The sequence below is a fragment of the Thalassolituus sp. genome, assembly GCF_984348125.1.
Genome location: NZ_CFHJLR010000012.1, coordinates 1 through 57671, shown reverse-complemented (window position 1 = coordinate 57671; position 57671 = coordinate 1). Strand labels below are relative to the sequence as shown.

The following is a 57671-nucleotide window of genomic DNA, read 5'->3' as shown; positions in this document are numbered from 1 at the left end:
GTGTCTGGCTCGACTCCAGGCTGGATGGTAGACGGAACATAAAATTCCCTGCCCAGTCCGTCATTCACGTTGCCATCGGAATATGAACTCAGCATGGCATCCATTTTAATGAAACCGCCGAAGCTGAACTCGGTGTTAGCAGCATTCACAGCCATGGGTAGTGCTGCGGCCATCAGAATTAAGGGTGTTTTGCGCATGCTTACTCTCCTGATTATTGTTTGAGCAATTTCACTATGGTGCACAAAATCTGTGCAGCGGAATTAGCCAATAGTCGAAGCCACTTAAGTCGAAGGCATATATACGGTCACCAGCAAGTCTGGCCTGAAAGAGAGAACTGCTTTGGGGAATGGGTGCTTTTGTTGTCTCTTGTGACTTAACTGACTAGTCTGTGAGTAAGTAGAAATGAAGACCTGAAGTCTCAGAACGGGGCGGGCAGTTGATTATCCGGGCAAACCATCGCTAGACCATCGTCTAATTCAGGTGTGGCGCAGGATTGCAGACACTGAAACCAATCGGAAGCCGTGACAGGGCCGTGTTTTCACAGGAGAAATAATAATGAGTGATCAGCCAAAGGCGAATGAAAAGATTTACAGCGTGAAACCAGAATACGCCGACAGCGCCTGGATCAACAATGAAAAGTACCTGGAAATGTACCAGCAGTCAGTGGTGAACCCAGAGGGCTTCTGGCGCGATCAGGCTAACGACCGTATCGACTGGATCAAACCTTTCAGTAAAGTCCGCAACGTATCGTTTGATGATCACAACGTGGATATCCGCTGGTTTGAGGACGGTACACTCAACGCGGCTGCCAACTGCCTGGATCGCCACCTGGAAACCCGTGGAGACCAGACCGCTATTATCTGGGAAGGCGACAACCCAGAAGAAGATCGCACTATTACCTATCGCGAACTGCATGACGAAGTATCCCGTTTCGGTAACGCACTGAGAAGTCAGGGTGTGCGCAAAGGTGACGTCGTATGCATCTACATGCCGATGATTCCCGAAGCGGCCGTCGCCATGTTGGCGTGTGCCCGTATCGGCGCCATTCATTCGGTCGTCTTTGGCGGTTTTTCGCCGGATGCACTGGCAGGGCGTATTGAAGACAGTAATGCCAAAATCGTGATCACCGCAGACGAAGGTGTCCGCGCTGGCCGGGCCGTTGCTCTGAAAGCTAACGTAGACGAAGCCTTAACTCACCCAAGCATTCGTTCACTGGAAAAGGTCATTGTTGTTAAGCGGACCGGAGGTGACATTGCATGGCATGATGCGCGCGATGTCTGGTACGAAGATCTGGTTAAGATTGCCTCTCCAAATTGCCCAGCTGAAGAGATGGGTGCAGAAGATCCGTTATTTATTCTCTATACCTCGGGCTCGACCGGTAAGCCGAAGGGAGTACTGCACACTACAGGCGGTTACATGGTCTGGGCGTCAATTACGCACGAGTATGTATTTGATTATCACGATGGTGATGTGTACTGGTGTACTGCAGACGTAGGCTGGATTACCGGGCATACGTACCTGCTGTATGGTCCGCTCGCTAACGGTGGTATCACCGTAATGATGGAGAGTGTACCGAATTATCCGACCAGCGCACGTATGTCGCAGATCGTTGATAAGCATAAGGTCAATATTCTTTATACCGCTCCGACAGCGATTCGTTCGCTGATGGCTGAAGGTACAGCTCCAGTAGAGGGTACCAGCCGGTCTTCTCTGCGTCTGCTTGGTTCGGTCGGTGAGCCGATCAACCCTGAAGCCTGGGAGTGGTACTACAAAACCATTGGTGACGAGCGTTGCCCAATTGTTGATACCTGGTGGCAGACGGAAACTGGCGGCATCATGATCACGCCATTACCGGGTGCGACCGATATGAAGCCGGGCTCGGCAACCCGTCCGTTCTTTGGGGTTCAACCAGCGCTGGTGGACAACTCGGGTATGATTCTCGAAGGTGCTACCGACGGTAATCTGGTGATGGTTGATAGCTGGCCGGGCCAGTCACGCAGTGTTTATGGTGATCATGAGCGCTTCGTGCAGACATACTTCTCTACTTTCCGCGGTATGTATTTCACCGGTGATGGCGCACGTCGCGATGCCGATGGTTACTACTGGATTACTGGACGGGTCGATGATGTTCTCAATGTATCCGGACACCGCATGGGCACCGCAGAAATTGAAAGTGCGATGGTTGCTCACAGCAAGGTCGCAGAGGCTGCGGTTGTGGGTTATCCGCACGACATTAAAGGGCAGGGCATCTACGTTTACGTAACGTTAAATGCGGGCGAAGAAGCCTCAGACGAGCTGGCAAAAGAGCTGCGTGACTGGGTGCGATCAGAGATCGGGCCGGTGGCGACCCCTGATTTAATTCAGATCACGCCGGGGCTGCCTAAGACTCGCTCAGGTAAGATCATGCGCCGGATTCTTCGCAAGATCGCCGCCAACGAGCATGATGCCTTGGGGGACACTTCCACACTCGCTGATCCAACGGTGGTTGATACTTTGATTGATCAGCGGTTAAATCGCTGAGGTCGGCCTGAAAGGAATACCGGACAAACTGTCCGGTTTTCTGTATCTGGCCCATAATAAAAATAAATCTTTGCCGGAGTTAGCTATGCAACTAGCGCAAAAGATCATTGTTGCAGATGATCATCCTCTGTTCCGTACTGCGTTACAGCAGGCTGTCAGCCAGATAGCACCAGATGCTGAGATCGTTCAGGCTGAGTCCTTGCCGGAGCTTCAGACCGTGGTTGAAGGCCATGCAGATACAGACCTGATTCTTCTGGACCTCAATATGCCTGGGGCGCACGGTTATTCGGGTCTGGTATTCCTTCGTTCTCATTACCCTGAGATACCGGTGATGGTTGTGTCTGCCTGTGAAGACCCTGCCGTTATGTGTCAGGCGATTGATCACGAAGCATCGGGGTACATCGCTAAGTCTTCGTCGCTGGAAGAGATCTCTGCTGCTATAGGTGAGGTGCTCAAAGGGGATATTTATCTACCCAAGCAAGCCCGGCAGCATCAGCATGCACCAGACACAGTATCTATGGATCTGGCGCAAAAACTGGCAAGCCTGACGCCCCAGCAGTTCAGGGTGCTGACAATGATGTCGGAAGGTATGTTGAATAAGCAGATCGCCTATGACCTGGAAGTCAGTGAAGCGACGATTAAGGCGCACGTCACGGCAATATTTCGCAAGCTGGGCGTACGCACCCGGACTCAGGCGGTGATTGCTGTACAGACGCTCGACATAGAACGTAATGACCTGGCATCAGATCCGGTTGGTGAGGCCGAGTAAGGCCTCTATGTCTGTCTGCCGTATCAGTGTTTGGCAATGCGGCGCATCAATGCCCTGAGGGATGCCGGTCTTACAGGCTTACCGAGGAATTGATAACCATCCTGTTTCGCTTTTTCAGCCACTTGTGTGCGCGGGTCTGCAGTAATCAGAATGCCCGGAATTTCAATATCACCAAACTTTTCCCGCAGTCGCGACATCACATCCAGCCCCGTAACATCGCCGTCCAGTTGAAAATCAGCCAGCATGATGTCGGGTTTAAATGGGATATCTTCCGCATCAATTTCATTCTGGGCTGCGAAAATGTCGCAGCCCCAGCTTGAGAGCAGAGCTTTCATGCCTTCCAGGACTTCCGGATCATTATCGATGCAGAAGGCCTTCAGATGCGCGAAGCTGGCAGCCTGCGGCGTGGTATGAACTGCTACCGCCTCTTCAGCCTGAGCTGCGGTTAAGGGCAGAGTAATAGCGAAACAGGTTCCTGCTCCTGGCTTAGATGTTACCTGAATCGGATGATCCATCCGCTTTGCCATACGCTCAACAATCGCAAGCCCGAGCCCCAGCCCCTTACTGTCTTGCCGTGTGTTATTGAGACGGCGGAACTCGCGAAAAATCTCCTCAATTTTATCATCCGGTATGCCGGGACCTGTATCCCATACCTCAAGCCTGAGATTGTCGCCACGATGACGACAGCCGACCAGAATGCCGCCTTTTTCGGTGTAGCGCACAGCATTACTGATAAAGTTCTGGATGATGCGTCGTAGCCAGTGAGCGTCACTGATAACCCAGGCGCTGGTGTGCCTGACCTTAAAGTTGATACCGCGCTGTTCGGCCAAGGCACCAAATTCATCCCGAAGAGGTTTAAGGATTCGCTCCAGCGACAGGGGTATGGGCTTAGGTTCCATGTTGCCGGAGTCGAGCTTAGATATTTCAACAAGGTGCGAAAGTACTTCCTCTGCCGATTGCAGTGAGCCCTCCAGATGCTCCAGCAACTCACTTTGTTTTTCGGACAGGGACTGTTGCGCCAGAGTCGATGCAAACAGCTTAGCGGCATTCAGAGGCTGCATCAGGTCATGGCCTGTGGCAGCCAGGAACCGGGTTTTACTCTGGTTGGCTTCGATAAGCTGTGCGGCCAGTTCATCCAATTCTTCGGAGCGTTTTTCAACGCGGCGTTCGAGGCTGATGTTCGCTTCTTTTAATGCACGTTCTGCCTGCCTGTGAACGGTAATATCCGTGAAACTGGTTACAAAACCGCCGTCGGGCATCGGGTGTCCCTGCATGGACACGACGACGCCGTTGGGGAGCTGTCGCTCGAATTCGTGCGCCGAACCGGTTTTCAGGAACTGCATACGTCGCTGGACCTGGTCTTCGACTTCGCCCTGGCCACAGAAACCACGCATGGCGTTGTAGGCGATGACTTCTTCAATCGGTTTACCCACATGTATAAACCCACTGGGGTATTCGAATAATTCTGAGTAGCGGTTATTCCAGGCGACGAGCTTGAGGTCGCGGTCAATAACGCTGACACCTTGTCGAATATTTTCCAGCGCTGCCTGGAGTTGTTCCCGACTCAAAGCATAGGCGTTAGATGCTTCGCTGGCGAGAAGAGTAAGATCCTTGAGCTGGATCTGCTCGCCGCCCAATAAAGTAGAAAAAATCAATCGTGCAGAAGATGACCCTACGACAGAGCCGAGCAGCTCTTCAGCATCATGTAAGAGTTCATTTGAAGCGGCGGCATTGTCGTACTGAAGGCCGTGCGTTCCCTGATAAACGTGGAAGAAGCTATCAGATTTTTCCTGACCAAGAATACGTTCCAGAACGACCCTGACATCGTCGACTTTGCAGTCCAGGCTGCTTTTCGGGCGTCGCTCTGGTGCTGCACGCATACTGGTGAACTCGTTCGCCAACATACGCTCTCTTACAGGAGCTGTAGAGACCACAGAAAATACAATATATAGCGTGATGTTAACCATCAGGCTGACAATGACAGCGAAGCTGAAATCGTCCATATCGAAACCTAGCAGGGCGTATGGTATGAGCACATCGACGCTGTCTGCGCCCAGCTGTTGGCTGACAACGGGCCAGAACAGCTGCTGAAACCAGATAAATATGCCACCGAGAATACCCGCAATGGCCCCCTGACGATTACCGCCTTGCCAAAGTAATCCGCCAAACAGCGCGGGCGCGAACTGAGCGATGGCAGCGAACGACAGAAGACCGATCGCTGCCAGAGACTCCAGCCCTCCGGCGAAGCGGTAAAAGACATATGAACTCAACAGAAGCAGACCAATAACAAGACGACGGACTGTCAGAACCAGCTGTTGAACAGATTCCAGCTGCTGTCCGTCACGTTGCTGACGGCGGAAAATAACAGGCAGCACGACTTCATTTGAAATCATGGTGCTGACCGCAATGGTTGCGACAATGATCATACCCGTGGCAGCACTAGCGCCACCGATGAAGGCAAACATGGCTAAAGCGTCTGCCCCCATGGTCAATGGCAGGCTGACAACGTATGAGTCGGGCGAGAAGCCAAGGTCTTTCATAAACAGATGGCCGGAGAGTGCCAGTGGCGCAACAAATAACAACATGAGTGCCAGGTAGAGAGGAAACATCCATCGTGCCGACTGGATGTGGCGCGTGGATTCATTCTCGATTACTCCTACCTGAAACTGTCGTGGTAAACAAAGAATGGCTATGCCGGCGAGCAGGGTCTGGAGCATAAAGGAGACAGAGATGAAACTGCTGTTAAATAACGGATGGTCGGGGTCAGTTTCACGGGCAATACGTACCACATCGCCCGGAGTATCGTAGAGTGAATAAATCGCCCAAAGGCCAACCGCCACCATGGCGACGAGCTTTACGACAGATTCAAATGCGACAGCCAGTATCATGCCGGGGTGTTGCTCGCTGGCATCAATATCCCGGGTGCCAAACATGACAACGAAAAGCGCCATCAGGAGCGTGATATAGAAGGCTGTGTCCTGAAATATAAGCTCGGGAATAGGGTGGCTGAACCCTAGCGGCTGGGTCAGTAACTCGTAGGTCGTCGAAATGGCTTTTAATTGCAGCGCGATATACGGAATCACCCCAACAACTGCAACCACTGTGACCAGAATGGCCAGTGAATGGTCTTTACCATATCGGGTGGCAATAAAATCGGCGATAGACGTCAGGCGCTTCTCTTTGGTGATACGGATAATGCGTTCGAGGAGTGGCCATAACAGCAACAGAAATATAATCGGGCCGACATATATCGCCATAAACAGCCAGCCACTGCTGGCGGCCTGACCGACCGCACCGTAAAACGTCCAGGACGTGCAGTAGACTGCGAGTGAAAGGCTGTACACCAGTGGGCGGTTATGGACGGGGTTACCTGAAATCGCACGCTTGTCGCCGTACCAGGCAACTGCGAAGAGAATGGCGATATAAGCTAGTGAAAGAAGCAGTAGATGCCAGTCAGGAATCATACATTTTTCCGGTTATTTTCTTTCAGCCTAACACTATTTTCATCAGATGCATCTTCAATTATTGGGCCAGAACGCAGCGATATGATAGAGCTTTTCACTTCTACTATGGTAGGGCAGAGAAAAGCCAGCTCAGGCGGTAAACTGATAGTCCAGTATTTGCCCGGGACCGGCCAATGCCCTCGCATCTCAACTTCAGTCAAAACTCGAACGCCAAAGAGTATCGTGCGAAGCTTCTGATACATCCAGAGTATCAGCGATTGCGGGTCCGTATCCGGCAGTATCGTGCAAGTGTCGCCGTCGTGTTGCTTACCTGTTACCTGAGTTTTCTTTTTGTCTTTGTCTCTTTCCCTCAGGTACTGTTGCAGCCGGTCAGTGCACAGAATCCGACTCCTTGGCTCATTCCTGCAGCCATCATGCTTATCCTGTTTCAGTTCCTGGTGACTGGCGTTTACGTCAAACAAATGAACACTGTATTTGATGATGAGCTCGAACGGATCAGGCAGGACGTCGAGGTTTAATGCTGATGAGTAATACGGCACTGTATTTTGTCCTGACTGCACTTCCTTTAATGATTCTGATGATCTGGAGTGCTAATCGGATTCGCACCGCCGCTGAATTCTACGCCGCAGGTCGCGAGTATGGCGGTCTGAGGAACGGACTCGCTATTACAGGAGATTATCTGTCAGCAGCATCATTACTGGGCATTACTGGTCTGATACTGTTTTCCGGTTACAGCGGACTTCTCTATGCCGTCGGATTTTTTTCTGGTTGGCCGATTATTCTGATTTTGCTTGCAGATAAGCTGAGAACAATAGGGCACTTCACGCTCGCTGATGTGCTTAAAGACAGGTTTTCTGATCGTCGCGTCGTGCTTGTCGCGACATTGGGTTACTTCCCTGTGGTCGTGATTTATCTCTCTGCTCAGTTTATTGCGATGGCGTGGCTACTTAATTACATTTTCGATGTCGGCTATGAGTTGTTAGTGACGGCATTGACCGCGCTGGCTCTGGTGACGGCTTTAACAGGTCGCATGATATTTTCCTCCCGGGCGCAGATGATAAAAGCGGGGTTGGTCATCACTCTGATGTTGGTGATAACGGCACTGGCTTTTGATCGCGCAAGCTCCAGTCTGTCCGAGCTATTCAGCATTGATGTCTGGAAAGCGACCTCAGTGATTAACGGTGGCGCAGTGAGTAAGGACTCACCTTTAGCCTTATTCAGCCTGGGGATTGCGTTAATTCTTGGCCCAGTCGGGCTCCCTCATGTAATGAGTCGCTTCTTTTCTGTTGCTGATGAACGGCGTGCGCGGATGTCGGTGTTTTACGCCACGGGTATGATCGGTATTTTTTATATTCTGATCATCCTTCTGGGTTTTCTTACCATCAACCTTCTTGATCAGACTGAGACTCCGGTGACCAATGCGGGCAGCAACCTGATATTGGTGCACTTAGCGCAAAGTATCGGTGGCGAGTTTCTCACTGCTGTGCTGGTGGCAATACTTGTTGTCGTTCTGTTTTCAGTGATGACCTCGTTAGTCCTTACAGGCAGTTCGGCTTTTTCACACGATTGGTATGCACGAACCCTTAACAACGCAAATAAAGGCTGGAATGAGCGCCATTTGCATCGGCTAGCTTCGACTGTGACCGTTCTCAGTTCAGCTTTCCTGGCATTATTCTGGCAGACTGAAAATGTCGCTTACCTTGTTGGTCTTGCGTTTGCTTTCTCAGCGAGTGTGAATGTGCCACTGCTACTGGGTGCTTTGTACTGTGATCGGTTAACTTCCGCTGGTGCACTTGCCGGTGGTCTCGCCGGTCTGGCTGCCACTGTGATTGCGGTGGTGTGTGGGCCTTTGGTCTGGGGATATTTTTCCGCAGACGGAGAGCCTCTCTTTGCATGGCGTCACCCGGCACTCTTTGCTTTACTCACGGCGGTTGGCGTTATGTGGCTGGTATCCAGGCGCGGCCGCCAGGCTCAGGATGAAAAAGGGAATGGCCTATGAGCTTACAGATTAATCTTGACCAGCCTCCTTTCAGCTTCCTTGCAGAAAAAGAATTGGCGTGGCTTAAAAGCCGGCTTGATCTTGTATTTTTTCCTGCCGGAGAAGTGATTCTTGAAGTGGGGCAGGAATCCCCCGGTATTTACATCTTATACAAAGGCGTTGTGGAAGAAACCGACGACGATGATCAGGTGTTTACTCAGTATGGTACTGAGGACATGTTCGATGTTCGGGCGGTACTCGAGAGCAGCTGTAAACACAGGTTTACTGCCATCGAAGAAACGCTTTGCTACCTCCTGAAAGCGAAAGATTTTATTCAGCTTCTTAATAGCTCGGATGATTTTTCTGTGTATTTCAGAACGGATCTGGGAACCCAGCAATCTCTCGTGGAGCAGCGTGGTGGCGAAGTTTCTGAGTTTATTCTGGCGCAGGTTGATGGCGATACGATGCGCACGCCCGTCTACGTTACGGGGCAGACGACACTGGTCCGTACCGCCAGAATGATGCGTGATGAAAAGCATGATGCACTGTTAGTCCGTGATGGCGAGCGACGTGGGATCGTGACAGGCTCTGATCTGTTGCACGCCGTTCTTAACCACTCTCTGCCGAAAGAAACACGGGTTGCAGAGGTCGCCTGTTTTGATCTGATTACGGTAGAAGAAGGTGAGTACCTGTTCAATGCCTTGTTAAAAATGACCCAGCATCAGATTGAACGTGTCGTTGTAACCAGAAACAAAGAAATCGTTGGTGTACTTGAGTTGATGGACATGCTCAGTACGTTCTCAACGCACTCTCATATTGTTGCGATGCGAATTGAACAGGCTCGCTCAATAGAGGATCTGGTGATTGCAGCAGGGCGCCTTGAAAGCCTGATCGCGAACCTGTCTGGGCAGGGTGTAAAAGTCATGGCGATCATGTCGCTGATTACTACGCTGAATCGACGTCTTATTCGTAAAGCATTCGAGTTATTAGTTCCGGATAAACTGAACTCTCAGGTCTGCTTACTGGTATTAGGGAGTGAAGGCCGTGGTGAGCAGATTCTGAAAACGGATCAGGACAACGCCATCATCATCCGCGATGACCATGTGAAGGATGCACTGATGCCGTCTCTTCAGAAGTTGCATCAGGTACTTCTGGATTTTGGTTATCCGCGTTGTCCTGGTGGCGTTATGTTTATTAACGATGCCTGGATACACACGGCGGGCGAGTGGCGCGCACGCGTAGGTAAGTGGTTAAACAACTCATCTCCCGAGGCCATGATGAATATGGCGATCCTGATGGATGCGGAGCCCATCGCAGGCAATAGCGAATTATTTGAGGAAATTCGTGGCGCCTGGCATCACGAGTCGCTGAGATCGAGTATCGCTGCCTCCTGGTTCGCGAGACCTGCTTTGCAATTCGAGACTCCACTGACTCTTCTGGGCAATATCCGGGAAGATCACGGCGCCATCGATATCAAAAAAGGAGGCATCTTCCCTCTCGTTCATGGCGTGCGGGCTCTGGCGTTCGAGCATGGGTTGTATGAGACCAATACCTTTGACCGTATCGACCGTCTCGCAGAGCAGGAGGTTCTGAGCAAAGAGGTTGCCCAGGGCCTGAAAGACTCACTCGTATTATTCCTCAGAATCCGGCTTCGTCATCAGTTGGAAAAGGCGGAAAAGAATCCTGGACTCACGCAGCAACTGAAAGTATCTGACCTGCGCAGTGTTGATCGGTCGTTATTGCGTCACGGATTGCATAGGGTGAAGAAGTTCAAACAGTGGTTGGTCAGTCATTATCACCTGGAGAACCTGTGAGACTTCCTCTCTGGTTAAAGCGGCGGCTGCCGGGGTATCGGCCACCACCCGAGCGCTGGGCACATATGGAGGAGCCCTACACCGGCGATGACGTCGTTGTTGTGGATTGCGAGACCAGTGAGTTCGACAAAAAAAAAGGTCAGTTGTTAAGTCTCGCTGCGGTCGTTGTCAGTGGTCGGTCGATTGAGCTTTCATCGGCGCTTGACCTCACCGTTCGTTCGGATGCTGTAACACATCCCGACGCCGTCAGGATTCACTACCTGAGGAAAGAAGATCGTAAACACGGCGTTGCTACTGCGGATGCCGTGCAGCAGTTTCTCGACTTCGTTGGCAATCGACCCATCTGTGGTTTTTATATCGAATACGATAGAGCAATCCTTAATCGTTATATCCGAGACTTATATGGCTTTGAATTGCCTAATCGATTTATTGAAGTGTCGGAGCTTTATGTCAGGCAGAAGCGGCGCTACATACCTGAGGTAAACCTTGATCTGACGTTTGAGGGCTTGGCACGCGATCTCGATGTCCCTGTGATTGATCGGCACACGGCACTGGGCGATGTAGTATCCACAGCGTTGATGTTCATCAAGCTGCAGAAGGGCTCGTCCTAGCTCCGCTGCGACCATGCACTGGCTCGAAAAGAGAGGCCTGAAAGCCTATTTCAGGTGCACACATTACATATCTGACTTTGCGCGACAGACACTTGTTGACTACCTTTAATATAAAGCGGTGAAACAACCAACAGCCAGACGTTAATGCTCGCTTCACTGCCTCTGAATTTAACCGCATGCCGGTTTGTTGACTGTATTTCAGGAGAACAAAGTCGTATGAATGACAAGCTGGGAGGCTGTTGCATCCGGGTACTGATTCTGTCTTTCTGTCTTCTTTTCGCCTTTCGGCTCTCTGCTCAGGAATATCGGATAAAGATCACAGATATGGCGGGGCAGCCGATGGGAAATGCCGTGGTCTCTGTACGCACTGACAGTCCGACTGAAGTAGCACCGACGATCGCTCTGATGGATCAGGTTGAGCGTAAATTTGCTCCCCGTGTGCTCTCGGTCAATCAAAGCGATCTGGTTTCCTTCCCCAACAGCGATAACATCCGCCATCATGTTTATTCGTTTTCTGCTCCGAAGGTATTCGAAATCAAACTGTACGCAGATGTCCCTGAGGCTCCGATCGAATTCGGTGAGCCGGGCATTGTTGTGCTCGGATGCAATATCCACGATGACATGATTGGCTATATCTACGTAACACCGACTGGTTTCAGTTCGGGTGTTACCGGTCGAAATGGCGAAGCACTGATCCGGGCTGAGGGAAAAATAGAAGAATTGCGTATCTGGCATGAGCGCTTGTCGGCAGTCGAAACCGACCAGATAACGCTGACGGCACAAGGCCTGCAGAATTATCAGAGTGGTGATTCAGACTACTTGATTGCTATTAACCCTGAGCTCCCTCCTGTCGAGACCAAAGCTAGTTGGCATAACCACGGCGGTTTTGGCAATGGGATGAGAAGGTAGATCCGTGCTTGGTTTAAAAGGCGCACCTTTCAGCCTCAGGGCTCAGTTACTAACGTTTACAGCAGCACTGGTTGTCGTATCTTCCTGTACGGTATTGATACTTGTTTTGTTGAGCAGCGGCAGTGCCATTCGTGAAACGGTCAATCAGGAGATGCGCGAAGGTGTAAAGAGCTTCACAACTGCAATTTACGCAAGGCGACAACAACTGATTAATAATGCGACCTTGTTGGTCTCTGACTTTGGTTTCAAGCAGGCTGTCGCTACTAATGACGCAGAGACGATTCTCAGCATGTTGCAGAACCATGGTGAGCGTGTCAGTTCGGATCTTATGGTCATTGTAAATCTGGATGGTCGGGTCGTTGTATCGACCGAACCTGCACTGACCCGTGGGCAGCGCTTTTCGTATGATCGTGCCATAGGGGAAGTTCGCACCGGAAAAACATTTGCAGACTTTCTGGTCGTTGGCGACGCCATTTATCACATGGCAATAGTGCCCGTACGGGCCCCACGTCTGACCGCGATGGCAGGTATCGGTACCAGAGTGCGCCCGGAAGATATCCGTAAATGGATCGCACAATCGACTATTCACCTGACCTTTACCAACGGGCTTCCCGGTCAACAGGCCAATTGGGTCGTGGAAACGTCTTTGCCAGATCTGAGTTCTGTGGTGGAGGCGATCCGTGCACCAGACAACCTGACGAGTCTCGTGCGTTTGCCATTCCAGCGTGTACAGAAGTATTCCAGTCGGGAGGTCGATCTTTCCACTGACGATAGTTCCGTCAGAGTATTTATGACAGAGGATCTGTCGTCGTACTTTAGATCCTACGAATTCATCAGAAATCAGATTCTTGCGATCGCAGTTCTCGTACTCATCATTGCCGTGATCGGTAGTTTTGTTATCAGCCAACGACTGACGAAACCTTTAGTAATCCTTACTGGAAAAGCGCGTGAAATAGCTCGTGGTGTATACAGCGACATGTCTGAGATACCCGTGACGAGTTCGGATGTTGGTAGTCTGACCCGTGCCTTCCGGCGCATGAAAGTTGATCTGGCCGAGCGTGAAGAGCGCATTCTTTATCAGGCATCGCATGACTCACTTACGGGTTTATTGAATCGTGATGCCATGATTGAAGCCGTCTCGGGAATTGCTGAGCGTGGTGATAGGTTTATTCTCCTCGGCTTAAATCTGGTCGGTTTTAAAACCATCAACGACACACTGGGTATAGAGATTGGTGACGAATGTCTGGTCACCGTTGCTAAGCGTTTACAAAAGGTTGCTTTTGAGGGCATAGCCTCAAGACACTCGGCAGACGAGTTTTCAATGCTGCTGCCAGTAACTGAGGATCAGGAAACGACGGCGCAGAAAATTCTTTCCTGTCAGCGAGTGTTGAACGACCTGGCTGCACCTATGCAAATAGATGATATCAGTCTGACGGTAGACTATCGCGCGGGATTTATTGTTTACCCTGATCAGGCGGAATCGCCGTCACAGCTTCTACGCCGAGGCAAGGTCGCACTAGAGCATGCGATCACCACAGCGACTCCGCTTTATTACTTCCGTGAAGGTCAGGATAAAGTTCACCTGAAAAAGGTGAAAATTCTTAAATACCTGAAAGAAACACTCCAGAACGACGACGACCAGTTGCAGATGTATTACCAGCCGAAATACAACGTGCGTACCGGGGAAGTTGATAAAGCCGAAGCTCTGATCCGTTGGTTTCATCCGGATGAGGGATTTATCCCACCTGATATGTTTATCGAGCTCGCAGAACAGACGGGACTCATTGGCCTGGTCACGTCCTGGGTAATAGGCCGGGTATTGGACGATCAGGCAGATATGAAGCGAGCCGGAATTTCATTGCAGTTATCGATCAATATGTCAGCTCAGGATCTGAGCAACGATAACTTGCGGGTGCTGATTGATCAGAAGCTAATTGAAAATAATCTGGATGCTGCAGATATCTGTCTGGAAGTCACCGAGCGGGACATGATGACGGATGTCGACAAATCATTGGATCTTCTCAATTACTATCGTAGTCGCGGTTTCAGGTTATCCATCGATGACTACGGCGTTGGATATTCAGCACTGTCGAAACTAGCGATGATGCCCGTGCATGAACTGAAGATCGATAAGTGCTTCATTCTGAGATTAGCGAGCCGTGCAGATGATCAGATTATTGTTCGTTCGACAATTTCTATGGCCCATGAGCTGGGGCTGTCAGTAATTGCTGAGGGCGTCGAGGACAAAGAATCGCTCGATTTCCTGGCTACGCTCGGGTGCGACTATATTCAGGGATACTTTATTGCCAAGCCCATGTCTCGAGATGCACTGGGGCAATGGTTGCAGGAATTTAACCCAGAGCGTCTGGTGGAGGAAAAATGAAGAGTAAACTAATTCCATTAACAGCGGTAGCCATATCCACTCTGGCAGTCGCTGATGTAAATGCAGGCTCGCGCCTGATAGCAACATCGGGTGTTACTCAGCTTGAAGGTGGTGCGGGTGGTGGTTTGACGCCCTGGGCAGTGATCAGTGGTTACGCAGATGAAGGTGAGTATTCGGTGGGTGCCTTTCATACATCCACCGATGTTCAGGACTTTCGTCTGAAAGTAAACGGTGTTTCGGCCAGTTACGATAATCGATTTGAAGTCAGTGCTGCTTTACAAAGTTTCGAAATTAAGGGCGTAGCAGGAGACCTTAGGCAGGAAATTTACGGAGCCAAATACCGGATTTATGGTGATGCTATTTATACCGCTCTACCGCAGGTTGCAGCAGGTATTCAGTATAAGCGGCTGCTTGACGGAGATATTGCAGACGCGGTAGGAGCCGAAGATAGCGATTCAGGCATTGATTACTACGTGTCTGCGACCAAAGTTCATCTGGCGGCTGTCGCAGGCTATCACTTTTTATGGAATGCCACATTGCGGGCAACGCAGGCTAACCAGATGGGATTGCTGGGATACGGTGGCGATGATGAATCAGGCTACACATTACAGCCTGAAGTATCAGCTCTGGTGCTGTTGACGGATGACCTGGCCCTAGGGGCTGAATACCGGAAAAAGCCGGATAACCTGAGTGCATTTGACGAAGACAGCTTCAGCGATGTTTTCGTCGCCTGGTTCCCTAATAAAAATGTCAATCTGACTCTGGCGTATGCCGACCTCGGTAGTATTGCCGGTAGCGAAGATCAGGATGGCTTTTACTTTTCTATTTCAAGCTGGTTTAAATAAGGAAGTATCATGATTAAAAAATTGACTTGTATTGCTGCCTTGTTTACGGGCCTGGCCTGTTTCAATGTCGCTCAGGCGGATGATTATTATCAGGAGCTCGGTGGCAAAGAAGGCGTAGAGAAAATCGTTGATAATTTTATTAATGAAATATCTTTCGACCAGAACATCGTAAAGTTCTTCGAAGGCACGGATATCACCCGACTTCGAGAAAAGCTCATTGAGCAGTTCTGTCATGAAAGTGGTGGGCCGTGTGAGTATACCGGTGACTCCATGAAAGACGTTCATGCCGGCATGAAGATAACAAAGGCGGAGTTTAATCGGGTAGTCGAGCTGCTACAGGCAGCTATGGATGATGCAGGAACGCCTCAGACTGCTCAGAACCGACTGATACGCTCGCTGGCGCCTATGCGCCCCGATATCATTCATCAATGAGTTTGTTCCCGATGGTGAAAGAACTGTTTTGTCGCCATCGGGATTTTCTTTACTAAGAATGATTGAAAGACCTATCGAGCCATAGCATAGTAATCGTCCATTTCATCGATGTGAGACGACTCATGGCAACTGTTACTTTGCAAGGCAATCCTTTTTCAACGGCTGGTGAGCTGCCACCAGTAGGTTCAAAAGCGCCTGGTTTTACTCTTGCAGCCGCAGATCTCAGTGATCTGACTCTTGATAGCCTGTCGGGGAAGCGGGTTATTCTGAACATCTTCCCGTCTGTTGATACGCCTACCTGCGCTACTTCTGTGCGTAAGTTTAATGAGAAAGCCGCGTCGCTGGATAACGTTGTTGTTGTCTGTATCTCTGCTGATCTGCCCTTTGCGATGGCGAGATTCTGTGGCGCCGAGGGCATTGATAACGTACTCGTTGGTTCCACTTTCCGCTCCAGTTTTGGCGATAACTACGGCGTAACCTTCGTTGAAGGGCCGCTGACCGGGCTGCTATCACGCTCTGTTGTGGTTGTTGATACGGATGGCTCTGTGCTGCATATCGAACAAGTGGGTGAAACTGCCGATGAGCCGGATTACGACGCCGCTCTGGCCGTTCTTTGATTTACCAATAAGCTGAAAGCTGGCTGCTTACGAGGGCCGGCTTTTTGTATTTCTGATCTGGTTGATGTCGGATCTTTTACTCCTCAGGTTCAGAGTTAATGAAAAAATTGATCTGGCTCCCCATAGCCTCGATCTTAAGTGCATGTAGCCCATTGGGCCTCGTGAACGGAATTTCGAACGTTTACAACGCAGATCTTCGTAAAGACATCGCTTACGGTGAGCATGAACGCCACAAGCTCGATCTGTACCTTCCTGAGAAAAAAGAACGTCGTCCACCGGAAGAGAAGACACCAGTTATTCTCTTTTTTTATGGCGGCAGCTGGAATAGTGGCTCGCGCAGTGACTACCGTTTTGTCGGCCGGCGACTGGCCAGTGAAGGCTATATTGTCGCCGTTGCTGACTACCGTCTCTATCCGGAAGTGCGTTACCCCGAGTTTCTGTACGACAGCGCGGGAGCCGTCCGTAAGTTATCCGAAATAATCCGTTCCGGAGATCTTCAGGCATACAACCCTGACTCTAGAATGACTTTGGTTGGGCACAGTGCCGGAGCCTACAATGCGGCCATGATGGCACTGGATAAGACCTGGCTTGGGCGTGAGAATCTTGATCGTTCAGACGTCTTAAATGGCTGGGTAGGCATTGCCGGACCATACGATCTTTATCCGATCAAAATCGAAGAGGTGAAGCCTGTATTCTTTCATCCGGATTATCCGCCAGACTCAAATCCGATAGAGTTTGCTTCCGAGGCTGTCGTTCCCGCGCTGCTTCTGGTTCCAGAAGATGATGACCTGGTTGACCCGCAAAGAAACAGCTTTGCCATGGCAGACAAGCTTCAGGAAGCTGGTAAAGATGTCGCTATTCAGCAACTGGAAGGTACGTCCCACGTGACGATTATCGGTACCATGTCACCACTGTTGTTTTTTAAGGCAAGCAGTGCTGAGCCTGTTATCGAATTTGTCGAAACGCTGCGCTAACAGGCGATTGAAGATCCAAAAAAAAGCCCCGGCACTGCCGGGGCTTTTTTTGTGTAGAACCACTGCTTTAATCAGTGATCCTGAGCGCCTCCTGCACCTTTCGGTACGCGGATGTCTTCAACCATCTTACGGATATCGTCAGGCACAGGTGCCGTCATGTTCGATACCACAAAGGCCACGATGAAATTGAGCAGGGCACCAAGTGCACCAAACGCCTCTGGAGCAATACCAAGGAACCAGTTATCCGGAGTATTCGCCAGCAGTTCAGTGCCAGGAATAAACAGGAAGCCCTTGTAGCTGAAGATGTAGAGCAGTGTGCTCAGCAGGCCTGTCAGCATACCGGCGATTGCACCTTGCTTGTTCACCTTCGTCGAGAAGATACCCATCATCAGCACTGGGAAGATCGAGGAAGCAGCCAGACCGAAGGCCAGAGCCACTACCTGTGCTGCGAAACCCGGAGGGTTCAGGCCAAGGTAGCCCGCCACCAGAATTGCACCGGCCATCGCGATACGCGCTGATAAGAGCTCGCTCTTCTCACTGATGCCTGTCATAAAGGTACGCTTCAGCAGGTCATGAGAGATCGCTGTTGAGATCGCCAGAAGCAGGCCGGCAGCGGTCGACAGTGCAGCGGCAAGACCACCGGCAGCGACGAGAGCAATCACCCAGTTCGGCAGCTTCGCGATTTCAGGGTTGGCCAGTACCATGATGTCACGGTCGACTTTCACCATCTCGTTACCTTTCCAGCCGTACTCAGCTTCTGCTTTTGCAGCAAACTCAGCATTGCCATCGTTGTAGTACTGAATACGACCATCACCGTTCTTATCTTCGAACTGCAGCAGGCCGGTATTTTCCCAGTTCTTGAACCAGTCAGGACGTTCTTCATACACCAGGTTGCCTTGTGGGTCACCGACTTCACCATGTTGAATAGTGTTGGTCAGGTTCAGACGAGCCATAGAACCTACCGCAGGCGCAGTGGTATACAGGATCGCAATGAACAGCAGAGCCCAGCCAGCAGAGGTACGTGCGTCGCTCACTTTAGGTACAGTGAAGAAACGAATGATGACGTGTGGCAGACCGGCTGTACCCAGCATCAGAGACAGCGTATACATCATCATATTGAAGGTACCACCTTTCTGAGCCGTGTATTCCGCAAAACCCAGGTCAACCAGCGTCTGGTCGAGTTTCAGCAGCAGCGGTGTACCGTCAGCCGTGTCACCGATCAGGCCCAGCTGAGGCAGAGGGTTACCGGTCAGGTTCAGTGAGATAAAGACCGCAGGGACGGTGTAAGCGAAAATCAGTACACAGTATTGCGCGATCTGTGTATAGGTAACACCTTTCATACCACCGAGTACGGCGTAGAAGAATACGATTGCCATACCTGAATACAGGCCGGTCGCGTAGTCCACGTCGAGGAAGCGGGAGAAGGCCACACCGATACCTTTCATTTGACCAATTACGTAGGTCAGCGAAGCGACGATCAGACAGATCACTGCCACGATACGGGCGGTGCTTGAATAGAAACGGTCACCGATAAAGTCAGGCACAGTGAACTTACCGAACTTACGCAGGTAAGGTGCAAGGCAGAGTGCCAACAGCACATAACCACCGGTCCAGCCCATCAGAAAGATAGAGGCGTCGTAGCCTTTAAAGGCAATCAGACCCGCCATGGAGATAAATGACGCGGCTGACATCCAGTCCGCGGCCGTTGCCATACCGTTGGCGACCGGGTGAATACCGCGGCCAGCCGCATAGTACTCACCTGTCGTTCCGGCGCGAGCCCAGATAGCGATACCGATGTAGAGTGAGAACGTCAGTCCCACTACGATATAGGTTAAGGTTTGCAGATCCATATCAGGCTCCTCTTATTCGTCATCATCAACGCCGAACTCACGGTCGAGTTCGCGCATTTTTTTGGCGTAGAAAAACACAATGCCAAGGAACACATAGATGGACCCCTGTTGTGCGAACCAGAAGCCAAGGCCAACGCCACCGACTGGAATTGCGTCCAGCACAGGGCGTAACAGAATGCCGAATCCGTATGAAACGACTGCCCAGATCACCAGCAGTACGAACATCAGATTCAGGTTTTTACGCCAATAGGCCTTTTTGTCTTCATCAGATCGGAAAGCCATAACCCACTCCTCGTTTTTATTGGTACTTCACCAAACTAGCCTTGAGGGATGTCGCAGAACAGCTAGACCTTGGTATTAACGCCCGGATTACGGGCATTCACTGGAGTCGACTTTGGGGGAGTGCTAGAGTCAAAGTTGAACAGGATAAAACAAGGTTGAGTTGTGCTAGAAATCGCTGCAATCACACTGGCCACGCTGTTTGCGACGGTCAGTCCGATTGATATTTCCGCTATTTTTGCGGCGTTAACATCTGAATATTCGGATCAGAAACGTAAGAAAACGGCGATCCGGTCTGTTGTGGTTGCGACTATAGTCTTACTCATTTTCGCCATCCTGGGTGAGGCCTTGTTGTCCGTTCTGGGAATTTCGATGGCCTCATTACGTACTGCCGGTGGCATTATTTTGCTGTTGATTGGCATCGAAATGGTGTTTGCGAGGACTTCGGGGGCCAGCAGTACAACCGAACTTGAGGACGAAGAAACACAGGAGCGTCAGGATGTTTCTGTGTTCCCCATGGCATTGCCTCTGATTGCCGGGCCCGGAAGTATGGGGGCCGTTATGCTGATGATGGCCCACGCCAGCGATATTTATCAGCAAGCCACCGTGGTTGTGTGCATTCTGGCCATTATGATTCTGACGTTGATCTGTCTGTTTGCTGCAACTCCGATTACCCGCTTGCTGGGGGTAACCGGAATGCATGTGATTATGCGGGTAATGGGGGTATTACTGTGCGCTCTGGCCGTTCAGTTTATCTTTGACGGCATCATCGAGAGTGGATTGCTGGCGCCGGTCCACCAGGAGTAGCAGTGGCGGCAACAGCAGAAAGTCGATGATCAGTGCAACGGCAATAGTCAGTGCCAGTAAGAGTCCCATCGCCCGGCTTGGCTGGAAGTGTGAAAACTCCATAACGGTGAAACCACCGACCAGAATTGCTGACGTGATTAGCAAGGCGACGCCGACTGTCTGGAAGGCATACCGAATCGCATCCTCGACATTCCGACCCAGAGTCACGCGCGCGTAGTTGTACTTACTCAGAAAATGCACGGTATCGTCGACGACGATCCCCAAAGAGAGGCAGGCAACCACTGAGGTGGCGGTGTCGACGTGTCCCACCAGAATACCCCAGAGCCCATAGGCCATCAGAGCAGGGAAAACATTCGGCACCATGCTGATGACGCCAAGACGGAACGAGCGCAGCGCGGCAACCATCAATAACGAAATCAATACCAATGCCAGTGCCGTTCCTTCCAGCATCGACGATACATTACGGTGTGTCAGGTTGGCGAACACCACATCCAGACCCGTTGTCTCGGTAATATTAAGCAGTGGCGCATGTGTCTTTGCCCACTCGACCGCGCGTGCTTCCAGCTCCCGGATACTCGCTGAGTCAGTGCGCTCAAGCGTCGCGCTGAGTCGAGTCGCACTGCGGTTACTGGTCATGGTCGTTTCAAGTCCCAGCCCCATTGGTAAAGACAGCTCATACAGCAGAAGGTACTGTGCCGCAGCTTCGGATGATTCAGGTATCCGAAACCACTCATCATTATTCTGATGCAGATTTTTATTCAGGCGTTTGATGGTGTCAGTCAACGAGCTGACATGGACGACACCGGGTTGTTGTTCCAGCCATTGATCAAATCCATCCAGCTGATGTAAAAAATCGACTTGATTAATACCATCATTTTTCTGTGAGTCGGCGACAAAGTAGAGAGCATGAAGCCCCTTCAGTGACTTATCGATATTGTCGACGGTCCGCCGGACTTCGAATGATTCATCAAAAAATTCATGCCAGCGCTCGGTAATAATATTGCGGTTGGCCATAGTGGCACAGCCAGCGACGACCGCCAGCATGACAATGAAGAGTACTTTGTGATGGCGTATAACTCTGTCAGCGAAGGTATCCATCCAACGGTGCTGGCCCTTTGATTTAAAGCGGTCTGGCGCCGGCAGTATCGTTAACGCTGCGGGTAAAAATGTAATGGTCAGGGCCCAGGCGACCATGACGCCGACGGCGATCATATTCCCCATATCGCGGTAGGGGGGAGAATCGCTGGTGTTCAGAGCGAGGACGCCGACCATGGTGGTAATGCTGGTAATAAATACCGGCGCAAAATTAATCCGTAAGCTATTCAGCAGCGCCTCACGTTTTTCTTCACCTTCACGTAAGTGAAAGTAATACGACACCAGAATATGAATGGTATCTGCGACGGCGATGGTCATGATGGCAGTAGGCACAAAACCCGTAGGGGGAGTGAGTGTATATCCCGCCCAGCCGAATAAACCCATAGTGATCAGGACCGACATGCCAATAAGCGCCGTGACCAGAACGACGCCTGAAATGGTTCTGAGCATAACCAGCATAATGACCAGCATCACAGCAAAAGATATGACCAGTAGCGAGCTGATGTCCTGACCGATGGCTTCACCCATAGTCACATTGGACGTTGCAGAGCCGCCTAGCTCGATCAGAAACCCTGGGTAATCCGGGCGTGTAGAATCGAGAAGTTGCCGTGCGGCGTCGACGGCGTCCAGTGAGGCTTGTGAGGATTCTCCATCCGGTAAAAAGAGCGTAAGGTTTATTCCGGTAACTTCACCGTTTTCACTGATGGTTTTTAGTACCAGGTCGGAGTGATTGATGGCTTTTTGTTGAAGCTCAGATAAGTTTTCTGGCAACTCATCCATGCGGTAAAAATTATCGATAATCAGTTCATCGCCATCGACATCCGTATTCTGAAAATTATGAAGTGAATCGACACGCTGTACGTGCGGCAGCGTCCAGGCCTCCTCTGTAAGTAGTTCAATAAGGCTCAGACCTTCTTCTGAAAACAGAGATTGATCGACAGAAGACACGAGAATATAAAGATTATCCTGTCGGGAAAATCGTTTCTCCATAGCTTCAAAGGCGCGTAATTCAGGGTTTTTTTCGCTGAAATACGCGCGAAAGTCGCTGGTGAATGTCAGCTCTTTAACGCCACTGCCAGTAGCAATAAGAGCCAACAGAACAGTAAACAGAGTAATAAGGGGGTTACGAAGTATCAGTTCAAAGTAACGATTCAGCATGTCGCCTGCTTAAAGAATATAGAATTTTTTCTGAGCATAACGCTGATCAGTGTGTGATCAAGGTGATTAAGGGACATATAACTGCAAGCCAGCGCTGAGTGACGTTATACTCCGGAGTACAAGCCATGTCAGTGAAGTTGTTTATGGAATCTCAGGAAAAATCGCAATCGGGCCAGAGAATGAGCTGGGAACGCCTGTTCTCTCCGATCCGCTTTGGTGAACATCAGGGCAGCCTGGCGCTTGAGAGTGGCCGGACGCCATTCCATAAAGATTACGACCGAATAATCTTTTCTTCAGCTTTCCGTCGTCTCGACAGAAAAACTCAGGTGCATCCGCTGAGTGAGAATGATCATGTTCATACGCGACTGACACACAGCCTGGAAGTTGGTTGTGTAGGGCGTTCGCTGGGTATCCGAGTAGGGCAGATGCTGGGTAAGCAGTTGCCCGGTCATGTGGATGCCAGTGACGTCGGTGCTATGGTTCAGGCCGCGTGTCTGGCTCACGATATCGGTAACCCTCCGTACGGACATACGGGGGAAGATGCTATCCGGCATTTTTTTGTCGATCCCCGTAATGCGCATTTTCTTGAGGGGCTCAGCCCTGATGAAGCTGCTGATCTGCAGACCTATGAAGGTAATGCTCAGGGCTTCCGTATTGTTACTCAGGTGGAGTACCACAGATTTGAGGGAGGTATGCGTCTGACTTACGGGACACTTGGCGCTTTTCTCAAATATCCGTGGACGGTCGACTATGTTGTGCGCGGCGAGGAAAAGAAATTCGGCTGTTTTAATACGGAGCTGCCGGTTCTGAAAGAGGTCGCTTCCAGTCTGGGGTTGTTGCCGACAGGTAAAAACGCCTGGTGCCGCCATCCCCTGGTGTATCTGCTCGAAGCAGCCGACGACATCTGCTACGGCCTGATTGACCTTGAGGACGGTATTGAGCTTGGCTTGCTGCGGTATGAGGAAGTGGAGAACCTGATTCAGCCACTTCTGATTGAGCAGTGGGAGGTAATCCTCGATGACCTTGAGAAAGCAGATAACCCTCGTCGTCGCCTGCAGATGTTACGTGGTCAGGCGATGGAGGCCATGGTTAATGCTGTGGCAAGCGCGTTCATCCGCCAACAGGAGGCTTTGCTGACGGGAACACTGGAGGGCAGCATTATTGATTATTGCCCGGACGAGGTCCGGAATCTGGTTGGCGGAGCCAAGCAGATGGCGCGGGAGCGAATTTTTAACGACAGTCGCAAGCTTGCGATCGAGGTCGGGTCCTATGCCACTCTGTCTGTGTTACTGGAAAACTTTCTGGGTGCTGTGCGCGAGAATGTTCAGACAGGCAAGGCGACATTCCGTAACCGGCGGATCATTGAGCTGATGGGACGGTCAGCCCCGGGCGCTGACTGGACCTTGTATGAAGCCTACATGCGGGCACTCGACTACATCTCAGGCATGACCGACAACTACGCCGCAGAAATGGCGCGTCAGTTCAGTGGATATCAGCCGGACTGATCCGGCTTATCCAGTGGCTCGAGCCATTCCATCGGGTCACTGCTGTCTTCATTGGCTGCCTTCTTCGAGGGAATTTCAGTACGCTTTTTCTTCTTCAGCTTTTGCTGCCACTCCGTGTTTGCACGGTTCAGGTGCTTGATCAGTAAGCGACTCAGTTTTGGCACCAGAGCCTCAGGAAAGTCGTGCCCCATGCCAGTAATCACCCTTAGTTTGGCTTTGGATATCAGCGAGGCTGTTTCGATGCCCATGGTGACCGGAATCAGTGGGTCATCAGCACCATGAATCACCAGGGTGCGTGCTTTTATCTTCTGCAGCAGGCGTCGGCGGTCACCGGCGTGAGTGATTGCTACGAGCTGGCGTTTAAAGCCCAGAGGGCTCGATGTCCGCTCCCAGCTGGTTTCTGCCAGACGTTGTATTTCTGCTTCTGACATGGGGTAGCCGGGGCTGCCTATCACCTCGCTCATCCGGGTGATGTATCGGAAGTGCTCATCTCTGTTGCGCTGTAAAGGCCGTCGGGCGAGTTTAAGCATTACCTGTAATTGGCTTACTGGCACTTTTGGCGCTGACGCTGACGACATGATGGAGGTCAGGCTTCGGACCCGTTTGCGTTTCTTCGCTGCCAGAATCTGCGCAATCATACCGCCCATCGAGGCGCCGATGAGATGAGCGCTGGGCAGTCCAAGTTCATCCATCAGGGCTACCACATCGCGGGACATATCCTTGAGGGTATACGGGACGCGCGGCTTACGGTTCAGACGGCGTCCCAGCCACACCCGGATAAGACTTGGGTTGCCGTGCTCGTCGAGAGAGGTCGATGCTCCTGTGTCACGGTTATCGAAGCGGATGACGCGAAAACCGGCGTCGACTATACGCTGACACAGTGAGGTTGGCCATACGTGCATCTGCGCTCCCAGTCCCATAATCAGGATGACGGGCGGCGCATCTTCTGGCCCCATGGATTCGTAGGCCAGCTCTATACCATCTCGAGTACATATTCGGGTCATTAGGACGTTACCTGGCCTGAGCGTGTTTCAGGCCTTATTCGGGTGGCTATCAATTACACCGCCAGTTAGAATGCCAGACCTAACAGCGGACAGACACGCCTGCAAATCTGCGTCCTCAGCAGTGTTGCATGGGCCGACCTCTAGTCTAGCGTAAGCCTGCAGCAGGAATATGACACTTTTATGGAACTTGATTTACCCCTGATTCTCATGGTGGCCACGGGCCTGACGGGTCTTGTCGTATTGGTTGATCGACTTTTTCTTCGCCGTAAACGTCAGCAGCGTGTTGATGCGCTGGAGCAAAGCGGTGCATCTCAGCAGAATATCCTCGAAGCAACGAAAGAGCCGTTTCTGATTGACCAGTCCCGGCAGTTCTTTCCTGTGCTGGCACTGGTCTTTGTCTTGCGTTCGTTTGCGTTTGAGCCCTTTCAGATACCTTCAGGCTCCATGGAGCCCGGCCTTCAGGTCGGTGATTTTATTCTGGTCAGTAAGTTCAGCTATGGCCTGCGGGTGCCGGGGAACGGGTCTACTATTATTCCTGTAGATCAACCTCAGCGTGGTGACGTTATGGTGTTTTTCCCACCGGAAGACTCGCGTTACTTCATTAAACGCGTTATCGGTTTGCCGGGTGACCACATCGTTTACAAGGATCTGCGTTTGACTATCAACGGTGAGCCTGTGCCGACAGAAGTATTGGGCGGCAAACCTGCCTATGCGCCGACCATGGTGCTCGGTGAAGAGACCATGGACAACGCGACCCCTGTGGTTAAGTGGCTGCCCGGGCGTGATCGGGAGACAGGGCAGGCTGCACTCTGGGGTGGTCCTGAAGGTGAGTGGACGGTTCCTGATGGCCACTACTTTATGATGGGCGATAATCGCGGCAACAGCGGAGACAGCCGTATGTGGGGCTTCGTACCGGAGAAGAACATTGTGGGTAAGGCGGTGGCTGTCTGGATGCACTGGGAATCCTGGACGAGCCTGCCATCGTTCGACCGTGTCAAAGTGATTGAGTAATGGCGAAAAAGAAACCATGCAAGTTCTGCCAGCGGTCGCGCTGGCTTCTTGTGGTCACTATGTTGGCCATGATGCTCGGTGTGGTTTTAGTTAATCATTCGACCTTCGGCGCATAATTGACCGAAATTGAATAAATATTTTCCTCAAGGGGTAGTAATCCTTACGCCCATGAATAGAATGCCCGCAGTTGGTGAGCAAAGATGCTTACCGGCACAGGGTTGGCCAGCAGAGCCCTGTTTTTTCAGAATCAGACCATAGGTCCCATGACGCAGTTATGAATCTGACGAGACATATCAAAGGCAAAACACTCGGTCTGGTAGACCGATTCCTTCCGGTTAAGCCGATCGAGCGACCTGCAGAAGAACAGACTCTGCTGAATCGCGAATCCCGCAGAATGCACCTTTACTATTCCAGGCAGTGCCCATCGTCGATATCGGTTAAGCGCTATTTAGAGAGAGCCGGGCTGCATCCAGTGACCAAAGAAGTCGAACGCGCTGATGCCTATCGCAATGAATTGGTGAAAGGCGGCGGTGAGAGCCGGGTTCCCTGTCTGAGAATATGTACCCGAAGTGGCGATCGTTGGATATACAGCCCTGAAGCCATTATTAACTACCTCGAAAAACGTCTGGGAAAACTGGGTACATGTCAGTCCCCGAAGGCGCCTCTATAAGTAAATGATCAATTGTTCAGTTAACGCAATCTGTTAAGTGTTGTGGTCTGGTACCGCAATTGTGTGAAACTGTTACACCCGCCTGAAAAAGTGGCCTGACACGTCTAGAGTTAAAGCGAAGACGTTTTTACCGGGCCTTCTCAATGATTCGAATCATTTTCCTCAGTCTGTTCCTCACTGGGTGGCAGCTGGGGCATGCTCAGACTCCGCCTGCTCTGGAGTGGGCGGATCTGCACTTGCTGAACGGCGATAGCCACAGGGTTATGCTGTTAGGCTCTCGTTCCGCGCCTTACATGATGCTTGAGGACGGGCGTTATCTTGTCGAACAGCAGGGTATTTATTATCTTGCGCGTCTGCAGAACAATCGTTACGCCACAAGTACAGGGGAAGAATTCGGCCGGTCAGCATCCTATCAGGAGCCTGAGGAGAAGGAAGCACGCCAGGCGAGCAGTACTGTCAGCGCTCAAGCCAATCCTCCTGTGCGAACGCCATACCGCTACGAGGGAGGTGCCTTCGAACAGCCGCTGGTTGTTATTCGTGTGGCTTTTTCTGATCAAGGGTTCGAGTACAGTGATGCTGAGATCTCCTCACGAATTTTTGGCGCTTCTGGGAGTGTCTCTTCCTATTTTTATGAGGGGTCAGGTCAACAATTCCGCATTGTGCCTGCCAGTGAGTCCGACGGCACCAGTGGCGATGGCATTATTCGCACAACGCTTAGCAGCGCGCATCCTGACTTCGGTTCCTCTTATGGTACACAGAGCCGTAACCTGGTGACATCCGCGCTTCAGGCATTGAATGGCAAGATTAACCTCAGTTCTTATGATCGCAATGGTGATTCCTGGCTCGATCCTTCTGAACTCGGGGTGATCGTTCTTGCAGCGGGTTTTGAGCAAGCGTACGCCAGCTCTGCTACAACTCATCCTCGTGTCTGGGCTCATAAGTCTTCTGTACCTGCGGTCAATACCGCTGGGGTCTGGATTTCTGAGTACACCATGTTTGGTGAGCAACACGAGCAACACATGGCGACTATCGGTCTGATGGCCCATGAGCTTGGTCATCTCCTGTTTGACTTGCCAGATCTCTACGAGAGTATCGGGCTGGGTGAATCGATCGGTCGCTGGGGATTGATGAGCTTCGGTATCTGGAACTCTGGCGGTGGCAAAGCAGGAGATAAGCCGGCGCACCTGATAGGTTGGTCACGAGAGTTTCTGGGGTTTACTGACAGTGTGTCGGATACGGGGGGGATTTTCCTCAATTCAGCCAGTGACGGTGGTGAAGTGCTGCGTATTGATCTTGATGAGTATCGTCATGGCAAGCGCCTGATGGTCGAGAACCGAACTCGTCAGGGCTTTGACAGTGGCTTGCCTTCACCAGGTTTGATGATTACAAAGATAGATGATTGGCGAGGGTTCGGGTCATTGTCCAGCCTGACTGCGCGACACTCCCAACGTCTGGTGATCGCCGAAACCACGCATACCGGCTCGAATATAGTGACCGACAGTAGCGGCATCATGATAGAAAGCGCCTCTTCTGTAACTCTGGCTGATGGCAGGGTGACTTTGACGGCCGTTGCATCCGGTGACCGCGCTCAGCTGAATGTGCAGTCGAGTATTAAACCCAAAGGCTTTGCCATTGGCTATGACGAGCTTCCCGCGAATGCAACCTGGGGAGCCTACGGTGGTGATGGTTACGCACTGGTTACTGTACCAGTCAGTAGTGATGTTCTGAGTATTGATGGCATTGATTTCTATGCTCACGGTTCGGGTACGGTGGAATTCGGCTTATATACCAGCGCCTCACGGTACTCGGGTGAAGGGCGTCTGGTTGAGAAGAAGAGCAGTGTTCAGGAGGGCTGGAATCGTCTGCTGTTTGATTCTCCGCCTGAAATTCCGGTCGATACTATTTACCTTCAGATCATTAGTGAGCCTTCGGGTCAACATGCCCCCTTCCTGGTTGATATTCAGGGGACTCCCAGTGGAAAAACCAAAGTCAAAGAAAGGCTGGATTATGCCTTCGCGGACGCTAGCTTTGACCTGAGCGTGAAGCTTCTTGTCAGCAGCAGTGACCAACCGATTGAACGTGCCCCTGCGACCGCCAGTTCATCCTCCTCCTCGTCATCTGGCGGAGGAGGCTCTATGGGCTTGCTGTGTCTTGTACTTAGCCTCGGATTGCTGAGAAGACGACCGCTTAGGTGATACACTGCCTCTTTTTCAGAGGCATTGGTGTGCAACATTTCCTCGCATGGTCGGTATGGCTTGGTATTGGCCTTTTATCCGCTGTCGTTTTCGGTGCTGGTGAAGCGGCCACTGAGCTTTTGCGCTTTGACCGTACAGCCGTAGAGGGCGGCGATTGGTGGCGATTACTCACTGCCCACTTCGTTCACCTTTCTTCTGGTCACCTCCTGCTTAACTTGGCGGCGCTTGCTCTGGCAGCGTATGTTGCCTCGCCCGCAACACCCTTGCGCATGCAAATTCTGGCGTGGGGATGGCTCTGTTTCGCGACGGGGCTCGGCCTGTATCTGTTCGCCGATGATCTTTATTACTACGTCGGTCTCTCCGGTGCCCTTCATGGTGCGATGCTGATCGCGATTGCTCCATCCCCATACTATTCCCTGAAAGTCCGTATCACCGTTGTGCTTGTTATCGTCGTTAAGGTGCTCTGGGAGCAGTCGGGTTTTTACGACGACATGGCAAATGCAGACATGGTCGGTGGCCGTACAGAGGCCAGATCGCATTTGTTGGGTGTCATTGCAGGCCTTATCTGGATAGCGCTATCACAGAGTTGGAAACACTATGAGCGAAGAAAATCCCTGGAAAACTAAGTCTGTTACAACGACTTATGAAAACCCCTGGATTAAGGTGGAGCATCATGACGTTCTGAATCCCGCTGGTAATCCGGGGATATACGGAACAGTGAGCTTTAAGAACAGAGCCGTAGGCGTTGTTCCTATCGCCGACAACGGCGACACCTGGCTGGTGGGGCAGTATCGTTTTCCGCTGCAGGAATATCACTGGGAGATTCCCATGGGCGGCGCACCCAAGGGGGAATCCCCCGAAGACTGCGCGCTCAGAGAGTTGCGTGAGGAAAGCGGGCTGATTGCAGAATCGCTCATACCCATAGGGCGTGTACATCTGAGTAATTGCATAACCGATGAGGAGGGGCTGCTCTTTGTTGCGCAGGGTCTCACTGAAGGGCCAAGTGAGACTGAGGAGACAGAAGTGTTGACATTACGTCGCCTGCCGTTTGAAGAGGCGTTTCAGATGGCCCAGGATGGTCGCATTACCGATGTACTTTCGGTACTTGCACTGACGCGTATCCGGTTATGCGGCATCGCCTGATCACGATGGTGATCAGGCGGTACAACTCACTGATAAGGGACCGTCGCCAACCCTTTATCAGTGGACGAGTGCGACTTTCTGGCGGAATCTCTGTCGATATTGAGCCGGTGACATATTCATCTCTTTGATGAATATCCGGTCCAGAGTTCTGCGTCCTGAGAGACCGATATTGAGAGCAATCTGCTCAATTGGATCTTCCGAGTCGGTCAGCATCTTCTTCGCCATTTCCAGGCGAACCTGAGTAACGATCTGTTTCAGCGAGGTATCCTCGCGGTGCAGGTGTCGGTTCAGAGTCCGGGCGCTGATATGAAAGTATCCCGCTACTTCCTGTTGGTTGGCGTTCAGACGAACCTTCTCTTGCAACAGGGCTTTGCGAATGCGGTCAGCCAGGGAGCCGGACCGGGCCAGTTTACGGTATTGCTCTTCGACTTCCCGTTTCATCATATTAAGGATGTGCGGGTTGGTGTTATGTAGCCCCTCATCCAGTGCCCCTGCAGAAAGCAGGATAGCGCACTCTCCGGAGTTGTAATTCAGCTTCGCATTCCATAACTGCGCCTGAGCCTGCTGATATTGGGTTGCAGGATAGGGCAGGTTAATGCCAAGCAAATTCAGTCGATTACCGCACAGTTGACGCATCCAGTTGAGCAGAACACTGAGCATCAGCTCAGAGCGGTGGCGCTGATCAGACATGTACGCAGACTCGCCGACAGGCAGCTTCACCTTGATGGTGCCCTCGCGGGTACGCGTGACATTGATTTCGAGGAGATCGCTCAGCAGGGGAGCAAACTTCTCCATATAGTAGAGTGCTTCGCGCAGAGTATTGCTGCATAGAAACAGATTCTGTAACTGACAACTGCTCTGAGTATTAAACTTGTGCGGCGGGTGAACACACAGCGCTTCATTGCCTGACTGACGGATCAGTTTTGCAATGACATGGTCTGCATCTTCAACCGGAATCCGGCAATCATTATCTTTGAGCTGTTTAACGACGCGCTGTATATCAGCATCCTGCTCGGCCAGCTGATCAATCGACCGGATACCTGAGTTCTCGATCACCGGGCGGATTAACGCTGCTGAGACGTAACCTTTATCCATGTTCATACGCTGGTAACTATTATTGGGATTGTTGTTATTCAACGTCTGCTTTGCCGGACTTTCCTGGTCCCACAGCAGACAACCATTGCATGGTATACCGGGTGACAAAAATTGTCACCTGTTACCTCGAGTAGCACTTTGTAGGCAGCGAGGTACAAACCGGCCTATACGACATCAAATGAAACCCTTAGTTCCCTAAGGGTTATCAATTGTTTGTAGACAAGTTACGCCAATCTATTGATCAGAATTCGTACTGTAGACCGAGGCTGTATAGAAAGAAGCTGGTAGGCTCAATATAAAAGCTGTCGAGAGAGGTGGACTCAATCTCTGCGCGAACATTCAGACCTGCCCAGGGATTCCACAGAAGACCGGCACCAGTAATCAGTTCGACACCGGATGTCTCGTTTTTACCTGCGTCTTCCTTAACGCCATAAGTACCGTCGCCGTAGTAAGTAATACGGGTTTTCTCTACGTCGGCAATCCAGGCACTGGCTCCGCCCTTAATAAAGAAGTCGAGAGTTTCGGTGTACTCGAAGTTATAGCGCAGATTCACCAGGATACTACGTGCCTGATAACTTTCGGGGCCAGTGTAGATGGTTTCGCCTGGCACGCCGTTATCGTTACTGTTGCGATCTACATCGCCCTGACTTGCACCACTCAGAAGAGGCGCAATGGTTGGGTCGTCTTCAAACAGAATGGGTGACGGATCTTTGTAGGACATTTCACCAAAGTCCATCAGGCCGAATTCCAGAGACAGATTTTCAGTAATGTTGGGGCCGAAAACGATTTTGGCTGCGAAATCTGTTTCGTCGATGTCACTGGTCTGGATGTAAGACCCTGTCATCCCCAGAAATCCCCCATAGCTTTCTGATTCAGCAGCACTGGCTGTAACACCAGATATTGCCAGAGTGAGCGCTGTCAGTGTGGCAGAGATACGCATGATGTATATCCATTCTTGTTATTGTTGGGCCATCTTTCCACGGAAACTGATTCAGGTTTCAGTAGTCGGCAGTACACCGCATAATAACAATGATGTGATTAACTTACAGTCCCCAGAGCGCATTATTTAACCTGTTTTGAAGATTGCCTTCCGAAGTTGATATTTAATAATGAGAAAGTGCATCTGGATGGTTTTCATTCTCGTTTTTTTGCGATAGGTTGTTATCAATTGTTTTTTTATAACTGATTGAAATATGACAGTTCGAGACACTGGCGCAGGGGCAGCGCCGGAAATAAGAGTTGAAAATGATATTGTGGTGCACGATCTGACGGGCATCAGTCACTTGAGTCTCGAATTAATGCGCACTCTCTACAAGCAGCGCGTGCACAGGGCCGGCATGTCACCCAAGCTGGTCGCTATCATTGCTCCAGATGTTCTTACTGTTGATTTCGAAGTTCAGATATACGCATCAAACCCCTTAGTACAAGCCTCTACCAGGGCCGTTGCTGTGATCGGTGATTCGTTTATGCTGCAACACCTTACCTCGATGTTTCTGTCGTACCATGCGCCAGCTTATCCCGTCAGGCTTTTCAGTCATTACGACGATGCGATGCAGTGGTTGTCTGGTGGAAACCCTGTGAGTTCTGATGATGAGATTGTAGGGGATAAGTAAGTGCCCGGTTGAGCCCGGGCACTGATCAGTACGTGGCTGTACTGTCGTTCGGTTTATAGGGCTTTAATGTAGCCTGCAAGGTGGACATCGTCGTTGCGGGTTGCCGCTACTTCGAAGTCAATTTCCTGATCTTTTTTGCCTGAGTGCAGCTCCACTTTGGCTGGCAGGAAAATCGGACGTTTAAATTCAACGTAGATTTCTGCGGCATCTGAGCCCAGCATCTTGTGAACGCTCGCTGCAGCGCGACCTTTAGTCCACATACCGTGAGCAAGGTGACGTTTGAAGCCGAACGCTTTGGCAGCGATAACGCCCCAGTGAATAGGGTTCGGGTCACCGGCAATAGGACCATACTTCAGGCCGAGGTTTGACGGCAGGGTCCAGGTTTCGCTGTCAGTGTACTCAGGATTCTCCGGGAGAACCTGCTCGGCTTCTTTCTTCTCGACGCCTTTGCTTGGCAGTAACGCCAGGTACGTGCTGAGGCCTTCCCAGACAAGCTCCATACCCACACGGATTTCGGTGCGAAGGCTGACCTCCAGACCTTTGTGTGTGCGGTTTGAACCAGCAAAGAAAGCACGCACGTCAAGCGCTTCGCCCAGCTTGATGCCGCGGTGCTGGGTGATCTTATTGGTCACGTGAACCATTCCCATAATCCCTAGTGGGAAGGAACGATGCAGCATCAGCTCCATGTGCAACTTGAACGCAGCGACGTGCGGATAGGTAATCGGCAGCAGTTCGCTCTTGGTATCGAAGCCACAGATACTGGCGTAATCTTTGACGTTTTTTTTGCTTGGGACGTGGCCGTAAATGACCGCATCCATATTTGGCAACTCAGGGTTGCGGATGTTGGTGTTGCGTGAAAACGCAGAGCGCACAGTGTGATTTGCAACGCTCGGAAGCTTTTTTAACTCAATACGGGTAGCGTGATACATAAATAAAGTCCTGAAAAAACTCTTTTTTGACACATATCAAGCCAGATAGTAGGCCGGCCAGAGCGGATCACCATTGGCGCAATCACTCGGGTTCTGCGTCAGATCGGTCAATAAGGCTTGCAGACGGCCGAGTATCTGGCAAAATCGCACTCTCTTCTTTTTGGAATATCAAACACTTATGTCTGGTGGAATGGCTGAATTGCGTGACTCCGGCATTATGATCCAGCTGGCGCATCATGCGATGTTAAAGATGGGGATCAATGCTGATGAAGTCTGGCAGCGCCTGGGCGTTACGCCTGAGGTTCTGCAGGACCGCAATCTGCGTACTCCGCATGACGCTCAGATTATTTTCTGGAGTGTGATGGAGGACGTCTCCGGGGACCCGGATATTGGTATTCACCTCGGCGAAAACATGCCTGTCTACAAAGGACAGGTGTTGCAGTACCTCTTTTTGTCGAGTCCAACTTTCGGAGAAGGGCTGAAACGGGCGTTGAGTTACCAGCGTCTGTTGAGCGATGCCTCTCAGGCGAGTATTGAGATCGATAGCCATCAGGCATCTGTAAAAGTTGAATCAGCCAGTGACAAAGTGACCGGCCTTCGTCACCTTAATGAATGCATGGTTCTTGGGCTGGTGCGCTTCTTTGAGTATGTGACCGACGAGCAATTCCGCCCGGCAGCAATTGAATTTACGCATCCAGCACCAGAGAATTGCGCAGAACACCACCGTATTTTTGATTGCGATGTGCGTTTCGGGTGCAGTGAAAACCGTATCCGGTTTGATGACAGTCTTCTGGATCTGCCGTCACTGCATGCCGAACCTGAGTTACTGCAACTGCATGAAAAACTAGCCAGTGAGCACGTTGCCAAGCTGGAGCGTCAGGACGTCGTCTCGCGTGTGTACAAGGTTTTTGGTGAAGTACTCGAGACAGGTCGGGTCAATCTTGATGATGTGGCGGGGCGTCTGGACATGAAGCCCCGCACACTAAGAACGCGTCTGACTGAGGCAGGGACCAACTTTAATCAATTGCTCGCGGACTACCGCTGCAACCTGGCCAAGCGCCTGTTGTCAGGTACCGATGAAAGCATTGATGAGATCGTCTACCTCACCGGCTTTTCTGAACCCAGTACCTTCTATCGGGCCTTCAAGCGCTGGACAAATCAGACGCCGGTTGAGTATCGCAACATCCGCCGTAGCTGATTGATCTGCGTCATCCGGACAGCACACGCCAACTTAATGTAAATATTCGCTGAACAGGCGATTTCTACTCAAGAAAACAGCTCCGTGACCGATACAGAAGTCACATTCATCGGTTACTGCGGAGCTTGCTATGAACATTCCGTCCTTTTCATCATTCTCCAGTGCGGGTTTTCAGAACTACGGCAAGAGCCTGGGCAATCTTCAGCGGTCTCCGCAGGATTCGTCCCAGTCGCAAGGCGCAGTAAATCGTTTGGCACAGGCCGATAAGTCTGCTGAGGTAGCGAATACTAAGTCTGCCCAGCCTGTTTCTACCCAAAGCCCGGAAGTCACAGCGACCAATATACTTCGCCATGTCTATCAGAGTGTGGAAGGCCTTCGCGCAGAGGGAGCCTCCGAGGAGCGCATTGCTGAACGTCTGGAGGCGGCCCGCGAGGGGATCGCTAAAGGCTACGGTGAAGCGCGTGCAATTCTTGAAGACTTAGGTCGCCTTGATGAGTCTCTGGCAGCCGATATCGATAAGGGCGAAGCGCTCATTGCCGAAGGGCTGAAGCAGATTGAGGCCGGAGAGAAACCAGATTTACTGGCACCCAAAGTCCCTGAGCGTGATGACGCTCCGCAAAGCGCAGCCCCCACAGGTTTTACTCTTGCTGGCACCAGATCATCACAGAGCCTGTCGCTTGAGGTCGTGACCCGCGACGGTGACAAAGTGACGGTGAATTTTCGTCAGAAAGAGGGCGGCATCAGCCTGACTACGCCGGGTATGAGCCTCACTGCGAGTGCATTTTCCAGCCGGTTTGATATGCAGATTGATGGCAACCTTGATGAAGGTGAGCTTAACGCCCTGCAAACACTGTTCGAAGACGTGGGCAAACTGAGTGAGACTTTTTACGGTGGCGACCTGGGTGCGGCACTCGAGGAGGCCATGCAGCTAGGCTTTGATGGTAACGAACTGGCGTCTATGAGCCTGGAGCTGCGCCAGCGAAGCTTCTCGAGCGTTTCTCGTGCCTACGGGGAATCTGGCCCGTCGTTACCAACGCAGCGCCTTGAGTCGCAGCAGAACATGATTACCGACTACGTTAAGAGTTATACCGAAGCCCTGGATCGCGCGAGACCGCTTGCTGAGCCAAAAGATACCTTGCAGAAAATGCTCGAGGCGCTGGCTCCGGACGAATCTCGGCTGGACGCATTGCGCCAATTTAACGATGGTCTGAGTAAGCTGCTTAATCGTTGATTCTCTTCTGGCCGGATAGAAACCGGCCAACATGTCGCCAGATAGGATTACACGTCTGGCGGCGGTATACTTTCCTACCTGTTTTTATTTCGGTAAACCATCCTTGAGCTACGTTCTTCTTGGTACTTCCGAGTGCCACCTGTGTGATCAGGCTGCTGCAATTGTGACTGAGGGCGCAGAGGGCCTTGCGGTGACCGTATACATTGAAGATATTACCGATATTGAAGGTGGCGTAGATCTTTACGGTCTGCGGATACCTGTCCTTCGTAACGAAATAACGGGCGAAGAACTTAACTGGCCGTTTACGGCACTTGAGGTCCGCGCTTTGTTCAGCGCTTCAGATAAGGAATCAAAATGACCAGAGCATTGTTTTCTGTTTTTGCGGCAGCGGCCTTTTTGACGGGTTGCGCAAGTAACCAACTCTCTCCCAAAGGGGACGCTATTTTTTACGCGCTTCAGGCCGATACCATGATGAATACCTGGCGTTATGAATGCGCTGCGGTTAGTGGTCGCGCTAATTACGCCGCGGAAACTGCACGAGCAGACTGGTGGCAACGCAACGGTGATGCTGTCGAGGCTGCGGACTTCGGTCTCGCTTACAACCTGATTACCGTGACTGATACCCGTCTGGATACGGGAGCCCGGGTCGCCATGGGGCTCACCTGGGAAGTACAGGAACGCGCCGTGCAGACGGTGCGTAACAAGCTCGACGGCGCTTCCGATAAAGAAGCTCTGTGTGTGAAGATCCTTGGAGAATATCAGGCAGGCAAGTGGGATATTAAAGGCTCAGAGGATATTCAGCAGGCTCTGGCCAGTCTGGAGGCTACCGCTGCGAGTGAGCAGGGTACTTACCGTGAGCGCAAAGGCATGGTTGAAACAGCAACTGGTAAGCGTTACGGACGTTCGCTCTACGTTGTTGAAAAGCTGTCTGACCAGCAAAGCTGCGACCGCTCAGGTGTAAGCCTGATTAAAGGTGAGTGGCCTTACGAAATCTACAACGTTGAGTGTGATGATCAGCCTCTGAGTATTGTGCGTTGCGAGTGGGGTCGTTGCACTTTCGTTGAATAAGCTCCAGAGAGCTTGGGTTAAAAATATAAATAAAAGTAAAAAGGAGGCCGTAGCCTCCTTTTTATTGCCTGATTTTTCAGGTTTTACTCGAGGCTCAGCAATGGGCGGTTAGACTTCAGAATCGATTCGCCAATCCCTTTGACTTGAGTAAGGTCTTCGACCTTGCTGAACTCACCATGCTCGTTGCGGTGAGCAACGATGGCTTCTGCTTTCGTTTTACCAACGCCTTTTAATTCGCTGAGCTCTTCAGCAGAGGCTGTGTTGATATTGACCGGGCCGTTTGGCTCTTCGGCATGAACTGAAGAGAAGGCCAGGGAGATGGCAAGAGCGAAGAGAGCAATAAATCCTTTCATTTTTTATGTTTCCTTTTGTGATATCCGAAACCTGCGAACAGGTAAGTAGTTCTCTGAACTCAGAGACTTTCAGACTACCAGTGAGAAAACGATGAAAGATATAAGAAGAAATTATTAAAAAAAGGCCGCATTTAAGGCCTTTTTATGGGGCTTAAGGCGCCTTGATAGCACCTTTGGCCGTTCTTGTTGCAAGTGGCTTATTCAGCAGACTTTTTATCCGCCGCTTTTTTAGCCGCTGCCTTCTTAGCGGTAGTTTTCTTCGCAGCGGTTTTTTTCGTTGCAGCTTTTTTCGGGGCCGCTTTTTTCTTTTCAGTGATGTTCCACTGTTTGCCGTCCCAGGTTGCGCTCCAGCCGGTCGCTTTCCCTTCGCTTTCCGTCATCACGTATTGTTCTTTGGACTTACGGCTGTAGCGAATAATGGTCGGATTGCCATCGCTGTCTTTTTCCGGCGCACTCATCAGGAAGTGGTACTTAGGATCGATCTCATCTTTGTGAGGAATGATCTCTGATACCAGTGGTGCACGGGTTTCACGTTTGCGTGGGAACTGGCTGGCTGCGAGGAAAAGACCGCTGGCACCGTCACGTAGTACGTAGGTATCTTCCACTTTTTCGCATTGCAGCTCCGGCATCGGGACCGGGTCCATCTTAGGCGGCGCAGCTTCACCGTTTTTCAGCAGTTTACGCGTGTTCTTACACTCGTCATTAGTGCAGCCAAAGTACTTACCAAAGCGGCCAGACTTGAGCTGCATTTCAGAACCGCACTTGTCGCACTCGAGCGTTGGACCGTCGTAACCTTTGATGCGGAATTGACCTTCCTCAACTTCGAAGCCTTCGCAGTCCGGGTTATTGCCGCAGATGTGTACTTTGCGTTTTTCATCCAGCAGGTAACTTTCCATGGCGGCATCACAGATCTTACAACGACGCTTATCCATCAGGCGGCGGCTTTCTGCCTCGTCATCTTCGTCAGCGCTGATGACTTCATCACCGGGAATCAGGTTCAGTGTCTGGGTGCAGCGTTCCTTCGGTGGCAGGCTGTAACCTGAGCAGCCGAGGAATACACCGGTAGAACCATTACGAATCTGCATATGGCGACTACAGGTAGGACACTCAATGTCCGTGTCGACAGGATCGTTCGGACGCATGCCATTTTCACTGCCAGCTTCTTCCAGCTTATCGGTGAAGTCGTTGTAGAAGTTGTTCAGTACCGCCTTCCAGTTAGCATCACCGTCGGCGATTTCATCCAGCTTTTCTTCCATCGTGGCAGTAAAGCTGTAGTCCATCAGGTCGGTGAAGTTTTCTGTCAGACGACTGGTGACAATATCGCCCATCTTCTCAGCGTAGAAGCGTCGTCCTTTCAGGCTGACATAACCACGATCCTGAATGGTCGAAATAATCGAAGCATAGGTAGAAGGTCGGCCAATGCCACGCTTCTCGAGTTCTTTAACCAGCGCTGCTTCAGAGAAGCGTGGAGCAGGTTTAGTAAAGTGCTGCTTCGGTTCAAGCTCTTCCAATTTGAGAACATCACCTTCCTGAACGTCAGGGAGCAGAACATCATCGTCGCCCTTGCTGCCAGCAGGTGGCAGTACTTTAAGGTGACCGTCGAAGCGGATGACGCGTCCTTTCGTGCGAAGCTCATAGTCACCAGAGTGGACCGTAACGGTAGTGCTGGTGAATTTGGCATCGTTGGTCTGACAGGCGACAAAGCGGCGCCAGATCAGGTCGTACAGACGCTCGGCGTCCGGCTCCATGGAGGACAGGTCACCGGAACGCAGGCGGACATCAGAAGGGCGGATGGCTTCGTGCGCTTCCTGTGCGCCTTCTTTGCTGCTGTACTGGCGAGGATTATCCGGCAGGTACTCCGCGCCCAGTTTGTCGTTGATGTAGTCGCGAACGCTGGCCACGGCATCCTGGCTGAGGTTCGTTGAGTCCGTACGCATGTAGGTGATGTAACCGGCTTCATACAGGCGCTGAGCCAGTGTCATTGTTTTCTTAACGCTGTAGCCCAGACGGGTACTCGCGGCCTGCTGCAGCGTCGATGTAATAAAAGGTGCCGCAGGGCGGGAACTGGTTGGCTTGTCTTCGCGCTTGGTGACCTTGAAAGGCCCTTTGCGGATGATATCCAGTGCTGACGTTGTATCAGCCTCGTTGTTCGGGCGGAATTCTTTGCCGGCGGCTTTTACCACCTGGGCCCGCAGATCATCGCCACTGTCTGATTTCAGATTGGCAAAGGCTTCCCAGTACTCTTCTGGAATAAAGGCACGAATTTCACGTTCGCGTTCGACAATCAGGCGTACAGCAACGGACTGAACACGCCCCGCAGACAGGCCGCGGGCGACTTTTGCCCAAAGTAGAGGGGAAACCATGAAGCCAACAACACGGTCGAGGAAACGACGCGCCTGCTGAGCATTCACACGGTTGATGTTCAGCTCTGAAGGCTGTTCAAACGCCGCCTGAATAGCCTTCTTGGTGATTTCGTTAAACACCACACGACGGTATGGTTTTGATTCGCTGCCGATAACTTCCCGCAGGTGCCATGCAATGGCTTCCCCTTCGCGGTCCAAATCCGTTGCGAGATAGATCTGGTCGGCATTCTTGGCCAGACGTTGCAGTTCTTCGACGACTTTTTCTTTACCCGGGAGCACTTCGTAGCTGGCTTTCCAGTCGTTATCCGGATCAATACCCATCCGGTTAATCAACTGATCATGAGCCTTCTTCTTTCTATACTCGGCTTTCTCGTCGGGTGACATCTTGCGCGTCAGGGCAGCCTGTCGGGCACGTTCTTTCGGATCTGACTTGGTTGCTCCCCCCGAAGTGGGCAGGTCGCGGATGTGGCCGACACTGGATTTTACGATGAAATCTTTGCCGAGATACTTATTGATCGTCTTCGCCTTAGCAGGCGACTCCACAATCACCAGTGATTTGCCCATAGTCCGTTCAGATACCTTAATAGGGCGCGGGCACAGGATGCCAACGCCTGAAATTCCACTGACCGGCTTGATGAAGTCACCGGACAGGCTCAATTAGGCGACACTTTAAAACCAAAACATGGGGTGAGGTCAAGTCTCATGATCAGCGCAGTAAATCAGCGGACACTCAGAAACTTGCTAAACTTTGGTAGATCAACACCCTTTATTTAACTTTGCCACCTGTTGTCAGGAATAGCACAAAACATACGGAGTTGGAAAATATGTCGGCAATCGGACTGGTTCTGGCGATCGCTGTACCGCTGGCGTTACTCATGCTGGGTGCCGTTGTTTACAACCGTAACCTGCAGAAGAAGCAGGCGAAGCAGAATCAGGCGCGACTGATCCGCCAGAAGGCTGGAGACCTGCTCGAGGCGCTGGAGTACCTGATGCTGGTCGACAGTCACCGCGACATTCAGTCTGCCGTGCTTGAACGGGTGAAAGAGCTGTACGCGCTGGCAGCAAGCCAGGCTGGGGCCGAAGCAGGTAAGGGGGACTTTGATGCTGAACCTTACGAACAGAAAATCAAAGCGGATGGCCCTTTTCGCCGTGTTCTGAAGAGCGACCGCGAGCTGAAATACGGCCGCCGGCAATTCTCGGCAGTGCTCAAAGCACTTACCCTGATGGCAAAAAAGAAGCAGATTTCCGAGACGGCCATGGTCGAGTATCGGCGTTACCTAAAGATGACCCTGCTGGAGCGCGAGGTAGATACATACACCGCTCAGGGCGATGTTGCTGCTGGGCGGGGCGACATTGTCACTGCGGCAAATTATTTCAAAGCTGCGCGTAAACTTCTTATCGAGTTTGATATTCAGTTTCCTGAGAAGAATCAGAGAGTAAAGGCTATTGCCGAGAAAACGGCTGCGCTCTATCGCGGTGAGAAGAATGAGGTGCTCGACGAGCCCGACGGTCCGAACGACAATCTGTCCAAAGCACTCTCAAAGGAGGCTGCAGCGGAGACTAATGAGTTTGGTATGTCCAGCGATCCTGGCGCCGTCAAAAAACGCTACTAACTGAAGAGAGACTGAGCCTCCGCTGTTTGTGGTTGCATGACAGCGCGAATGAGATCTGGCATCTTAGGCGTCTTTATTGGCTGCAACGTTTATCTGCCCTTCCGCCGTGTCTGATCTATCCCTTTTGCTGGAACGCCTGCTGCCCACTACCGACCTGAGTATGGGTTCCGGACTGATTGCACGTCATAACGTTCGAGGCCTTGATTTTGACTGCCTGCACCTTGAGCAGATTGATCCTCTGATGTCTGGCAATAAAGTCTTTAAACTGCTCGGGCACCTCCACGCGTGGGAAGAATCGGGAAGGTCATCCCTGATCAGCTTTGGCGGCCGTTGGTCCAATCACCTCCATGCGCTGGCATTTGCTGCTCAACGGCTCAACATCCCAGTGGAAGCCTGGGTGTTGGGCTACCCCGAACAGCCTCTGACGCCCACCTTGCAGGACTGTATCGATGCTGGCATGAGAATACGCTTCTGCGGCCGTGATCAATACGCGATGCGTTATGACGAAGCGTGGCGGACTCGATTGGCGGTTGAGTCAGATGCCTGGGTGATTCCTGAGGGCGGCGACGGCCCTGAGGGCAGGGAAGGATTCGGCCTGCTTGCATCGCTGTTCGAGCCCTACGACGAAGTCTGGGTTGCTGCGGGCACCGGGACGACGGCGCAGGGAATTGCTGAGCAGTTAAGAGCAGATCAGACCTTAGTGATCGTCAATGCTGTTCAGGATCAGGGAGTGCTTGAGGCACAGTTAAAAGCGAGCTCCTATTCCCCTGAAATACGTTTTGCGCACCAGCCAGAAAACCTGCGATTCGGTAAATTATCTCCGGCGCTCAGGGAACTGATTGCCGATGCAGACCGGGCGGGCCTGATGCTTGACCCTGTCTATACCGTACGTCTGCTCGCGGCCTGGCTCATGGCACAGGATACTGAGCCAAGACGCAGCCTGCTGGTTCATAGTGGCGGACTGCAAGGTCGCCGCGGTGTATCGGGTCTTAGGTACTCAACGTTATAGATGTATCGTTTGGGGTTAACTGTGCCAGTCAGGCGCGACCATCATCCAGCGTTCAGTTTCTCCCCAACCGTTCTGGAGCTTCTCCATCCGGGCAATCGCAAGAGGGATGCTCAGATATTGATAAGCACAGGTGAGGTATTTCAGAAGCTCATCCCGCGTGATCGCAAACGACGAGAATACCGGGCTTAGCCAATCCTGTTTTGATAAAACGTACCAGTGTCCTTCGGGTAAGTAGTGAGCCTGCTCAATCGGGCACCAGTAGCCCGACCAGTGGTCTGGGCTGATTTCGACGGGCAAAGGTGCTGCCGATACATCATGCGCTGGAGCAAACAGGCAGCCACGCATAATGGCGAAAGATTGCACGGGGGCAGGGGCAAGCTGCTTGATTTCACTCAGAGCGACCGGGTTCTGAGCCAGTGGTAACTGGTGATCGAAGGTGTGCTGTATTTTACGGCTGAGAAGATCCCGGCGATTCGGACCGATCCAGTCATCCTCGACGCCAAGGTAGAATTTGAGTGCAAGCTCAATGTGCAGGGTGCTTTGTCCGCGCGGAATCAGCAGATCCAGTTCGCCGAGGGTTCTTCCTTCATCGGTAATCTGCTGGTTGGCGATGAACGGAATTTCTGAGCTGCTTAATGCGGATTGCCACAGTTGTTCGAAACGGAAACCAAGGCGCGGGCTTTGAAAATCGGGTGACAGAGTGGTCCCTTTCAAACGGCTTTCGCACAGCTCTGGCAATATTTCTGTTAGCGGCGGTGTTACGCTGCTGCTCAGGAGAGACGGACCAAAGATGCTCCAGAGCAGATCGCGTTTGTTTTTATCCTGAATGTCGAAGAATGCTTCCGGGGTGGTCGCCATGGGGTCAAGCCTGGTGTTCTGCGGTATAGTATGTAAAAAGACGCTGCAGCAGGATGTTGACTGCAGCCCGTGATTTGTTGAGGTTACCAGTTTTCTGATGGAAGAGTTCCGCAATATCGGTCTGATCGGCCGACTGAACAGTAATAAAGTGATAGATACTATCCGTCGTTTGTCGCGTTATCTGCTCGATGAGGGGTATCACACCATTCTGGACGACCGTATCGCGGAGGTGATGCCGGGTCACGGAATGCAGGTCAGCAATGTGAATATGCTGGGCGAGATCTGCGATCTTGTGATCGTAGTGGGCGGTGACGGCAGCCTTCTTGGTGCTGCGCGGGCTCTGGCTAAGTTCAACACACCGGTACTGGGCATTAACCGTGGTCGTCTTGGGTTCCTGACCGACATCAGCCCGGATGAAGAGATGTGCGAAGCAGTTCAGGCGGTACTCGACGGCGACTATATAGAAGAAAGACGTTTCCTGCTGGATGCGGAAATCAAACGGGATGGTAACCCGATTGGCTCAGCCACCGGCTTGAACGACGTGGTTCTGCACCCGGGTAAGTCAGCCCGGATGATCGCCTTTGACCTCTATATCGAAGGTCAGTTTGTTTATCACCTGCGCTCTGATGGTCTGATTGTTTCAACACCGACTGGATCTACCGCCTATGCTTTGTCTGGTGGCGGCCCGATTATGCATCCGCGCCTTGATGCCCTGGTTCTGGTGCCAATGTTTCCGCATACGCTGTCGAGTCGACCGATTGTGGTTGACGGCAAGGCAGAAGTGAAAATTGTTGTGGATGCCAGCCAGGGGCTGTATCCGACGATCAGTTGTGACGGCCAGACACACATTCCTTGTGCACCGGGTGACAGCATCACTATCCGTAAAAAAGCGCACAAGCTGAAACTGATCCATCCGAAAGGTCATAACTTTTACGAGATCTGTCGTACGAAGTTGGGCTGGAGCAGTAACCTCGGAGACTGAATATGCATCAGGGATATGACCTGATAGGCGACATTCATGGCTGCGGCCTGACGCTGATCGACCTGCTTGAACAGATGGGTTACAGCAAGCGCAATGGGGTGTATCAGCATCCGAAGCGCAAAGTCGTTTTCCTCGGGGACATCGTTGACCGTGGGCCGAATATCCGGCTTGCATGTCATATCGTGCGGGACATGGTCGAAGCTGGGCACGCCGATATCGTTATGGGTAACCACGAGTACAACGTCGTTACCTATCTGAGTGAAGCGCCGGCGGGCATGCGCCAGCCGTTTCTGCGTCCGCACACACCGCGTAACAATTTCATTGTTGAACAGACGCTGGAGCAGTTTGCGAATTACCCGCAGGAATTCAATGAAATGCTCGATTGGTTCCTGACTATTCCCTTGTTCCGTGAGTACGAGCACTTCCGGGTGGTTCACGCTTGCTGGGATCATCAGATGATCGACGAGTATCTGCGCCGCTACGGCTCCAACCAGATTACTAAAGAGATGCTGCCGGAATCGGTGCAGACGGATTCATTTCTGTATCAGTTTCTGGACCGGATGCTGCGTGGCACTTCTCTGAAATTGCCTGATGGTCGTTCAATGACGGCAAAAGACGGCATGGTCAGACAGTTCTTCAGAACCAAGTTCTGGGCGGGAGACCCGCAGCGCTATAACGATGTGATTTTTCAGCCTGACCCTCTGCCTGAAGATTTGCAGCATGCGCTACTCAGTGAAGACGAGAAAGAGCAGTTACTGTTTTATGGGCCTGATGAAAAACCTCTGTTTATCGGACATTACTGGATGTCAGGCTTGCCCGAGCCCATCGTACCCAACATCGCCTGTCTTGATTACAGTGCAGTGAAGTACGGCCGCCTGGTCGCGTATCGGATGGATACCGAACGTCATCTGCAGAAGGGCAAATTTGCCTGGGTCCGCGTTGAAAAGAAAGAGCGCTGATGCAACCGCTGGCCGTATTAAGTGCTCCACTGGAGACTGACCTGTCGCCTCTGACACGGCATTTGTGGTCAGAGAAAATAGTGCATCGCGTTGTCGAGGAAGGTAATCAGCAGGTGTTATTGATTGCCGACCCCGACGATATCGAGCGTATCAAAGAGCTGCTGGACGACTGGAGAGAAGGCTCATTAGCGGAGCCAGTGGCTGTCGGGAGTTCTGGCCCTTCGATCATCCAACGGCTGACCGCAGTGCCGTTAACGGTTGCTCTCATAGTGCTGGTGGCTTGCGTGTTTGGCTGGCAGCATGTTTCGAATGACTGGCACGCATGGCTGGAGAATAGCCAGTCTCTCTGGCCCGACGCCCGAAATCAGCTTTCTACCTATCTGAATATGTCGTTCTGGGAAATGTGGCGGCCAACGCTGCTGCACTTTAGTGTGATGCATCTGCTGTTCAATACCTTGTGGATCTGGGTACTGGCCGGAGCCATGGAACGTCAGGGCGAGCGTTTCGGAATTCTGGCATTGCTTATACTGTGCGGCATTAGCGGAAACCTGTTGCAATGGTGGCTGGCTGGTCCAGCGTTCGGTGGTATCTCGGGCGTTGTCTATGGTTTAGCGGCCTGGACCGGGCTTCGTCAGTACCGTTACAGAATTAATTATGGCGTTCCTCCGGCCTTGTTGGGGGTAATGATTTTCTTTATGGTGATTATGCTGTTCGGCGACACCGTGGTGCCGGGCCTGTCGGGGTCTGCTCATGGCGGGCATCTGGGCGGTTTATTGTGTGGCTTCCTGCTGGCCGTGATCTGGCCAAATCCTAATCGGAGAAATAATGAATCTTGAAGATCTGATCCGTTCGCTTACACCCGAAGTGTACGAAAACCTGAAAAATGCTGTTGCAACCGGGCGTTGGCCAAATGGCCGCAAGCTTGAGGATGGGCAGCGGGAATTATGCATGGAAGCCATCATCTATTACGAAAACACCCACGATGTGCCTGCCGATCAACGAGTAGGATATCTCGATCAGGGGTGCAAATCTGGTAAAGACGACGACACTCAACCGCTGAATATCCAATGAGCAAGTCAGAATTTTCCGGCCATCTGGATAAGATGCGCATTCGCCCAGCGGCAACGGTGGCATACTCGCTGGTGCTCAACAATGAAGAGTACCCGATCAACGATTTTCTCGGAAAAAGCCTGTCCCTCTCGTGGGAGGGCGACATCCATTGTCGTGCCTGTAACCGGCCAACCAATAAAAGTTTCAGCCAGGGATATTGTTACCCCTGCTTTACCAAACTGCCGGAATGCGATTCCTGCATCATGAGCCCTGAAAAGTGCCACTTTCACCTTGGTACCTGCCGGGATGCAGCGTGGGGTGAGCGCGTTTGTTTTAACGATCATATCGTTTACCTGGCCAATTCGTCGGGCATCAAGGTCGGCATTACGCGGATGAAGAACATGCCTTCCCGCTGGCTGGATCAGGGCGCTGCGCAAGCCTTACCAATTGCGAGAGTTGCAACACGACGACTGGCAGGGTTGGTCGAAGATATTATCCGCCGCGATATCGCCGATAAAACGAACTGGCGGGCAATGCTGAAAGGCGATTCGCCAGAACTGGACCTGGTCGCAGAAAGAGACCGCCTCAAAGAACATTTTGCTGAAGAACTCAATCAGCTTGAGCTGGAGCAGGGTCCTGGCTCAATTACATGGTTGACGAACGAGAGCGTCCGGCACTTTAATTACCCAGTAATTGAATACCCGACCAAAGTAAGTAGTCATAATTTCGATAAAACCGCAGAAGTATCGGGGCGCCTGATGGGCATGAAGGGTCAGTACCTGATTCTCGATACTGGAGTCATCAATGTGCGGAAATTTACCTCATACAACGTCAGAGTGACAGTGAACAGGGAGTCTTAACATGCGTGACGCTCAACCGAAGGCGATTCAGTTAGCGGACTACCAAGCACCCGCCTATGAAGTGACGGATACCCATCTTAAATTTGAGTTAAACGATGGCTATACACAGGTGCATTCCGTTCTGACACTCAAGCAGGCCGGGGACGGTAATGAACTCGTACTTAACGGGCAGGACCTTGAACTTCTTAGTATCCGTCTTGACGGAAACGAACTGACGACCGATGACTATGTGGTGGGTGAGGAAACACTGACTCTCAGTAGCTTAGGCGCTTCACATACTTTGGAAATATCTACTCAGATATATCCAGAAAAAAATACAGCATTGGAAGGGCTGTATCGTTCAGGCGGTATGTATTGCACACAGTGCGAGGCCGAAGGCTTCCGTCGTATCACTTACTACCCGGACCGCCCGGATGTTATGTCAGTGTTTACAACTGAAATAATCGCCGATGCTGAACAGTTCCCAGTGTTGCTGTCGAACGGCAACCCGGTGAGTGAAAAAACTGAAGATGGCAAAAAGCACGTCGTCTGGCACGATCCGCATAAAAAGCCGGCCTACCTGTTTGCGCTGGTGGCAGGGGATCTTCAGGTTCGTGATGATCACTTCATTACCTGCTCAGGTCGTGAAGTGCTGCTGCGGATTTTTGTTGAACCTCAGAACGTTGATAAAACAGAATACGCACTGGACGCTCTGAAGCGCTCTATGCGATGGGACGAAGAAGTCTATGGCCGCGAATACGATCTGGATATTTTCATGATCGTCGCCGTTGATGACTTCAACATGGGGGCCATGGAAAACAAAGGTCTGAATATTTTTAACTCGTCCTGTGTTCTCGCTAACCCAGCTACCGCGACCGATGCCGCGTATCAACGTATCGAAGCCATTGTGGCTCACGAATATTTTCACAACTGGTCGGGCAACCGCGTTACCTGTCGCGACTGGTTTCAGTTAAGCCTCAAAGAAGGTTTTACTGTGTTCCGGGATGCCTGTTTCTCCGCGGATATGAATTCACCCACTGTGAAACGAATTGAAGACGCCAGTATGCTGCGCACTGTTCAGTTCGCGGAAGACGGTGGGCCGATGGCGCATCCGGTGCAACCAGACTCTTACATCGAGATTTCCAACTTTTACACAGTGACCATCTATGAGAAAGGCGCTGAAATTGTTCGTATGTTGCACAAAATTCTGGGCGCCGAAGGATTCCGTAAAGGCTCTGATCTGTATTTCGAGCGCCACGATGGTCAGGCTGTCACCATCAACGATTTTGTTCAGGCAATGGAAGACGCCAATGGCGTTGATCTCAGCCAGTTCCGCCTCTGGTACAAACAGTCGGGTACGCCGGTGGTTGAAGTACTTACCCAATACGATCATGCGGCAGAACGCCTGACTATTAATCTGCGCCAGAGTACCCCAGACACACCAGGGCAAACGAATAAGAAGCCGCTGTGGATTCCTGTTCAGTTGGGCTTTATTGCTCACAGCGGCGAAGATATGGAAATTCGCCCGGACAAAGCCGATTCGTGGACCGAAGAAAGCCAGGTTCTGCATTTCCGCGAGGCCGAGCAGACCTTCAGTTTCGGTGGCGTGATCGAAGAGCCTGTTGTGTCACTGTTCCGCGATTTCTCCGCGCCGGTGCGTATTAATTATCAGCACAGCCAGTCTGCGTTGCGCTTCATGTTGCAGCACGACAGTGATGGTTTTAACCGCTGGGATGCCGGACAGCAACTGATGCTGCACTGGATTGCGCTGGCGGAGAAAGGGCGTTTTAAGCTCGTTAAAGAAGACATTGACGCACTGCACAGTGTAATCAGTGACGAGAGTCTGGACCCGGCGATGGTTGCTTACCTGATGGCATTGCCATCCGAGGCGTACATCGCAGAAACGCGGAAGTCTTATGATCCTGTCGCTATTCACAATGGTCGTGAGCAGGTTCTGTCTGAGGTGGCTGAAGCGTTAAACGAAGACTTTAAGGCTTGCTACGAACGCTTGAATGTCCCTGCCGAATACCAGCCTGCACCGGCTGATATGGCGCGTCGCTCGCTGAAAAATCTTGCGCTTTCGTACTGGGCGCGCGCATCTTCGGATGGTATCGAAGCGGCTAAGGCGCAGTTTAACAGTGCAGACAACATGACCGATCAGATGGCGGCACTGCGTGTTCTCGTGACATGCTGTGATGAAGCTGAAGCGCAGGAAGCTCTGAATGCGTTTTACGAGCAGTGGAAACACGATTCACTGGTTGTAAATCAGTGGCTGACAGTCCAGTGTGGCTCTTCACGATTGGGCTCGCCGGAGCATATTGAAAAAATGCTGGAGCACGAAGCATTCGACTGGCGCAACCCCAACAAGGTGCGCTCAGTCATTGGTGCGTTTGCGAATCAGGCACTGTGTCATTTTCATAGTGAAAATGGCCGTGGTTACCGTCTGCTGGCAGATGCAGTTATCCGTTTGAACGCAAGCAACCCTCAGATAGCTTCACGACTCCTGACGCCACTGACCCGCTGGAAGCGTTTAGTGCCAAGTCAGTCACACTTGATGAAAGCTGAGTTGCAACGAATCATGGATAGCGGCAGTCTCTCGAAAGACGTGTATGAAGTTGTTAGCAAGAGTTTGGTTTAAGGAAAACTGATCTGATGGATCTTTCAGGTATCATCCGTGTAAAACGCGGTTTCTCATTGCTTGCCACGCTATGCGTGGCGGGTGGTATGTTTGTGTCGCAGGCCTATGCCTCTGTCTCAGTTTCTGAAGCAGAACGGCTTAAGTCTGTCCTCACTCCCATGGGTGGGCAGCGCGAGGGCAACGGCCGTGATATTCCCCCATGGCGGGGTGGACTGACTCTGCCGCCGGTTGAATATAAAGAGCCAGGGCAACATCACCCTGATCCATTTCCGGACGACCAGCCTCTGTTTACTGTGACTGCTCAGAACATGAATCAGTACAGCAATAATCTGACAGAAGGGCAGAAAGAGATGTTCAGGACATACCCTGACACCTTCAAAATGCCTGTGTACCAGACTCGTCGTACAGCTGCAGCACCTGAGTGGGTATATGAAAACACCTACAAAAATGCGTTACGTGCCGAATTAGCAGACGGTGGTAACTCGCTTCTTTATTCGTACGCGGGTATTCCGTTCCCCATCCTGAGTGATAATAAAAATCAGGCGGGTGTTCAGGCGGTCTGGAATCACATTACTCGCTGGCGTGGCACCTACCTGCAGCTGCAGGCTTCAGAGGTTGCAGTTCATCAGGACGGCAAGTTCACACCGACTACGGTAGAGCAACAGGTTGAATTCAACTACTACCGTCAGGATAAAACGATTGAAGAGCTGGATAACTTACTTTTCTATTATCTGTCTGTGACCAAAGCACCAGCGCGTCTCGCTGGTGGTGCGGTACTGGTCCATGAACCTCTTAACCAGGCAAACGATGCCCGGCAGGCTTGGGGTTACAACGCTGGTCAGCGTCGTGTACGTCGTGCCCCTAACCTTGCGTACGACACGCCTATTGCCGCTGCCGATGGCTTACGCTATGCCGACGACACGGACATTTATAACGGTTCGCCGGACCGCTATAACTGGAAACTTATCGATAAACGCGAAATTTACATTCCATACAATAACTATCGTCTCACCTCGAATGAGGCAAGTTACAACGATATTCTGCGCCCAGGGCATCTCAACCCAGAATACACCCGCTATGAAAAACATCGTGTCTGGGTCGTTGAAGGTACGCTTAAAGATGGTATGAGGCATGTTTACAGCAAAAGAGTGTTCTATATTGATGAAGATACCTGGAGCATTGCGGTAGCAGATCAGTACGATATGAATGGCCAGTTGTGGCGTGTGAGCATGGCCTATATTAAGACGTATTATGAGCTACCGGTGACCTGGACTGGCATGGATGTGTTCCATGATCTTCTCGACCGCCGCTACCATGTACAGGGCTTGATGAACGAAGAGCCCGAAGAAATTGACTACAGTAACCCACCTCCGGGTGACCGTTACTTCACACCGGCTGAATTGCGTCGACGCGGACGCCGATAACACCTCCCCGGTAATTTTCACTGTCAAGGGGGCGTAGCAGTAAGGTGCGGGAAGCGCCAGTTTGGTTACATAACGTAACAAGAGCGTGTTAGTCAGTGGTAGGGCTGTCCGCTAGACTAGCGCCGCTTTAATAATGCTAATAATACGGGGTTTTATATGTTTTCTGATTTGGTCAGGCCATGGGCAGGCAACCAAAAGAGCGGGCTAAGCCTCCTCTCGGGTCTGTTCATTAGCGGGGCTCTGGCTACATCAACCGGAGCATTCGCAGAGTGGCAGGATCCTCTCCAGACACCTGCAATGTCGTCCGACAAGGCGCATGAATCATTGTTACTTGATGTTACAGATCGTGGTCAAGCGCTTGTCAGTGTTGGTGCCTACGGCCACGCTATCGTTTCAACAGACAACGGCTTCACCTGGAGTCAGGGTAGCGTTCCTGTAACCACAACCTTAACTTCCGTTGATTTTGCTGATGAACAGAATGGCTGGGCTGTCGGCCATGACGGCGTGATTCTCAACACGATGGACGGTGGATCAAACTGGACGAAACAGTTTGACGGCTTCAAAGCCAATGAAGCGATGCTGAGGTCGGCACGGAATAACCTGACAAATGCGGAAGAGCGCTTAGAAGCAATTCAGGAAACGGGCTCCGATATGGATGTAGAGCAGGCCATGACTGCTCTGGAGAATGCAGAATTTGCATTTCAGGATGCTGAGTACGATCTCGAAACTGGCTCGACCAAACCCTTCCTTGATGTGTATTTCTGGTCAGCGAGAGAAGGTATTGCAGTCGGTGCGTACGGGATGGCCTTCCAGACGATGGACGGTGGCAATGAGTGGTTTGAAATCAGTTCAAGACTGCCAAACCCGAATCGCTTGCACCTCAACGCAATTACCCGCGTCGGCGAACGCTCACTGACAATTGTCGGTGAAATGGGGCTTATGCTTCGATCAGACGACATGGGTGAAACCTGGGTTGGTCAGTCAGCACCTTACGACGGCTCTCTTTTTGGATTGCTCGATGAAGGGGATACCCAGATTCTTTTCGCTCTGCGCGGACACACCTACCGCTCCGATGATGACGGCATTACCTGGCAAGTGCTCGATACCGGTTCTGAGCAAACTCTGCTGGGAGGTTTCAGTTCAGATCGAGGTGCGATGCTAGTCGGAAACGGCGGTAGCGTGGTGACGCTGAACGCTCAGCTATCAGGAGCAGAATCGACAATCATCGCTGGCCGCAAAGGCGCAGCATCAGTTATTCGCAGTGAAGCCGGGCATTTCGTTATTGCCGGCGACGCTGGCATTCAATTGGTAAGCAGAGAGGGCAAATTGTTGCAACGTCAGGCAGAAATGAGCGGGGAGAAAGGCAATGAGTGAACAGAAGCACCATTACTCCTCTGAGCCAGAGCACTACATTCTGTCTTCAGAATCGGAGCCGTTTCTTGAACGCCTGATCTTTAACAATCGCTCGCTGGTCATCGTCGTACTGATGGCCCTGACTGCGTTATTTGGCTATGGCCTGAGTAAGGTTACGCTGGATGCCAGTATCGAAAAGTATATCCCTCTGAACCACGAGTACATCCAGAACTACCTTGTTCATAAAGATGAGATGAAAAGTGGTGTAGCCAACGTAAAAATTGCTGTCGAAACAACTGACGGTGACATTTTTACCCAGGACTACATGGATACTCTGAGTAAAATCAGTGACGAAATCTTTTTCGTTAAGGGGGTCGACCGCTCCGGAATGGAGTCTCTCTGGACACCGAACGTCCGTTGGATGGAAGTGACCGAGGAAGGTTTTCAGGGCGGCCCGGTTATTCCGAGCACCTATGATGGTTCTCCTGACAGCCTCGAACAGGTTCGTCAGAATGTCTTGAAGTCGGGTCAGGTTGGTCGTCTGGTGGCGAACAACTTCGAGTCTTCGATCATTAATGTTCCACTGGTTGAGTACAACCCGGACACGGGTGAAAAACTAAGCTACGCAACGTTCAGCGCGGACCTTGAAGAGAAAATCCGCAATAAGTACGGCAGTGATCAGTACCGTATTTATATCACCGGTACGCCTAAAAAACTGGGTGACCTGCTCGAGGGGGCACAGTCGATCGCGCTCTTCTTCCTTGCCGCTATGGTGATGACTGCGATTCTTCTTTATCTCTATTCCCGCTGTATCCGCGGCACCATCGTTCCTATTGTGGCATCTCTGATTGCAGTGGTCTGGCAGCTAGGTTCACTGGCGCTGATGGGATTCACCATCGACCTGTATTCTGTTCTGGTGCCTTTCCTCGTATTCGCGATTGGTATCAGTCACGGTGTTCAGATCATTAACGGCATTGCGATTGAATCCGGTAAAGGGGCATCGCCGGTTCAGGCGGCTCGTCACGCATTCCGTGGTTTGTATGTCCCAGGCATGCTGGCACTACTCAGCGACGCGATTGGCTTCCTGACGCTGCTCTTTATTGATATCGGCGTAATTCAGGAACTGGCGATCGCAGCGAGTGTGGGTGTCGCAATGATCATCGTGACCAACCTGGTACTGTTGCCAGTGATCATGTCGTACATCGGTATCAGCCAGCCGGGTATCGACCATGCGTATAAAGCATCTCAGAGCAAGGCGCCGGTATGGCGTGGCCTCTCTGCCTTTGCCAGCCGTAAGGTTGCACCATTCCCAATTGCTATCGCTATCGCAATGGGGATCGGTGGTTACTATTACAGTCAGGATCTGAAAATTGGTGACCTTGATAAAGGTGCGCCAGAACTTCGCGCTGACAGCCGTTACAACAAAGACAACGCCTTTATGGTCGGGAATTACTCCACCAGTTCAGACGTATTTGTTGTTATGGTCGAGACGGCTCCTGAGCGTTGTAATGCTTATAAAGTCATGGACGCTATGGATCGCTTTATGTGGTACATGGAGAACGTTCCGGGCGTTCAGTCTGCGACCTCTCTGGTCACTGTGTCCAAGCTGGTAACCAAATCGATGAACGAAGGTAACCTGAACTGGTCAGCGTTGTCGCGCAACCAGACAGTTCTGAATACCTCCATTCAGCGCGCACCGGGCGCACTGCTGAATTCAGACTGCTCCATGGCGCCTGTGATCATTTACCTGAATGATCACAAAGCTGAGACGCTTGAGACTGTGGTCGCCGCTGTCGAAAATTTTAAAGACAGCTACGACGATGACGTCGATATGAAGTTCTACGGCTATCGTTACAACGAGCTCGGGCAGGCGATCGAAGAGGGTGAAATTGATTCGGTGCCTGTGCGCTTCCAGTTAGCTTCTGGTAACGCGGGTATTGAAGCGGCGACGAATCAGGTGATTGCTGATGCGCAGGGCACTATGTTGATCTTCGTCTACGTGGTTGTTTTTGTACTCTGCTTTATCACCTTCCGTAGCTTGCGAGCTGTGGCTTGTATCCTGATCCCTCTGGCGTTGACCTCTATTCTGAGTCAGGCGCTTATGACGTACCTGGATATCGGTGTGAAGGTGGCAACGCTGCCAGTGATCGCGCTGGGTGTCGGTATCGGTGTCGACTACGGTATTTATATCTACAACCGCCTCGAAGTTATGATTCTGGCTGGTAAGTCGATGCAGGAAGCCTTCTTTGAAACCCTGCGCTCTACGGGTAAGGCCGTTAGTTTTACCGGTGTGACTCTGGCCATTGGTGTTGCCACCTGGATGCTCTCGCCGATTAAGTTCCAGGCCGATATGGGTATTCTGCTGACCTTTATGTTCCTCTGGAACATGCTTGGTGCTTTGATACTGCTGCCTGCTCTGGCGAGCTTCCTGCTCAAACCAGAGAGCATGCTGGCACGTCACAAGAAAAAGCACGGTGACGTGCCGCCTGCGGGATAATACCGCCGAAAGCAGGTAAACTAATGCCCCTGACAGAGCCTCTGTTCAGGGGCATTTTTTTAGCACTCGTTTGTCGTTGGAGTAAGAATGAAAAGTCCGCTTGGCCTGGAAGCCAGAATCCCGGTATTTGAGCTGTTCAAAGACGCGTTGTTTTTGCTGTGGGCAAAGCGCGGTCGCTTATTAAGTATGTTTCTCCCCATTATTCTTGTACTGGTGGTTCTTGATCGGTATAGCGCAGCTATTACTGAGCCTATTATTGCCGCGATGGGTCAGGAAGGCGGAAATATGGAGATGGGCTTTCCTTTGGAATTCTGGATAGTCACTGTCATATCCGGGCTATTGAGTATCCTTCTTGCGACCACTGTGCACCGTTTCACTTTGCAGGATTCGTCTCATTGGCCTAGCAATGCACTCCGAGTTCCCAATCGCTCTGACTGGCGTTACTTACTTCGTTCACTGCTGTTGGTTTTTGTTTCCGTAGGCGCTGGCCTTGGTGTGACTATTGTAGTGTTAGTCATTATGGGAATAGTGACCGGTGCGAATGATCCTGCGGCGATGCAGCAAGTGGTTGGTCTGGCATTTATTCCGGCCTTCATGTTGATGCTTTACATCCTCGCACGTTTGTCGATTACCTTGCCTGAAATTGCTATCGGCACAGAGGGCTCTGATCTAGGGCGGGCCTGGCGGATGAGCAAAGGAAATGGCACTCGCCTGGTTATCGTAGCGCTGGCTCTGCCTTTGTTGGTTAACCTCCCATTTCTACTGTTAGTGTCGCTGGAGAATGTGGTGACGGATATCGTGGCTGCCTTTGGCATATACAGTATGACACTGATATCAATCACCGTACTCTCGCTCAGCTACCAATTCCTGCTTGAGTTTTACGAGCCGGATGAAGGTGAAGAGGTCACTCCTGAGAAGGATGACGATGATGGAATGGACGCCTGATCAAACATGAAGCTGGGTGATCTGAGCATTACCTACGTCGAGGTGATTGCATCCACCATGCGCACCCTCGGTGCTGACCCGGATGCGCTGCTGGGTCAGTACAATATCCTTCCTGAAACGCTGGCATCGCCTGATACCCGAATCAGTATTCCTCGCTTTATGCGCATCGGGCACGATGCCATTCAGCAAACCAAATCCCCTTGGTTTGGTTTAGAAATGGGCCGACATACCTGGCCAGCTCAGCTGGGTCTGGCGGGCCTGGTCGCTATGACCGCACCGGATCTCCGCCGCGCCTGTCAGGCGATAGCAGGCTTTGAACTACTGTCGAGTTTTAATGCGCGTGGTGCGAGTTCGTTCTCGTTAGAAGAGGGTAAGCCCGCGCTTAAGTTCTACTCTGTTAGCCCCTACAACGCCTATAACCTGTTTGTGGTCGACTCGGTGCTTTCGAGTTGGGCACACATCCTTGGTGTCATCAGCGGGCAAACCGATGGCATCCTTGAGTCTGTCGATATCGAGTTTTCAGATCCGGGGTATGCAGATGTTTATCGTCGCTACTTCAAGTGTCCGGTGAATTTTGGCGCCGGTTCTAATCGATTAGTGCTCCAAAATGAAGCACTGAATTTACCCGTGATCCAAAGTTGCCACTCTATCCATGAAGGGCTGAAACGACAGGCGGAACGCGAACTGGACAGAGTAAGGCTCGGTCTTAGCGTGACAGAGCAGGTGGCCCGCACTGTGGCGCCGCTGTTGGACGGTGAGACCCCCGAGCTGAGTAAGGTTGCCAGTCGACTGAATATGGCGCCCTGGACGCTTCGCAGGCGCCTTCAGGCTGAAGGAAAGACCTATCAGGATGTGCTCAACGCAACGCGCAAAGATCTGGCGGTAAGTTATATCAGGGATACGTCACTGACGTTGGGGGAAATAGCGTATTTGCTGGGGTTTGGTTCTGCTGCGGCATTCCAGCGCGCATTCCGGCGCTGGACCGGCGAGGCGCCGGGCCGCTATAGGGAAAACTGCCGCTAGGGCAGAGCCGCAGTTACATCTCTACGGCGTCATCACAGTCGTCTTCGTAATCGTCAAAGCCGACATCTAACAGATCTTCAATGTAATCAGACATTTTCGATCTCCTTTTTGTTGTTAATCCAATCCTGTTGGTTTGCCACTACAGGAACACTTCCCGAGCGACAACTTAAAGTACACAGCTGATCGTGAAGAAAGTACTCAAACGAATCTAGCATATATCGTGCCACTTAAAGTAAATATAGTCGCTGCTGGAGAAAAGACCAGGCATCCTTGCCCGAGTTCCCAGACTTCCTTGCGACTATGTGTAAAAGATAGTCAGCCAATATGACGTGGATATGACATTGGCTCAGAAACTCTGATAGCGGAGCGTAAAGATCTGTCGGAGATGAAGAAGACTAATTAAGAACTATCGAGTGAAGTAGGGGGATCTAAAAAGTAGATGGCGGACTGGACGGGACTCGAACCCGCGACCCCCGGCGTGACAGGCCGGTATTCTAACCAACTGAACTACCAGTCCGCATTGTATTCACTTTATTGCAAAGTGATGGTGGGTGATGACGGGATCGAACCGCCGACCCTCTGCTTGTAAGGCAGATGC

Annotated in this window: 49 protein-coding genes and 1 tRNA gene (1 of these 50 running past the window's edge); 37 read left to right on the top strand and 13 right to left on the bottom strand. The window is 51.6% G+C overall.

Features of this window, described 5'->3' with window-relative positions; genetic code table 11:
- Window positions 1-197, bottom strand: the 5' portion of a protein-coding gene (locus AC5E51_RS10075; RefSeq protein ID WP_301378139.1) for a DcaP family trimeric outer membrane transporter. It extends 916 nt beyond the left edge of the window; only the first 197 of its 1113 coding nucleotides appear in the window; the start codon lies at window positions 195-197; its stop codon lies off the left edge, out of view.
- Window positions 198-555: 358 nt separating this feature from the next.
- On the opposite strand from AC5E51_RS10075, the gene acs reads away from it, so the two are divergent.
- A complete protein-coding gene (gene acs / locus AC5E51_RS10070) occupies window positions 556-2520 on the top strand; it encodes an acetate--CoA ligase (RefSeq protein ID WP_068435137.1) in 1965 nt (654 codons plus the stop codon).
- 85 nt (window positions 2521-2605) lie between these two features.
- A complete protein-coding gene (locus AC5E51_RS10065; protein WP_301378138.1) occupies window positions 2606-3289 on the top strand; it encodes a response regulator in 684 nt (227 codons plus the stop codon).
- A 23-nt stretch (window positions 3290-3312) separates the two neighbouring features.
- On the opposite strand, the gene AC5E51_RS10060 is transcribed toward AC5E51_RS10065, so the two are convergent.
- Window positions 3313-6753 carry a PAS domain-containing hybrid sensor histidine kinase/response regulator gene (locus AC5E51_RS10060; protein WP_301378137.1) on the bottom strand — a complete coding sequence of 1147 codons (3441 nt, stop codon included), beginning with the start codon at window positions 6751-6753 and terminating at the stop codon, window positions 3313-3315.
- A gap of 173 nt (window positions 6754-6926) precedes the next feature.
- On the opposite strand from AC5E51_RS10060, the gene AC5E51_RS10055 reads away from it, so the two are divergent.
- The 10 genes from AC5E51_RS10055 (at window position 6927) to AC5E51_RS10010 (ending at window position 17316) form a co-directional block, all read left to right on the top strand.
- Complete coding sequence (locus AC5E51_RS10055; protein ID WP_068435142.1) at window positions 6927-7271, top strand: DUF485 domain-containing protein; 345 nt, start codon at window positions 6927-6929, stop codon at window positions 7269-7271.
- Window positions 7272-7276: 5 nt separating this feature from the next.
- Window positions 7277-8752, top strand: a complete 1476-nt coding sequence (locus tag AC5E51_RS10050) for a solute symporter family protein (RefSeq protein ID WP_297533152.1) — start codon at window positions 7277-7279, stop codon at window positions 8750-8752.
- The gene (locus AC5E51_RS10045; RefSeq protein ID WP_301378136.1) at window positions 8749-10545 is read left to right on the top strand and encodes a DUF294 nucleotidyltransferase-like domain-containing protein; all 1797 of its coding nucleotides are present in this window, start codon (window positions 8749-8751) and stop codon (window positions 10543-10545) included. The genes AC5E51_RS10050 and AC5E51_RS10045 overlap by 4 nt, the downstream gene beginning before the upstream one ends.
- On the top strand, window positions 10542-11156 hold the full coding sequence (locus tag AC5E51_RS10040) for a 3'-5' exonuclease (RefSeq protein WP_068435149.1): 615 nt from the start codon (window positions 10542-10544) through the stop codon (window positions 11154-11156). The genes AC5E51_RS10045 and AC5E51_RS10040 overlap by 4 nt, the downstream gene beginning before the upstream one ends.
- A 216-nt stretch (window positions 11157-11372) precedes the next feature.
- Window positions 11373-12065 carry a cupredoxin domain-containing protein gene (locus AC5E51_RS10035; protein ID WP_301378135.1) on the top strand — a complete coding sequence of 231 codons (693 nt, stop codon included), beginning with the start codon at window positions 11373-11375 and terminating at the stop codon, window positions 12063-12065.
- A 4-nt stretch (window positions 12066-12069) separates the two neighbouring features.
- Window positions 12070-14448 (top strand): putative bifunctional diguanylate cyclase/phosphodiesterase, encoded by a 2379-nt coding sequence (locus tag AC5E51_RS10030; protein ID WP_491778528.1) that lies wholly within the window; start codon window positions 12070-12072, stop codon window positions 14446-14448.
- A complete protein-coding gene (locus tag AC5E51_RS10025) occupies window positions 14445-15293 on the top strand; it encodes a DUF3034 family protein (RefSeq protein ID WP_068435153.1) in 849 nt (282 codons plus the stop codon). The genes AC5E51_RS10030 and AC5E51_RS10025 overlap by 4 nt, the downstream gene beginning before the upstream one ends.
- A gap of 9 nt (window positions 15294-15302) precedes the next feature.
- Window positions 15303-15725, top strand: a complete 423-nt coding sequence (locus tag AC5E51_RS10020) for a group I truncated hemoglobin (protein ID WP_068435155.1) — start codon at window positions 15303-15305, stop codon at window positions 15723-15725.
- A 122-nt stretch (window positions 15726-15847) separates the two neighbouring features.
- On the top strand, window positions 15848-16342 hold the full coding sequence (gene tpx / locus AC5E51_RS10015) for a thiol peroxidase (RefSeq protein WP_068435157.1): 495 nt from the start codon (window positions 15848-15850) through the stop codon (window positions 16340-16342).
- A 98-nt stretch (window positions 16343-16440) separates the two neighbouring features.
- Complete coding sequence (locus AC5E51_RS10010; RefSeq protein WP_068435159.1) at window positions 16441-17316, top strand: alpha/beta hydrolase; 876 nt, start codon at window positions 16441-16443, stop codon at window positions 17314-17316.
- A gap of 71 nt (window positions 17317-17387) precedes the next feature.
- Here the strand turns inward: AC5E51_RS10010 and AC5E51_RS10005 are convergent, their stop codons facing one another.
- Window positions 17388-19166, bottom strand: a complete 1779-nt coding sequence (locus tag AC5E51_RS10005) for a sodium:solute symporter family protein (protein ID WP_068435161.1) — start codon at window positions 19164-19166, stop codon at window positions 17388-17390.
- Window positions 19167-19178: 12 nt separating this feature from the next.
- On the bottom strand, window positions 19179-19448 hold the full coding sequence (locus AC5E51_RS10000) for a DUF4212 domain-containing protein (protein WP_068435164.1): 270 nt from the start codon (window positions 19446-19448) through the stop codon (window positions 19179-19181).
- Between the two features lie 162 nt (window positions 19449-19610).
- Here AC5E51_RS10000 and AC5E51_RS09995 point away from each other — a divergent pair, with 162 nt between their 5' ends.
- A complete protein-coding gene (locus AC5E51_RS09995) occupies window positions 19611-20252 on the top strand; it encodes a MarC family protein (protein WP_068435166.1) in 642 nt (213 codons plus the stop codon).
- Here AC5E51_RS09995 and AC5E51_RS09990 read toward each other — a convergent pair.
- The gene (locus AC5E51_RS09990) at window positions 20172-22505 is read right to left on the bottom strand and encodes an efflux RND transporter permease subunit (RefSeq protein WP_068435168.1); all 2334 of its coding nucleotides are present in this window, start codon (window positions 22503-22505) and stop codon (window positions 20172-20174) included. The genes AC5E51_RS09995 and AC5E51_RS09990 overlap by 81 nt on opposite strands.
- A 125-nt stretch (window positions 22506-22630) precedes the next feature.
- On the opposite strand from AC5E51_RS09990, the gene AC5E51_RS09985 reads away from it, so the two are divergent.
- Window positions 22631-24010 carry a deoxyguanosinetriphosphate triphosphohydrolase gene (locus tag AC5E51_RS09985; RefSeq protein ID WP_301378131.1) on the top strand — a complete coding sequence of 460 codons (1380 nt, stop codon included), beginning with the start codon at window positions 22631-22633 and terminating at the stop codon, window positions 24008-24010.
- On the opposite strand, the gene AC5E51_RS09980 is transcribed toward AC5E51_RS09985, so the two are convergent.
- Complete coding sequence (locus tag AC5E51_RS09980; RefSeq protein WP_068435170.1) at window positions 23998-25014, bottom strand: alpha/beta fold hydrolase; 1017 nt, start codon at window positions 25012-25014, stop codon at window positions 23998-24000. The two genes, AC5E51_RS09985 and AC5E51_RS09980, sit on opposite strands and share 13 nt — an antisense overlap.
- A 180-nt stretch (window positions 25015-25194) precedes the next feature.
- Between AC5E51_RS09980 and lepB the strand changes: the two genes are divergently transcribed.
- From lepB to AC5E51_RS09955, 5 genes are all read left to right on the top strand, one after another.
- A complete protein-coding gene (lepB, locus tag AC5E51_RS09975; protein ID WP_068442025.1) occupies window positions 25195-26025 on the top strand; it encodes a signal peptidase I in 831 nt (276 codons plus the stop codon).
- Window positions 26026-26299: 274 nt separating this feature from the next.
- Window positions 26300-26695, top strand: a complete 396-nt coding sequence (locus AC5E51_RS09970; RefSeq protein WP_068442029.1) for a glutaredoxin family protein — start codon at window positions 26300-26302, stop codon at window positions 26693-26695.
- A 143-nt stretch (window positions 26696-26838) separates the two neighbouring features.
- Entirely contained in the window at window positions 26839-28890 is a 2052-nt protein-coding gene (locus AC5E51_RS09965) for a M6 family metalloprotease domain-containing protein (RefSeq protein WP_491778527.1), read from the top strand.
- A gap of 29 nt (window positions 28891-28919) precedes the next feature.
- Complete coding sequence (gene rrtA, locus AC5E51_RS09960; protein WP_491778526.1) at window positions 28920-29516, top strand: rhombosortase; 597 nt, start codon at window positions 28920-28922, stop codon at window positions 29514-29516.
- The gene (locus tag AC5E51_RS09955; RefSeq protein WP_301179993.1) at window positions 29488-30033 is read left to right on the top strand and encodes an NUDIX domain-containing protein; all 546 of its coding nucleotides are present in this window, start codon (window positions 29488-29490) and stop codon (window positions 30031-30033) included. Before rrtA ends, AC5E51_RS09955 begins: the two co-directional genes overlap by 29 nt.
- A 57-nt stretch (window positions 30034-30090) precedes the next feature.
- On the opposite strand, the gene AC5E51_RS09950 is transcribed toward AC5E51_RS09955, so the two are convergent.
- Complete coding sequence (locus tag AC5E51_RS09950; RefSeq protein WP_068442040.1) at window positions 30091-31236, bottom strand: AraC family transcriptional regulator; 1146 nt, start codon at window positions 31234-31236, stop codon at window positions 30091-30093.
- A gap of 133 nt (window positions 31237-31369) precedes the next feature.
- Window positions 31370-32068 carry a hypothetical protein gene (locus AC5E51_RS09945; protein ID WP_301179991.1) on the bottom strand — a complete coding sequence of 233 codons (699 nt, stop codon included), beginning with the start codon at window positions 32066-32068 and terminating at the stop codon, window positions 31370-31372.
- A gap of 253 nt (window positions 32069-32321) precedes the next feature.
- Between AC5E51_RS09945 and AC5E51_RS09940 the strand changes: the two genes are divergently transcribed.
- Window positions 32322-32741: a SpoIIAA family protein gene (locus AC5E51_RS09940; protein WP_308790797.1), complete on the top strand. Its 420-nt coding sequence runs from the start codon at window positions 32322-32324 to the stop codon at window positions 32739-32741.
- 53 nt (window positions 32742-32794) lie between these two features.
- Here AC5E51_RS09940 and AC5E51_RS09935 read toward each other — a convergent pair whose 3' ends face one another.
- A complete protein-coding gene (locus AC5E51_RS09935) occupies window positions 32795-33670 on the bottom strand; it encodes a MaoC family dehydratase (RefSeq protein ID WP_308790798.1) in 876 nt (291 codons plus the stop codon).
- A 178-nt stretch (window positions 33671-33848) separates the two neighbouring features.
- Between AC5E51_RS09935 and AC5E51_RS09930 the strand changes: the two genes are divergently transcribed.
- From AC5E51_RS09930 to AC5E51_RS09915, 4 genes are all read left to right on the top strand, one after another.
- The gene (locus AC5E51_RS09930) at window positions 33849-34868 is read left to right on the top strand and encodes an AraC family transcriptional regulator (RefSeq protein ID WP_491778525.1); all 1020 of its coding nucleotides are present in this window, start codon (window positions 33849-33851) and stop codon (window positions 34866-34868) included.
- Window positions 34869-34998: 130 nt separating this feature from the next.
- Window positions 34999-36099 carry a DUF5610 domain-containing protein gene (locus tag AC5E51_RS09925; RefSeq protein ID WP_491778524.1) on the top strand — a complete coding sequence of 367 codons (1101 nt, stop codon included), beginning with the start codon at window positions 34999-35001 and terminating at the stop codon, window positions 36097-36099.
- Between the two features lie 103 nt (window positions 36100-36202).
- Entirely contained in the window at window positions 36203-36457 is a 255-nt protein-coding gene (locus AC5E51_RS09920) for a glutaredoxin family protein (protein ID WP_068442127.1), read from the top strand.
- Entirely contained in the window at window positions 36454-37167 is a 714-nt protein-coding gene (locus tag AC5E51_RS09915; RefSeq protein ID WP_297530519.1) for a hypothetical protein, read from the top strand. The genes AC5E51_RS09920 and AC5E51_RS09915 overlap by 4 nt, the downstream gene beginning before the upstream one ends.
- An 83-nt stretch (window positions 37168-37250) precedes the next feature.
- Here AC5E51_RS09915 and AC5E51_RS09910 read toward each other — a convergent pair whose 3' ends face one another.
- Together AC5E51_RS09910 and topA are read right to left on the bottom strand one after the other, a co-directional pair.
- Window positions 37251-37520: a ComEA family DNA-binding protein gene (locus tag AC5E51_RS09910; RefSeq protein WP_068440315.1), complete on the bottom strand. Its 270-nt coding sequence runs from the start codon at window positions 37518-37520 to the stop codon at window positions 37251-37253.
- Between the two features lie 197 nt (window positions 37521-37717).
- Entirely contained in the window at window positions 37718-40447 is a 2730-nt protein-coding gene (topA, locus tag AC5E51_RS09905; RefSeq protein ID WP_297530611.1) for a type I DNA topoisomerase, read from the bottom strand.
- Window positions 40448-40707: 260 nt separating this feature from the next.
- On the opposite strand from topA, the gene AC5E51_RS09900 reads away from it, so the two are divergent.
- The gene (locus AC5E51_RS09900; protein WP_297530522.1) at window positions 40708-41496 is read left to right on the top strand and encodes a hypothetical protein; all 789 of its coding nucleotides are present in this window, start codon (window positions 40708-40710) and stop codon (window positions 41494-41496) included.
- A 76-nt stretch (window positions 41497-41572) separates the two neighbouring features.
- Window positions 41573-42505: a 1-aminocyclopropane-1-carboxylate deaminase/D-cysteine desulfhydrase gene (locus AC5E51_RS09895; protein WP_488074793.1), complete on the top strand. Its 933-nt coding sequence runs from the start codon at window positions 41573-41575 to the stop codon at window positions 42503-42505.
- A 15-nt stretch (window positions 42506-42520) separates the two neighbouring features.
- On the opposite strand, the gene AC5E51_RS09890 is transcribed toward AC5E51_RS09895, so the two are convergent.
- Entirely contained in the window at window positions 42521-43363 is an 843-nt protein-coding gene (locus AC5E51_RS09890; protein WP_068442068.1) for a DUF1853 family protein, read from the bottom strand.
- Between the two features lie 97 nt (window positions 43364-43460).
- On the opposite strand from AC5E51_RS09890, the gene AC5E51_RS09885 reads away from it, so the two are divergent.
- The 11 genes from AC5E51_RS09885 (at window position 43461) to AC5E51_RS09835 (ending at window position 57073) form a co-directional block, all read left to right on the top strand.
- Window positions 43461-44345 (top strand): NAD(+) kinase, encoded by an 885-nt coding sequence (locus AC5E51_RS09885; protein WP_068442071.1) that lies wholly within the window; start codon window positions 43461-43463, stop codon window positions 44343-44345.
- A 2-nt stretch (window positions 44346-44347) separates the two neighbouring features.
- Window positions 44348-45304 (top strand): metallophosphoesterase, encoded by a 957-nt coding sequence (locus tag AC5E51_RS09880; protein ID WP_076514109.1) that lies wholly within the window; start codon window positions 44348-44350, stop codon window positions 45302-45304.
- Window positions 45304-46140 carry a rhomboid family intramembrane serine protease gene (locus AC5E51_RS09875; RefSeq protein WP_491778523.1) on the top strand — a complete coding sequence of 279 codons (837 nt, stop codon included), beginning with the start codon at window positions 45304-45306 and terminating at the stop codon, window positions 46138-46140. The genes AC5E51_RS09880 and AC5E51_RS09875 overlap by 1 nt, the downstream gene beginning before the upstream one ends.
- Complete coding sequence (locus AC5E51_RS09870; RefSeq protein WP_068442083.1) at window positions 46130-46375, top strand: YeaC family protein; 246 nt, start codon at window positions 46130-46132, stop codon at window positions 46373-46375. Before AC5E51_RS09875 ends, AC5E51_RS09870 begins: the two co-directional genes overlap by 11 nt.
- Window positions 46372-47214 (top strand): DUF2797 domain-containing protein, encoded by an 843-nt coding sequence (locus AC5E51_RS09865; protein ID WP_297530533.1) that lies wholly within the window; start codon window positions 46372-46374, stop codon window positions 47212-47214. The genes AC5E51_RS09870 and AC5E51_RS09865 overlap by 4 nt, the downstream gene beginning before the upstream one ends.
- A 1-nt stretch (window position 47215) precedes the next feature.
- On the top strand, window positions 47216-49831 hold the full coding sequence (gene pepN / locus AC5E51_RS09860; RefSeq protein WP_491778522.1) for an aminopeptidase N: 2616 nt from the start codon (window positions 47216-47218) through the stop codon (window positions 49829-49831).
- Window positions 49832-49845: 14 nt separating this feature from the next.
- Entirely contained in the window at window positions 49846-51255 is a 1410-nt protein-coding gene (locus AC5E51_RS09855) for a DUF1329 domain-containing protein (RefSeq protein ID WP_491222447.1), read from the top strand.
- 297 nt (window positions 51256-51552) lie between these two features.
- Window positions 51553-52629 (top strand): YCF48-related protein, encoded by a 1077-nt coding sequence (locus tag AC5E51_RS09850; RefSeq protein WP_068442090.1) that lies wholly within the window; start codon window positions 51553-51555, stop codon window positions 52627-52629.
- Window positions 52622-55105 carry an efflux RND transporter permease subunit gene (locus AC5E51_RS09845; RefSeq protein WP_491222448.1) on the top strand — a complete coding sequence of 828 codons (2484 nt, stop codon included), beginning with the start codon at window positions 52622-52624 and terminating at the stop codon, window positions 55103-55105. Before AC5E51_RS09850 ends, AC5E51_RS09845 begins: the two co-directional genes overlap by 8 nt.
- Before the next feature lie 87 nt (window positions 55106-55192).
- Window positions 55193-56050 (top strand): hypothetical protein, encoded by an 858-nt coding sequence (locus AC5E51_RS09840; protein ID WP_068442096.1) that lies wholly within the window; start codon window positions 55193-55195, stop codon window positions 56048-56050.
- A gap of 6 nt (window positions 56051-56056) precedes the next feature.
- Complete coding sequence (locus AC5E51_RS09835) at window positions 56057-57073, top strand: AraC family transcriptional regulator (protein ID WP_491778521.1); 1017 nt, start codon at window positions 56057-56059, stop codon at window positions 57071-57073.
- Between the two features lie 440 nt (window positions 57074-57513).
- Here the strand turns inward: AC5E51_RS09835 and AC5E51_RS09830 are convergent.
- Window positions 57514-57590: transfer RNA gene (locus AC5E51_RS09830), tRNA-Asp, on the bottom strand.
- Between the last annotated feature and the right edge of the window lie 81 nt (window positions 57591-57671).

Excerpts from the sequence above, each read along its gene's own strand:
- acs (WP_068435137.1), top strand. The coding sequence starts at position 556 with ATGAGTGATCAGCCAAAGGCGAATGAAAAGATTTACAGCGTGAAACCA.
- AC5E51_RS10010 (WP_068435159.1), top strand. The coding sequence starts at position 16,441 with ATGAAAAAATTGATCTGGCTCCCCATAGCCTCGATCTTAAGTGCATGT.
- AC5E51_RS09955 (WP_301179993.1), top strand. The coding sequence starts at position 29,488 with ATGAGCGAAGAAAATCCCTGGAAAACTAAGTCTGTTACAACGACTTAT.
- topA (WP_297530611.1), bottom strand. The coding sequence starts at position 40,447 with ATGGGCAAATCACTGGTGATTGTGGAGTCGCCTGCTAAGGCGAAGACG.
- AC5E51_RS09910 (WP_068440315.1), bottom strand. The coding sequence starts at position 37,520 with ATGAAAGGATTTATTGCTCTCTTCGCTCTTGCCATCTCCCTGGCCTTC.
- AC5E51_RS10045 (WP_301378136.1), top strand. The coding sequence starts at position 8,749 with ATGAGCTTACAGATTAATCTTGACCAGCCTCCTTTCAGCTTCCTTGCA.
- AC5E51_RS10000 (WP_068435164.1), bottom strand. The coding sequence starts at position 19,448 with ATGGCTTTCCGATCTGATGAAGACAAAAAGGCCTATTGGCGTAAAAAC.
- AC5E51_RS09875 (WP_491778523.1), top strand. The coding sequence starts at position 45,304 with ATGCAACCGCTGGCCGTATTAAGTGCTCCACTGGAGACTGACCTGTCG.
- AC5E51_RS09870 (WP_068442083.1), top strand. The coding sequence starts at position 46,130 with ATGAATCTTGAAGATCTGATCCGTTCGCTTACACCCGAAGTGTACGAA.
- AC5E51_RS09915 (WP_297530519.1), top strand. The coding sequence starts at position 36,454 with ATGACCAGAGCATTGTTTTCTGTTTTTGCGGCAGCGGCCTTTTTGACG.
- AC5E51_RS09930 (WP_491778525.1), top strand. The coding sequence starts at position 33,849 with ATGTCTGGTGGAATGGCTGAATTGCGTGACTCCGGCATTATGATCCAG.
- AC5E51_RS09990 (WP_068435168.1), bottom strand. The coding sequence starts at position 22,505 with ATGCTGAATCGTTACTTTGAACTGATACTTCGTAACCCCCTTATTACT.
- AC5E51_RS09865 (WP_297530533.1), top strand. The coding sequence starts at position 46,372 with ATGAGCAAGTCAGAATTTTCCGGCCATCTGGATAAGATGCGCATTCGC.
- AC5E51_RS10005 (WP_068435161.1), bottom strand. The coding sequence starts at position 19,166 with ATGGATCTGCAAACCTTAACCTATATCGTAGTGGGACTGACGTTCTCA.
- lepB (WP_068442025.1), top strand. The coding sequence starts at position 25,195 with ATGGAACTTGATTTACCCCTGATTCTCATGGTGGCCACGGGCCTGACG.
- AC5E51_RS09945 (WP_301179991.1), bottom strand. The coding sequence starts at position 32,068 with ATGCGTATCTCTGCCACACTGACAGCGCTCACTCTGGCAATATCTGGT.
- AC5E51_RS09985 (WP_301378131.1), top strand. The coding sequence starts at position 22,631 with ATGTCAGTGAAGTTGTTTATGGAATCTCAGGAAAAATCGCAATCGGGC.
- AC5E51_RS09940 (WP_308790797.1), top strand. The coding sequence starts at position 32,322 with ATGACAGTTCGAGACACTGGCGCAGGGGCAGCGCCGGAAATAAGAGTT.
- AC5E51_RS09880 (WP_076514109.1), top strand. The coding sequence starts at position 44,348 with ATGCATCAGGGATATGACCTGATAGGCGACATTCATGGCTGCGGCCTG.
- AC5E51_RS09845 (WP_491222448.1), top strand. The coding sequence starts at position 52,622 with ATGAGTGAACAGAAGCACCATTACTCCTCTGAGCCAGAGCACTACATT.
- AC5E51_RS10020 (WP_068435155.1), top strand. The coding sequence starts at position 15,303 with ATGATTAAAAAATTGACTTGTATTGCTGCCTTGTTTACGGGCCTGGCC.
- AC5E51_RS10035 (WP_301378135.1), top strand. The coding sequence starts at position 11,373 with ATGAATGACAAGCTGGGAGGCTGTTGCATCCGGGTACTGATTCTGTCT.
- AC5E51_RS10025 (WP_068435153.1), top strand. The coding sequence starts at position 14,445 with ATGAAGAGTAAACTAATTCCATTAACAGCGGTAGCCATATCCACTCTG.
- AC5E51_RS09890 (WP_068442068.1), bottom strand. The coding sequence starts at position 43,363 with ATGGCGACCACCCCGGAAGCATTCTTCGACATTCAGGATAAAAACAAA.
- AC5E51_RS09885 (WP_068442071.1), top strand. The coding sequence starts at position 43,461 with ATGGAAGAGTTCCGCAATATCGGTCTGATCGGCCGACTGAACAGTAAT.
- pepN (WP_491778522.1), top strand. The coding sequence starts at position 47,216 with ATGCGTGACGCTCAACCGAAGGCGATTCAGTTAGCGGACTACCAAGCA.
- AC5E51_RS09925 (WP_491778524.1), top strand. The coding sequence starts at position 34,999 with ATGAACATTCCGTCCTTTTCATCATTCTCCAGTGCGGGTTTTCAGAAC.
- AC5E51_RS09980 (WP_068435170.1), bottom strand. The coding sequence starts at position 25,014 with ATGACCCGAATATGTACTCGAGATGGTATAGAGCTGGCCTACGAATCC.
- AC5E51_RS09900 (WP_297530522.1), top strand. The coding sequence starts at position 40,708 with ATGTCGGCAATCGGACTGGTTCTGGCGATCGCTGTACCGCTGGCGTTA.
- AC5E51_RS10060 (WP_301378137.1), bottom strand. The coding sequence starts at position 6,753 with ATGATTCCTGACTGGCATCTACTGCTTCTTTCACTAGCTTATATCGCC.
- AC5E51_RS09840 (WP_068442096.1), top strand. The coding sequence starts at position 55,193 with ATGAAAAGTCCGCTTGGCCTGGAAGCCAGAATCCCGGTATTTGAGCTG.
- AC5E51_RS09970 (WP_068442029.1), top strand. The coding sequence starts at position 26,300 with ATGAATCTGACGAGACATATCAAAGGCAAAACACTCGGTCTGGTAGAC.
- AC5E51_RS09965 (WP_491778527.1), top strand. The coding sequence starts at position 26,839 with ATGATTCGAATCATTTTCCTCAGTCTGTTCCTCACTGGGTGGCAGCTG.
- AC5E51_RS10065 (WP_301378138.1), top strand. The coding sequence starts at position 2,606 with ATGCAACTAGCGCAAAAGATCATTGTTGCAGATGATCATCCTCTGTTC.
- AC5E51_RS09850 (WP_068442090.1), top strand. The coding sequence starts at position 51,553 with ATGTCGTCCGACAAGGCGCATGAATCATTGTTACTTGATGTTACAGAT.
- AC5E51_RS10050 (WP_297533152.1), top strand. The coding sequence starts at position 7,277 with ATGAGTAATACGGCACTGTATTTTGTCCTGACTGCACTTCCTTTAATG.
- AC5E51_RS09855 (WP_491222447.1), top strand. The coding sequence starts at position 49,846 with ATGGATCTTTCAGGTATCATCCGTGTAAAACGCGGTTTCTCATTGCTT.
- AC5E51_RS10055 (WP_068435142.1), top strand. The coding sequence starts at position 6,927 with ATGCCCTCGCATCTCAACTTCAGTCAAAACTCGAACGCCAAAGAGTAT.
- AC5E51_RS09835 (WP_491778521.1), top strand. The coding sequence starts at position 56,057 with ATGAAGCTGGGTGATCTGAGCATTACCTACGTCGAGGTGATTGCATCC.
- tpx (WP_068435157.1), top strand. The coding sequence starts at position 15,848 with ATGGCAACTGTTACTTTGCAAGGCAATCCTTTTTCAACGGCTGGTGAG.
- AC5E51_RS09935 (WP_308790798.1), bottom strand. The coding sequence starts at position 33,670 with ATGTATCACGCTACCCGTATTGAGTTAAAAAAGCTTCCGAGCGTTGCA.